Source organism: uncultured Flavobacterium sp., from assembly GCF_963975005.1.
GTDB lineage: Bacteria > Bacteroidota > Bacteroidia > Flavobacteriales > Flavobacteriaceae > Flavobacterium.
The window spans coordinates 1-44,598 of record NZ_CAXBFR010000008.1 but is presented as its reverse complement, the minus strand read 5'-3'; the positions used below and the strand labels follow the sequence as shown (position 1 = coordinate 44,598).

Genomic DNA, 44,598 nt, shown 5'->3' with positions numbered 1-44,598 from the left:
AGGTTATATTATCAACTCCACCAGATAATGCAACATTATGATCTGTTCCGGTTGCAACTTGATAAATTTCATCCTGCCAATCTGTATTTGAGTTGCCTAACAAACCTTGTTGCGCAACACTTGCATTAGCATTTACATAATCTCTAAATTGGTCGACACTTAATACATCAACTTTTTTTACTAATTTACTGTATGATAAATTACCATTATATTCTACTTTTAGTTCACCAGCTTTTCCTTTTTTTGTTGTAATTATAATTACTCCATTGGAAGCTCTTGAACCATAAATTGCAGTAGCAGACGCATCTTTAAGAACAGTTACTGATTCAATATTATTTTGATTAATTGTAGCTAAAAAATTTCTTCCTCCACTAGAGCCACCATCAACAGGTAAACCGTCAATTACTATTAATGGGTCATTTGCTAACAAAGAAGATCCACCTCTAATTCTAATAGTAGAACCTTCACCAGGAGAACCACCTCCGTTAGTGATTTGTAATCCTGCTACTTTACCTTGTATCATCTGGTCAACTGAAACAACAGGACCTTTTACAAAATCTTTTGTTGTTACTGTTGAAACTGAACCAGTAGCGTCAGATTTTTTAACCGTACCATATCCAATAACTACTACATCAGCTAATTGCTGTGAGTCTTCTATCATAGTTATAGATACTTCTTTTTGATTGTTATACACTAAATCTTGTGTCATAAATCCTAGATAGGAAAATACTAGTACATCACCTTTTTTAAGGTTGTTTATAGTAAAGTTTCCATCAAAATCAGTGGCTACACCATTTTGAGAACCTTTAACTATCACATTGACTCCAGGCAAAGTTTGACCTAGATTATCTAGTACAGTTCCTTTTAAACTGCTTTGGGCAAAAATGCTTAAGGGCAAAATAAAAAGAATGAATAATAACTTTTTTTGTATTGTCTTCATACAATTTGTTTAGGTTAATTTTTGTTAAAATTTTATATATAACTCTACTTCGAATGTTAAATTTATGTAAAATACTGAGATAAAAAAACGACAAACCATTTACACCGTAGCGAAAACGTTGTAGTGTTGAAAACTTTATTAATTTCTGCAATATTCCTTACTAAAATTTTGAATATGAAAAATATAAACTACTTTTAGTGTAATATTAATTGTCTTCAAAACTATAATGAGAAAAAAAGTCACTTTAAAGCAAATTGCAAAGGAATTAGATGTTTCTATTTCAACCGTTTCTAAATCATTGAAAGATAGTCATGAAATAAGTGAAGATACTAGGCAAAAAGTTCAAGCATTTGCTAAATTATACAACTATAAACCGAACAATATTGCCTTAAGTTTAAAGAATAAAAAGACTAAAACGATTGGTATAATTATTCCAGAAATTGTACACCACTTTTTTGCAACAGTTATTAGTGGAATTGAACAAGTAGCTAATGAAAATGGATACAATGTAATTGTTTGCTTGTCAGATGAATCATTTGATAAAGAAGTTATTAATATGGAGCTTTTAGCCAATGGAAGTACAGATGGTTTTATTTTATCACTTTCGAAAGAGACTCAACAAAAAAAAGATTTTCATCACATTCAAGAAATTATTAGTCAAGGAATGCCAGTTGTAATGTTTGATAGAGTAACTAATGACGTCTTCTGTGATAAAGTTATAATTGATGACCAACAAGCTGCCTATGATGCCATTCAATTCTTTATTTGTAGAGGATTTAAAAAAATTGCATTATTAACAACGGTAGATTATGTAAGTGTTGGTAAATTAAGAACAGATGGTTATTTAAAAGCTTTAAGAGATAACGGAATTGAAATCAACGAAGATTTAATTGTCAAAATAGAAGACATTGATAATTGTTCCAATAAAATTGAATCACTAATTAAAAATCAAGAATTTGATGCTTTGTTTGCAGTAAATGAGCTTTTTGCCGTAACAGCAATTAAATTAGCGAATAAGCAAGGTAAAAAAGTTCCGGATGACTTTTCGGTTATTGGTTTTACAGATGGAATAATTTCTCAATTTTCAACGCCAAGTATTTCTACAGTAAGTCAAAATGGAATTAAAATGGGGAGAAAAGCCGCAAAAATGCTAATTGATAGACTCGAAAAAGAAGAAGAAGATGAGCTTTACACAACAGAAATAATTGAAACTGAATTGGTTTTAAGAGAATCTACTACAACGTGATAGTATTTTTTAAAATAATGTTATTCAGTTATATATAAATATTTTATGTGCAAAATGGATTTGTTAAATCTCATTAAAATGTTTTTTCAATTAAAATAAAATATATATTTGTGACATCAAAGCTTATAACTTTACTTCGAAAATAAATTAAGTTTTGATAAGCAATTAAATATCGCTTATCGTTTTATTAACCAATTAAATACGATAATGGAAAAGCGTAAGTTAAGTTTCTGGCAAATCTGGAACATGAGTTTTGGATTTCTAGGAATACAATTTGGATTTGCCTTACAAGGTGGATTCATGTCTCGAATTTTTCAAACTCTTGGTGCCGAAGTAGATGATATTCCAGGTTTATGGATTGCAGCACCTTTAACAGGTCTTTTAGTTCAACCGATAATTGGATATTTATCTGACAATACTTGGAGTCCAAAATTTGGAAGAAGAAAACCGTATTTTCTTATCGGAGCAATTTTAGCTTCAATCACATTATTTTTCATGCCGCATTCACCAGCTTTATGGATTGCTGCAGGATTATTATGGGTACTTGATTCTTCAATAAACATTAGCATGGAACCTTTTCGTGCTTTAGTGGCTGACAAACTTCCAGAATCACAACGTTCAAATGGATTTGTTGTTCAGACACTAATTATCGGAATAGGAACTTGGGTTGCTAGTAATTTACCTTGGTTAGTAAATAAATTAGGAGTTTCAAACGAAGCTTCTGCGGGTGTTATTCCACAATCTGTTGTAGTTGCATTTTCAATAGGTGCTTTTGTTTTTATTACTAGTATAGTTTATACGTTACTAACAACAAAAGAAGATCCACCTGAAAATTTAGAAGAATTTCTTTCAGAGAAAAAAGAGTCTAAATTTATTCCAGATTTAATGACAAGTTTAAAAGAAATGCCTTCAACCATGAAAAAACTAGGCTTAATCCAATTTTTTAGTTGGTTTGCCTTTTTTACCATGTGGAGTTTATCCATGCCTGCCTTAACAGAACACGTTTTCAATGCACCAAAACCTGATGTTAAAGAATATGCTCAATTAAATGCTGAGGGTGAGGTACAAAAAAACGATAAAAAAGAAGCTATTTTCTTGAATTTAGAAAAAGAACAAGAGTACAAAGGAAAAGATAAAGTATATAATGATGCTGCTGATTTAGTTGGCTCTTCAACAGGTGTTTACGGGCTTTCTTCTATGGCTTTCGCGTTATTATTATCTTTTTACACGATGAAAAACAAAATAAACAGAAAATTCATCCACATGGCTTCTTTAATTTTAGGAGGTTTAGGATTTATTTATATGTTTTATGCAACACCATCAACCTTAATGTATTCTTTTATACTGATAGGATTTTCTTGGGGAAGTATTCTTTCAATGCCTTACGCAATGCTTTCCAGTTCAGTAAATCCTAAAAAAATGGGCATGATGATGGGATTATTCAACATGTTTATTGTAATTCCTCAAATTATTGCTGCACTTGGTGGGATAAATTTTTTATATAAATTAATTGGAAGTGAACATATCAACGCAATGCTTTTAGCTGGAATTTCATTAATCATTGCTGGAGTATGTAATTTATTTATTACGGATAAAAATGCAATTTCAGGTTAAAAAATTAAACAATGAGTAAAAAAACATTCATATTCGACCTTGACGGAGTAATCGTTGACACAGCAAAATATCACTTTTTAGCTTGGCAACGATTAGCCGCTCAATTAGGCATCGAATTTACACCAGAACATAATGAACAACTAAAAGGAGTAAGTCGAGTTCGCTCTTTAGAAATAATTTTAGCATTAGGTAACCTAGAAGCTTCTCAAGAAGAAAAAAATGTATGGTTACTTCAAAAAAACACAGAATACCTTTCTTACATAGAAGAAATGGATGAAAGCGAAATCCTTCCAGGTGTAATGCAAGTACTCGAATATTTAAAATTACACAAACAAAATATAGTATTAGGTTCTGCCAGTAAAAATGCAAAACCAATTCTAGAAAAAGCAAAAATTATAAAGTATTTTGATGCCATTGTAGACGGAAATGATGTGTCAAATGCAAAACCTGATCCAGAAGTATTTCTTCAAGGGGCAAATAAAGTTAATGATATCGCAGAAAATTGTATCGTTTTTGAGGATTCTGTTGCAGGAATTCAAGCTGCAAACCTTGCAAATATGATAAGTATTGGAATAGGAGAAATAGATGTACTACATGAAGCAAATTATATCTTTAACGATTTTACGTTTATAGATTTAAGCTTCATAGAAAATTTAATAAAAGAAAAATGTGTTTAATGTTATACTGTTATAGCAATTAAACAACTAAACAAAATATAGAATGAACCAAGATTATATAAAACCAGATAATTGGTCCATCATTGAAGAAGGATTTGATGCAAGTAGAGTAAAATCATCTGAAAGTTTATTCAGTATTGGTAATGGTGCTATGGGGCAACGTGCTAATTTTGAAGAATCTTATTCAGGAAAAACATTCCAAGGAAGTTATATTGCTGGAGTTTATTATCCAGATAAAACCCGTGTGGGTTGGTGGAAAAATGGTTATCCAAAATACTTTGCAAAAGTTTTAAATGCTCCAAATTGGATTGGTATTGATATCGAAATTAACGGGGAACAACTAGATTTAGCAACTTGTTCTGAAGTAAAAAACTTTAGAAGAGAATTAAATATGAAAGAAGGTGTTTATTCACGTTGTTTTGAAGCTACTTTACAAAATGGTACGCAAGTTGGTGTAGATGTGAAACGATTTTTATCTTTAGATTTAGACGAATTAGGTGTAATTAATTACGAAGTAAAAGCTTTAAATCAAGATGCAAAAATTGTATTTAAACCTTATATTGATGCCGGAATCACAAATGAAGATACCAATTGGGATGATAAATTTTGGGACATTTTAGAAGTTAAAAACAAAACAAATTCAGCTTTTGTAGTTTCAAAAACCTTGAAAACGAATTTTTCTGCTAGTACATTCATGCACAATACTTTTGTAGTAAACGGAAAAATTTCAGATGTAAATCCAACTAACATTGAAAAATCAGAAACTAAAACGCAGTTTTTTTATGAATTTGCAGTTACTGAAGGACAAACCATTGCCATTCAAAAATTGGGCGGTTACACCGTTTCAACCAATCATGATGAACAACAATTAATTAAAGCTTCACAAGATGTAATTGATAAAGGCCTTGAATTAGGATATGAAAAATTACTTCAAAATCAAATTAATGCTTGGGCAAAGATTTGGGAAATGAGCGATATAACCATTGATGGTGATGTAAAAGCGCAACAAGGAATTCGTTTTAATATTTTCCATTTAAATCAAACTTATTTAGGAAAAGATTCTAGATTAAATATTGGACCAAAAGGATTTACTGGTGAAAAATACGGTGGTTCAACGTATTGGGACACAGAAGCTTATTGTATTCCTTTTTACATGGCTACAAAAGATCAAAATGTTGCCAGAAATTTATTGACTTATCGTTACAATCAATTAGATAAAGCTATTGAAAATGCTCAAGATAATTTAGGATTCAAAAACGGTGCAGCCTTATATCCAATGGTTACTATGAATGGTGAGGAATGTCACAACGAATGGGAAATCACACATGAAGAAATTCATAGAAATGGAGCTATTGCTTTCGCGATTTATAATTATCATCGATACACGGGAGATTATTCATATATTCCAGAAAAAGGTTTGGAAGTACTTATTGGAATTGCTCGTTTTTGGCACCAAAGAGCTAACTTCTCAACAGCTAAAAACCAATATGTGATTTTGGGTGTGACTGGTCCAAATGAATACGAAAATAACGTAAACAACAATTGGTACACAAATTACATTGCTAAATGGTGTATAGATTATACGATTGAACAAATCAATAATATAGAAATAAAATATCCATCAGACTATACTCGAATTCTAAGTAAGGTAAATCTAGCTGCTACCGAAATTTCAGAGATGAAAGAAGTCGCGGATAATATGTATTTCCCTTATTCAGAAGAACACGGAGTATTTTTGCAACAAGACGGTTTTTTAGATAAAGAATTGATTACAGTTGCCAATTTAGATAAAGCACAACGACCAATTAATCAAAAATGGTCTTGGGACAGAATTTTACGTTCACCATACATCAAACAAGCTGATACGTTACAAGGCTTCTATTTTTTTGAAGATCATTTCTCCAAAGAACAATTGGAAAAACATTTCGATTTTTATGAGCCATTTACGGTGCACGAAAGTTCGCTTTCTCCTTGTGTTCACTCAATTCAAGCTGCAGTTTTAGGCCGAATGGAACAAGCCTATACATTCTATTTACGTACATCACGTTTAGATTTAGATGATTACAACAAAGAAGTGCATGAAGGTTTACATATAACCTCAATGGCAGGAACTTGGATGAGTATTGTTGAAGGTTTTGGTGGAATGAGAGTAAAAAACAATCAATTACATTTTGAACCAAAAATTCCAAAAGAATGGAATGGATATACATTCAAAGTGAATTTCAGAAATGCAATTGTTAAAGTTGAAGTAAATCATAATGAAACTAAAGTAAATGTAGAAGGTAATCAAGAAATTGATGTTTTAGTAAATGGAAAATCACAACTAGTTAAATTATAATAAAATGAAGCAGTTTTTAGTTTTAATTTTCACAATCATCGTTTCGATTTTTGGAAACGCACAAGAGTTCAAATCACCAAACGGAAATTTCGCCATGAAATTTGCATTATTAAGCGATGGAACACCAACCTATCAACTTTCTTATCTAAATAAAGAAGTTATAAAAGAAAGTAAATTGGGTTTAGAATTAAAAAATGATCCGAAATCTCTTTTAAATGATTTTAAATTGGTTAGTGCAACACCTTCAACTTTCAATGAAACTTGGAAAACGGTTTGGGGTGAAGAAACACTAATTCAAAATCACTATAATGAATTAGCAGTTCAATTGAAACAAAACGGAACAGAAAGAGAAATGATTATTCGTTTTCGTTTATTCAATGATGGTTTAGGGTTTCAATATGAATTTCCGCAACAAAAAAACCTTGTTTATTTTGTAATTAAAGAAGAACATACTGAATTTGCTATGACTGGAGATCACACAGCATTTTGGATTCCTGGAGATTATGATACCCAAGAATATGATTATACAGAATCAAAACTTTCTGAAATTAGAGGTTTATTCAAAAAAGCGGTTACAGATAATGCTTCACAAGAACAATTTTCTGAAACTGGAGTTCAAACGTCTTTAATGATGAAAACTGCTGACGGAATTTACATCAACATTCACGAAGCAGCATTGATAAATTATTCATGTATGAGTTTAGACTTGAATGATAAAACATTTGTTTTTCAATCGCACTTAACTCCTGATGCAAAAGGTGATAAAGGGTATATGCAAGCACCTTGTGTTTCACCATGGAGAACTATGGTAATTAGCAATGACGCAAGAGATATTTTAGCTTCAAGAATTACACTAAACCTAAACGAACCTTGTAAAATTGAAGATACTTCTTGGATAAAACCAGTAAAATATGTTGGGGTTTGGTGGGAAATGATTACTGGAAAAAGTTCTTGGTCATACACAAATGATTTTCCATCTATTCAATTAGGAGTTACGGATTATTCAAAAGCAAAACCAAATGGAACACATGGTGCAACAACTGAGCATGTTAAAGAATTAATTGATTTTGCAGCGCTTCACGGATTTGATGGAGTATTAGTGGAAGGTTGGAACGAAGGTTGGGAAGATTGGTTTGGACAATCCAAAGATTATGTTTTCGATTTTATGACACCTTATCCAGATTTTGATGTAAAAGGAATTCATGAATATGCTAAATCAAAAAGAGTAAAAATGATTATGCATCATGAAACTTCAGGTTCTTCAAGAAACTATGAACGTCATTTAGATAAAGCTTTCCAATTTATGAACGACAATGGCTATGATGCTGTAAAAACTGGTTATGTAGGAAATATGTTACCAAGAGGTGAACATCATTACAGTCAATGGATTTTAAATCATTATCAATATGTGATAGAAAAAGCAGTTGATTATAAAATTATGATTAATGCTCACGAAGCCGTTCGTCCAACAGGAATTTGCAGAACGTATCCAAATATGATAGGTAACGAATCAGCTCGTGGAACAGAATTTCAAGCTTTTGGAGGTTCAAAACCAAATCATACTACTATTTTACCGTTCACAAGATTAATGGGTGGACCAATGGATTACACACCCGGAATTTTTGAAATGGATATTGCTAAATTAAATCCTAATAATAATTCACATGTAAATACAACTTTAGCAAATCAATTAGGTTTATATGTTGTGATGTATTCACCACTTCAAATGGCAGCGGATTTACCAGAAAATTACAATCGTTTTCTTGATGCTTTTCAATTCATCAAAGATGTTCCAGTCGAATGGTCAGAATCAAAATATTTAGAAGCTGAACCAGGTTATTATATCACAATTGCCAGAAAAGATAAAAATTCAAACAATTGGTTTGTTGGAAACTCAAACGGAAATAACGCAAGAACGTCAACCTTAAGTTTAGATTTTCTTGAAAAAGGTAAAAAATATGAAGCTACAATTTATGCTGATGCAAAAGATGCTGATTACAAAACCAATCCTCAAGCTTATAAAATCACAAAACAAAAAGTTACTAATAAGTCAAAATTAAAATTGACTTCTGTGGCTGCTGGTGGCTATGGAATTAGTATTGTTGAGGTAAAATAATTTACATCTTTGTCATGCTGAACTTGATTCAGCATCTAAATAGTTAATCATGAAAAAACAAATAACAGTTTTATTCCTTTTAATAACAACTTTCACATTCGCTCAAATCGACAAGATGGAACCACCATTTTGGTATGAAGGTATGAATAAGAGTGAAATTCAAGTATTATTTTACGGAAAAAACATAGCCGAAAATACAGTTTCAGTTTCAAATAATGTTGTAGTTACAAATGTTACAAAAACAGAAAACTCAAATTACCTTTTCGTAACAATTAATACCAAAAATGTTGCAGCTCAAACTTTAAAATTCACGTTTAAAAACGGTAAAAAAGCATTTACTAAAGATTTTGAAATCAAAAAACGAAGAGAAAATTCAGCTTTAAGAAAAGGGTTTGATGCTTCAGATGTAGTTTATTTATTAATGCCAGATCGTTTTTCCAATGGAAATGAATCCAACGATTCTTCTTCAAATCTTCAAGAAAAAGCAAACAGAGAATTACCTGGAGGAAGACATGGTGGTGATGTGCAAGGAATTATCGATCATTTAGATTACATCAACGAATTAGGTGCAACAGCCATTTGGTCAACTCCGCTTTGTGAAGACAATGACAAAGGCTATTCGTATCATACCTACGGACAATCTGATGTTTATCAAATAGATGCACGTTACGGTTCAAATGAGGATTACAAACAATTAGCTTCTGAAATGCACAAACGTGATATGAAATTAATCAAAGATTATGTCAATAATCATTGGGGAGCAGAACATTGGATGTTTAAAGATATGCCAACATACGATTGGTTTCATCAGTTTCCAGGTTATGCTCAAAGCAATTATCGCATGACAACACAATATGATACCAATGCTTCTAAACGTGACGCTAAATATTGTATGGACGGATGGTTTGTACCAAGTATGCCCGATTTAAATCAATCTAATCCTTTAGTGTTGAATTACTTAATTCAAAATGCAATTTGGTGGGTTGAATTTGCTGATTTAGATGGGTTTCGTGTAGATACATATTCGTATTGCGATAAAGACGGAATTGCAAAATGGACCAAGGCAGTTATGGATGAATACCCTTATTTTAATATAGTTGGAGAAGTTTGGATGCACGATCAAGCCCAAATTTCGTATTGGCAAAAAGACAGTCCGATTTCTAAAATTCAAAGCTATAATTCCTATTTACCAAGTGTAATGGATTTTACCTTGCACGATGTTTTTGGCAATGTTTTCAATGAAGATAATGCTTCTTGGAGTGATGGAATGATTAAGTTTTACGAGAATTTTGTAAATGACTTTTTGTATGCAGATCCAAATAATTTATTGCTATTTTTAGAAAATCATGATACAGGTCGTTTTAATGAAATTTATAAAAATGATTTTACGAAGTATCAATTAGGAATGACCATAATTGCTACAATGAGAGGAATTCCACAAATTTATTATGGTTCAGAAATTGGAATGGCTGGTGACAAAGGAAAGGGTGGTGATGCAGAAATTCGTCAAGATTTTCCTGGTGGTTGGAAAGGGGATAAAAACAATGCTTTTTCAAATTCAGGAAGAACAACTGCTCAAAAACAATATTTCGATTTCTCTAAGAAATTGTTGAATTGGAGAAAAAACAAAGACGTAATTCACACAGGAAAACTAACACATTACATTCCAGAAAACAATGTTTATGTTTATTTCAGGCATAATGATGCTGAAAGTGTTATGGTAATTGTCAATAATTCAAAAGATAATCAGAAATTAAATCTTTCTCGTTTTGAAGAGAATTTAAGGAATTATACTTCAGGAAAAGATGTTTTATCAAATCAAAATTTCAATTTGAAAGCAGAATTGTCAATTGAAGGAAAATCGAGTTTAATTTTAGAATTAAATTAAGCATGAGACAACTTATTCTAATACTATTATTTTTTTCATTTTCTTTGGTTCACGGTCAAATTAAATGCTATGTTCTACCAGAATCAGATATGGTTGACGGAACAATAATTCGTATTGATAGTTTTCCAACAAAATTAATTCAACCCAGAAATGTAGATGTTTGGTTACCCAAAAGCTATTCAAAAGATAAAAAATACAGTGTGTTATATATGCATGATGGACAAAATTTATTTGATAAAAATACTACTTGGAACAATCAAGAATGGAAAGTAGATGAAGTGGCTTCAAAATTAATTAAGGAAAATGTAGTAAAAGAATTTATTGTTGTTGGAATTCATAATATTCCACAAATTCGTTTTTTAGATTTATATCCAAAGAAGACTTTTGAATATTTATCAATGAATAAAAAAGATTCCATTTTTCAAAGTGCGAAAAAAAGAGAGATGAATATTACTGAAAGCAATTTTAATGGAGATAATTATTTAAAGTTTATTGTAGAAGAAGTAAAACCTTATATTGATGAAACTTATTCGACTTTAAAAAATAAAGAAGATACTTTTGTAGGTGGTTCAAGTATGGGTGGATTAATGTCAATGTATGCCATATGTGAATATCCAGAAATTTTTGGTGGAGCAATTTGTATTTCAACGCATTGGCCTGGAATGTTGCCTAATGAAGATAAAACTATTCCAAATTCGTTTTTTAGTTATTTAGAAAAGAAGATTCCAAGTCCTAAAAATCATAAGTTCTATTTTGATTTTGGAACAGAAACATTAGATCAATATTATCCTCAATACGAAGAAACTGTAAATAAACTATTCAAGGATAAAAATTACACATCAGAAAATTATAAAAATCTAAAATTTGAAGGAGAAAATCATTCAGAGACTTCATGGCAAAAACGAATTGATATTCCCTTTAAATTTATGTTTAAGAAAAAAAACAAGTAAAAATGAAAAAAATACTTTTATCAGCAATACTTCTTGCCACTTTAATTAGTTGTAAAAAAGAAACCAAAGAAACAACTACTCCAACTGAAGAAGTAAAATCAGAAATTGTACAATTTTCTCCAGAAGTGGAAGAAAACGCTGTGATTTATGAAGTTAACATTCGTCAATATTCACCTGAAGGAACTTTTAATGAGTTCACAAAAGATATCCCTAAATTAAAAGAATTAGGAGTGAAAATTATTTGGGTAATGCCAATTTTTCCAATTTCAGAAACCAAAAGAAAGGCAACTGGTGGTGATAATAGTAAATTTGCTTCAGAAATGCCAAAAGAAGAGCAAGATAAATATTTAGGCAGTTATTATGCAGTTTCGGATTTCAAAGCAGTAAATCCAGAATTTGGAACGATTGAAGATTTCAGAAAAATGGTTCAAACAGCTCATGAAAACGGAATCTATGTTATTTTGGATTGGGTGCCAAATCATACAGGTTGGGATCATGTTTGGATAAAAGAGCATCCAGAATATTATACTCAAAATGCAAAAGGTCAAATCATAGACCCAATAAATCCTGAAAACGGAAAATCTTGGGGCTGGACCGATGTAGCTGACTTAAATTACGACAATCAAGATCTTCGCAAAGAAATGACAAACGATATGTTGTATTGGATTAAAAAAGAAAATATTGATGGTTTTCGTTGTGATGTGGCAAGTAATGTTCCTACAGATTTTTGGCAACAAGCTATTCCAACATTAAGAAAAGAAAAAAATATTTTCATGCTAGCTGAAGCTTGGCAACCAGAATTAATGAAAGATAACTTATTCGACATGGGGTATAACTGGACAAGTCATCATTTAATGAACGATATTGCTCAAGGTAAAAAAAACGTAAAAGATTGGGATAATTTTATCTTGGATGATGCTAAAAAATATGAAGCAAATGATATTTTAATGAGTTTTGTCGATAATCACGATGAAAATTCTTGGAATGGAACGGTTCAAAGTAGATTAGGAAATGCAGAAGAAGCAATGACAGCATTAAGCTACATAACACCAGGAATGCCATTAATTTACAGCGGTAATGAATATGGTCTAAATCACAGTTTAAAATTCTTTGAAAAAGATTCAATTCCAAAAACAAAAGGAAAAGATTGGGATTTTAGAGCTAAATTAGGTGCTTTAAGAAATACTAATATCGCTTTAAATGGTGGAAAAAATAAAGCGTCTTACACAAGAATAAAGTCGTCAAATGATGATCAAGTATTAGTGTTTGAAAGAATAAAAGATGGTAAAAAAGTAATTTATATGGCAAACTTATCATCAAAACCGGTTGATGTAAGTATTCCAATAAACGGAACTTTTAAAGATGTAATCTCAGGTAAAACCATTGGATTAAATGAAAAACAAATTTATCCGTTAAAAGCTTGGCAATATTATATCTTAAAGGGATAATATTTTTTTTCAAGTAAAAATAAAAGCATCAATTTTTTAATTGGTGCTTTTTTATTATCGGCTTTTTTCTTAAGCATTAAATAGGCTAATCTTAAGTAAATGTTAAGTTGTTTTTTTTAATATACATATAATTTTGTCGTTCTAAATAACTACGAATATTTTGAACTCCTATTTCATAAAACAGGAATAAGCCATAAATTATGGAAACAAAAACTATAAACAAAGTAGCAGAAATTACACTTTTATTTTGGCTAATGAAAATTGTGGCGACAACACTTGGAGAAACCTTGGGTGACTTTATTTCAATGACACTAAACTTAGGTTATTCAACAGGAATACTTATTACTGGAATCTTTTTTTTAGCACTTCTATTCATTCAATTAAAAACGAAAAATTATAAACCAATTGTTTTTTGGTCAGTAATAATTGCAACGACAACATTAGGAACTGAAATCTCAGATTTTATCGACAGAAGTTTGCATCTAGGGTATGCCTACGGAAGTTTACTATTGTTTTTTGGTTTAATAATCACCTTATCCTTTTGGTTTAAAAAATATAATAATCTAAATGTTAGTCCGATAATAGAAAAGAATAAAGAAATTTTCTTTTGGATAGCTGTATTGTTTTCTAATAGTTTAGGAACTGCTTTTGGTGATTACTTAGGAGATGCAATTGGATTGAGCTATTTGCAAGGAGCATTAATTACAGCTTTAATTATTTTTATAGTGGTTTTATTACATTATTTTACCAAACTTAATGAAGTGTTATTGTTTTGGCTAGCATTTGTGTTTACACGTCCGTTTGGTGCAACATTTGGTGATTTTTTAACCAAGCCCATTGCAAAAGGAGGTTTAGATTTAGGCACATTACAAGCCTCATTGGTTTCACTGTTTATTATGCTGATTATGATTTACTTCTCTTATAAACAATTAAAAAAAATAAATTAAATGAAAAATATTCCACAAGTCAATTTTATTTATTGGCTATTAATGATTATTGCTACTACAACTGGAGAAATTGTAGGTAATTATATTTCTAGAGATTTAGAATTAGGGTATAAAGTTGGGTCAGTTATTTTAGTTTCGTTGTTCATTATTTCAATTATTTATGAAATTAAAAATAAAAAAAAGAATTTACTGTTTTATTGGTTCCTTATAATAGTAGGAAATATTGCAGGAACAAATGTTGCTGATTTAATTTGTATTCAATTAGAGTTAGGAACAATCTATGGCTCATTGTTAGTAATTTTAACTTTGTTTCTTGTTTTAATAGGAATTCATCTTTTATCCAAAAGTAAAAATCCTTTTACTGAGATGAAAGTTGAGTTTTTATATTGGTTAGCTATTTTGTTTTCAAGTACCTTTGGAACTACTTCAGGAGACTTTCTCTCTAATGATACTCCATTAGGTGCAGCAGGAGGAACAATTTTACTTGTAATACTACTTCTTATTTTCGTTGTGCTTTTATTTCTTAAAAAGATTTCGAAAGAAGTTTTCTACTGGATTGCCATTATATTAATTCATCCCATTGGAGCAACATTCGGAAATTACATTTCAAAACCACAAGGATTAGATTTAGGGAATGTATATACAAGTATTTTTCTTGTCACATTATTTTCAATCACATATTTTACTAATAAACAAAGTCATGAACAAATATAAATTATATATAATTTGTCTTTTAGGCTTACAATTATCCTTTGCTCAGCAATCAATTGATAGTACAAAAATTAATAAGGGCCATAAATTTAATTATAAGCAATTAATAATTCCAAGTACCTTAATGACTTATGCTATTATAGGTATGGAAAGTGATCAAATAAAACTTTATAATACAAACATTAGACAAGAGGTTATAGATGATATAGACAAAAAAACTTCTATTGACGATTTTTCTCAATATGCACCAGTTGCTGCTGTTTATGGACTAAATTTAGCAGGAATTCAAGGAAAAAACAATCTTAAAGACAGGACCATTATTTTAGGAACTTCTTATTTAATTATGGCAACTACGGTAACAAGTCTAAAACACTTGACTAAAGTTGAACGACCAGATGGAAGTAATTTTGATTCATTTCCTTCAGGACATACTGCAACTGCTTTTGTTGGAGCCGAATTTATGTGGCAAGAATATAAAGATAAATCGGTTTGGTATGGAGTTTCTGGATATGTTGTTGCAGCAGGAACAGGAGCTTTTAGAATGTATAACAATAAGCATTGGTTAACAGATGTTGCTATGGGAGCAGGAATCGGAATTTTAAGCACAAAAGCAGCTTATTGGTTGTTTCCAGTTATTAATGAAAAAATATTCAAAGCGAAAAATAAAACGGCTTTAGCTATACCTTTTTATAATGGAAAACAAGCAGGTTTGTCATGTACAATTCAATTTTAAAAAATGAAAGCCAGTTTATAAATAGAATATAATTATAAGTTTTAATTTGTATTTTTAGCTATTATTTTAATATATGGATAAATTAAAAACTTTATTTCAAATGTTTTTTTTATTGTTTGTTTGTCAAATTTCGGCACAACAATCAGACACTACTTCTGTTGAAATCCAAAAATTTAAAATTAACGATGAGGTAACTTATGGTTATAAAAAGCCAACCACTTGGCAAATGTTTAAATACATTCCAGATGATTTGTATCAATTAGGAAAATTCACAATTCAAAAAGAAAATCTAAAATATGATGCATTGGTATTAGGTTCAACATTAGCTCTTTTACCTTACGATCAAAAAATATTAGATGATGCTGGTGCTTTTGGTAAAAAGGTAGGTGGTTGGGATGAAGATGCACAATATCACAAAGTAGTTGGAGTATTAAGAATTATTCCCAAAAACATACCTTCTGCTGTATATTATGTTGGAAATGGCGGAACAACGATGCTTCTAAGTGGAATGTTTTACGCCATTGGAAAAATAGGGAAAGACGATTATCGAGCATTAAATACATCAAGCGAATTAATAGAAGTTTTATTTTCAGTAGGTGTTACAACGCAAACATTAAAACGAATTACTGGCAGACAAAGTCCAAGTGCAGCCATTAGAGATGAAAATGATGGTGGTGATTGGAAACCATTTCCTAGTTTTAATGCTTTTCAGAAAAACACTCCAAATTATGATGCCATGCCTTCAGGACATTTGGCAACTTACATAGCAACCGTTACCGTAATAGGCACAAATTATCCAGAAATAAAATGGATAAAACCAATTGGCTATACTTTAGGTGGTGTTTTAGCGTTCAATATGGTAAGTGGTAAAGTACATTGGACTTCGGATTATCCAATTGCAGTTTTAATTGGTTATGTAATGGGAAAAACCGTTGCCAATAGAAGAATTATTAAAGAAGTTAATAAAAATAATCTAGAAAAGAAAACTACTTACAAATTCGATTATTCTTTTAAAAAGACAAATCAATTTAGTGTTGTTGGAGTTGCTATGACATTTTAATATGAAAAAACCATTAATTATTGGACATCGCGGAGCAATGGGTTACGAAACCGAAAACACTATGTTGTCATTTCAAAAGGCATTAGACTTATTTGTTGATTTGATAGAAATTGATGTTTATGTCATCAAAACCGGTGAAGTAGTAGTTTTTCATGATAAAACCTTAAAACGATTAGCTTTATCTTTAGAAAACATTGAAGATTTAACGTTAGAAGAAGTAAAAAGCATCAATTTAATAGGTAATCATAAAATCCCAACCTTAATTGAAGTAATTGAATTCATAGATAAAAGAGTTCCACTAAATATCGAATTAAAAGGTCAAAATACAGCTTTGCCAACGCATAAAATTGTTGATAATTTCATTCAAAAAGAAAAGTATACTAATCAGCATTTTCTAATTTCAAGTTTTGACTGGAATGAACTAAAAATATTCAGAAAACTCAATCCCGAAATTCCTATAGCACTTTTATCCCAGCAAAATCATCTTGATGCTATTCCATTTGCAAAAAAATTAAAAGCTATTGCAATAAATCCTTGGTTTTTCACTTTAACAAAACAAGAAGTCGAAGAAATTCACAAATATAATTTAAAGGTTTATACTTACACCGTCAACGAAATTTCTGATATTAAAGAAGCCATTTATTTTGGTGTTGACGGAATGTTTTGCAATTTTCCAGACAGAATTCACGCTTGTTTTTAGTTTTTTAGAGCTTCATCTGGCTATACATTACAAGTCCGCAGAACAAAAGCCATAGAGCTAAGCCTTGCAAAGAGCTTCCTTTAGTCGCTTTTCCAAGTCAAGTTCTATTGGTTTTTGTTCTTTACGGGCTTTTCATTACTATCCAGCGCATAATTCGTTTATAAATCACGATATTTGCAAAAAAAAAAGATAAAACATTGAATACTAATTACGACATAGTTATCATAGGTGGTGGAGCAGCTGGATTTTTTACAGCAATCAATATTGTTGAAAACAACCCTAGTTTAAAAGTAGCCATTCTCGAAAGAGGGAAAACGACTTTGGAAAAAGTCAGAATCTCTGGTGGTGGAAGATGCAATGTAACGCATGCCTGTTTTGTGCCAAATGATATAGTCAAGTTTTATCCTAGAGGTGAAAAAGAATTACGTGGACCATTTCATCAATTTTGTTCAGGAGATACAATTGAATGGTTCGAAAAGCGAGGTATAACTCTAAAAACAGAAGAAGACGGAAGAATGTTTCCAGAATCAGATTCATCAGAAACCATAATCGATTGTTTTACAAAAGCTACTCAAGATTTAGGGATTGATATTTTAATAAGTCAAAGTGTACAGTCTATTTACAAAACGGAAACAGATTTTAAAGTCCAAACCAAAACAGATACATTTTTAGCAGAAAAAGTAGTTATAACCACAGGAAGCAACCCGAAAATGTGGGAAATGCTTGAATCACTTGGGCATTCAATAGTTTCAGCGGTTCCTTCTTTGTTTACATTTAATATTAAAGATGCTCGATTAAAAGATTTAATGGGATTGTCAACATTTGCATCAGTCAAAGTAAAAAAATCAAAATTAGAAGCTTCTGGACCTTTATTAATTACACATTGGGGAATGTCTGGGCCAGGAATATTAAGACTTTCAGCTTGGGGAGCAAGAGAATTGTTCGATAAAAATTATCATTTTGCGATTCTAGTAAACTGGTTAAATGAAACTACTTTTGATGAAGCTATTGATTTATTAAAAGATATAAAAATCGAAAATGCTAAAAAAGTAATCTCGAAAAAGTCACCATTAGAAATGCCAAACCGTTTGTGGGAACGTTTAGTTCTAGCATCAGGGATTTCAGCAGAAACTACTTGGGCAGATTGTAATAAAACTGAATTAAATGCTTTAGCAACTCAATTAACAGCTGGGGAATTTCAAGTAAATGGGAAAAGTACTTTCAAAGAAGAATTTGTAACAGCTGGTGGAATTGATTTAAAAGAAGTCAACTTCAAAACTATGGAAAGTAAAGTAATTCCGAACATATATTTTGCTGGAGAAATTCTAAATATTGATGCCATTACTGGTGGATTCAATTTTCAAAACGCTTGGACTGGAGGATTTATTGTAGCTCAATCAATAGCATAAAAAAACCTTGCTTTCACAAGGTTTTAAGTTTTATTTTTCTCTTCCTTTGTCAAGTTTGTCTTGCCAATCTTTTAGTTTTTGCCATTTACCTTGGTAAGCTAATTTAGATTGTCTTGGCCAAGTTCCTGGATCATGAATTTTATATCTTTCGCCAGCTTTATGTAGTATTTTATTACATCTATCTACAGATGTTTCAGATAATCTTTTCCAAGTTAAAATACCAGAAGTTTTAAATAACTCTTCGATTTTTGGTCCAATCCCTTCTATAAGTTTTAAATCATCCTCTTTTATTTTCTTGCCAAAAACAGCTCTTGCTGCATCGGCATTAAAATCAATTACTGTTGTTGAAGCAGTTTTAGTTGTTTTAGAAACAAAATTAGCTTTCTCAATTATAGGTTTTTTTGCTTGAATTCGCAGAGTATCTAAATCGGTTTGTAGTTGACTATTTCTTTGATTGCAAGCCTCTAAATCACTTTTGTAATTATGTTCATCTTTTTTTAAAGAGTTTTGATTGCCTTTACCAATAAAATAACCAACAATTCCGCAAATAATTCCAACAATTAACGCGACTAATAAACTAGTTGTTTCCATAGAATTTATATATAAATGTATTTAAATAAATTTGACTTTATAAAAATAGAAAAAAAACTGGAAACAACAGTACTAATTATCTGAAAATTAAACACATGCTTGTTTTTGCTGATAATTATCGATTAAGAAAATAAATCGTAACAGTTAGAAGTGTAGCAAAAGCAACCCACAACATATAAGGAATAAGTAAATAAGAGGCTTTTTTGTCTATCTTCTTGAAAATCAGAAAAGTTTCATAAATAATAAGTAAAAGCAAAACTATTTCAAGACTGGCTAATAAAAGGTTGTTTAACCCAAAGAACAAATAACTCCACATAGCATTCAAACCCAATTGTACTCCAAAAAAGAAAAGGCCCTTTTTTATTAATTCTTTGTTTTCATCTAATTTATCCCAAATTAGTCCAGCCGAAATTCCCATTAAAATAAAGAGTAGAGTCCATACTGGTGCAAATACCCAATTTGGGGGATTAAAAGAAGGTTTTATTATTGTAGGATACCAAGTTTGAATACTTGATTGGGTAACTATTGACGATAAATAACCAACGGTTAAACAGATTGCTACTGTGATTATTATTTTAACGTATTTGTTCATCTTAAAATGTTTTGTACAAATTAACGAAATATCAATTTAATAAATAGACAAAAAAAGTATCTTTGTTAAAATTTTAAAGTATGCTTTCCGAAAAGGATTTTATTGTTTCAAGTTATTCGAGTATTGACTACGCGGCTTTCGAATGTAGTGCGCCAAGTAATATTGCATTAGTCAAATATTGGGGGAAAAAGGAAAATCAGATTCCAGCAAACCCATCTATTAGTTTTACCTTAAACAACTGCAAAACAATTACTAAAGTAAATTTCACTAAAAAGAAATCCAAAAACGATTTTTTATTTGATTTGTTGTTTGAAGGAAAACCAAAAGAAGATTTTAAACCTAAAATTTTAAAGTTCTTTCAGCGAATTGAAACCTATTGTCCTTATTTAAAAGAATATCACATTGTTATTGATACTCAAAATACTTTTCCTCACAGTTCAGGAATAGCTTCTTCGGCCTCGGGAATGGCAGCTTTAGCTATGAATGTAATGTCATTGGAAAAAGAAATAAACTCAAATTTAACAGATGATTTATTCTATAAAAAAGCATCATTTTTAGCTCGTTTAGGAAGTGGAAGTGCTTGTAGAAGTATAAAAGGAGAAGTTGTAGCTTGGGGAAAAAATGAATCTATAGCAGAAAGTTCAGACCTATTTGGAGTAGAATTTAATAATATTAATGAGAATTTCAATAATTACCAAGACACTATATTGCTAGTTGATAAAGGAGAAAAGCAAGTTTCAAGTACTGTTGGTCATGAATTGATGTTTGGTCATCCATATGCAGAAAAAAGATTTGAACAAGCCCATGATAATTTAGCTAAAATTACCAAAATACTGTTAGAAGGAAATATAGAAGAATTTATAAAAATTGTAGAAAGTGAAGCTTTAACCCTTCATGCTATGATGATGACTTCAATGCCTTATTTTATTTTGATGAAACCGAATACATTAGAAATAATCAATAAAATTTGGAAATTTAGAAACGAAACTAATATTCCAGTCTGTTTTACGCTTGATGCTGGAGCTAATGTGCATATTTTATATCCCGAAAACGTTTCCGTAAAAGTATTACAATTTATTAAGGATGAATTAGTTGCCTTTTGTCAAAATGGGCATTATATTTGCGATCAAATAGGAAATGGTGCAGAATCAAAATAATTTTGTAACTTTACACAACCCAATCTAAACACTTTATGAAAGGACCATTATTTTACTCAAAAATATTACTCTTTGGAGAATATGGAATTATTGAAGACTCAAAAGGGCTATCAATTCCTTATAATTTTTATAATGGAGCTTTAAAAACAGATGAAAATCCGTCTCAAGAAGCCATCAATTCAAATAAAAGTTTAGATCGTTTTTTTGAATATTTAATACAATTGCAAGTTGAACAACCAACATTGGTTAAGTTTGATAATGAAGCTTTAAAAAAGGATATTGCAAACGGTATGTACTTCGATTCAAGTATTCCTCAAGGATATGGCGTTGGAAGTAGTGGTGCTTTGGTAGCTGCAATCTATGATAAATATGCTTCAGATAAAATCACAGTTTTAGAGAATTTAACTAGAGATAAACTATTGCAATTAAAAGCTGTTTTTTCTAATATGGAATCATTTTTTCATGGGAAAAGTTCTGGTTTAGATCCTTTAAATAGTTATTTGAGTTTACCAATACTTATTAATTCAAAAGATAATATTGAAGCGACTGGAATTCCTACACAAAGTGTAAATGGAAAAGGAGCGGTTTTCTTATTAGATTCAGGAATTGTTGGAGAAACAGCACCAATGGTAAGTATTTTTATGGAAAATCTTAAAGATCAAGGTTTCCGTAAGATGCTGAAATCGCAATTTATAAAACATACAGATGCTTGTGTAGAAAACTTTTTACATGGTGATATCAAATCTTTGTTTGCAAATACAAAGAAATTATCTAAAGTAGTTTTAAATAACTTTAAACCTATGATTCCGGAACAATTTCACACACTTTGGCAAAACGGAATTGAATCAAACGATTATTACTTAAAACTTTGTGGTTCTGGTGGTGGTGGATATATTTTGGGATTTACTCAAGATATTGAAAAAGCTAAAGAATCTTTAAAAGACTATAAATTAGAAGTAGTTTACCAGTTTTAGTGATGTTAACTAGAAAAACAAAATTTTTATTATCTAAAGTTTTCAGTTTTTTTTCTGTTATTAGAGGCTATAACATTTTTGTAATTGTGTTGGCACAATATCTAGCGTCTATTTTTATTCTTTCACCTGAAATAAGAGCATTAGATGTAATCTTAGATTATCAATTGTTTATTTTGGTTTTGGCTTCTTCCTTAACAATTGCTTCTGGTTATATTATTAATAATTTTTATGACGCACAAAAAGATTTAATCAATCGGCCAAGAAAAGTCATGATTGATAGATTAGTAAGTCAAAAAACTAAATTAACAGTATATTTTACCATTAACTTTATTGTAGCTCTAATTGCAAGTATAGTTTCGTGGAGAGCGATGTTGTTTTTTTCAACCTACATATTTCTTATTTGGTTTTATTCTCATAAATTAAAAAAATATCCAATTATTGGCAATATTACCGCTTCTGTTTTAGCTGTTTTGCCTTTTTTTGGGATTTTACTTTACTATAAAAACTTCTATAATGTTATTTTTGCACATGCTATGTTTCTATATTTGCTTCTTTTAATCAGAGAATTAATTAAAGATTTAGAGAATATAGAAGGAGATTTAGTTTCCAATTATAAAACTATTCCAGTTTTGTTTGGAGAAAAAGTAGCCAAAAATATAATTGCAGTTTTAACTATTTCTACAGTAATTCCAGTTTATTATTTGGTTGATGTTTTTAACGTAGGTTATATGGATATTTACTTTTACATAAGCTTACTTATTTTAATGTTCTTTTTACTTAAATTGGGAAAAGCTAAAACAAAACCAGAATATCTCAAGTTACATTTTCTATTAAAATTCATCATTGTTTCTGGAGTTTTTTGTATAGTTTTAATAGAGCCTTCAGTTTTGTTACACGGAAAAAAACTTATTTCCGCTTATTAGTTATATCTTTGCAAAAAATTAGAATAAAATGACGCGTCATCAAGGAAACAATAATGATAAGAAAAAAGGAACTTCTTCAAGACAAGGTGGAACAAAAAAACCTAGTACTTCGAGAGGGAATGGACCTATTAGAAAAAAAGCAAGTTCAAAAATAAAACCAGATTTAAAAGCTGAGCCTAAGCCAGAAAAAAAACCAAATCAGGCACCAAAAACACCAAAAAATCCAGACGAATTACGTTTAAATAAATATATTTCGAATTCAGGAATGTGCAGCAGAAGAGATGCTGACATCTATATTCAAAGTGGAAATGTAAAGGTAAACGGTATCGTTGTAACAGAAATGGGACATCGAGTTAAATTAACAGATGAAGTTATTTTTGATGGAGTTAAATTAAATCCAGAAAAGAAAGAATATATTTTATTGAATAAGCCTAAAAACTTTTCAACGGCAGGAGATGATGATATTTATTCACCAAGTGTTTTAGATTTAGTGCGAAGTGCTACTAAGTCAAAAATTCAACCTGTTGGAAGAATGGATAAAACAACAACTGGTTTGTTATTGTTTACAAATGACACAGATATTATAAGAAAATTCACAGAACCAAATCAGAAAACTAGTAAATTATATCAAGTTACTTTAGATAAAAATTTACGTTTTGAAGATTTAGAGAAAATTATTTCGGGTTTAACGATTGATACACATAGAGTATACGTTGAAGAAGTTACATATATTGATAATCAACCAAAAAGTGAAATTGGTATCAAAATGAAAACTGCAAACATTAAGGTAGTTAGAAAAATATTCGAACACCTTAAATATGACGTTATTAAATTAGATAGAGTAACATTCGCAGGTTTAACTAAAAAGAACTTGCCAAGAGGAAATTATCGTTTCTTAACAGAACAAGAAATAATAAACATCAAAAATATTTAACAACTTAATCCCGATTCATTCGGGATTTTTTAATCAAAGTATGACACCAGAATCATTACAATCAATTGCTTTTCGTTGGTTTGAAGCTTTTAATGCTAAACAATTAGATAAATTACTATCCTTATACGAAAGCGATGCTGCACATTACAGTCCGAAATTAAAAATTCGTCAGCCAGAAACAAATGGTTTAGTAATTGGAGTAGATGCTATGCGAGTTTGGTGGCAAGATGCATTTGATAAACTGCCAACATTAAAATATGAATTGAAATCGCTAACAGCTAATTCTGACAGAGTATTTATGGAGTATGTTCGTAACGTTGAAGGAGAAGAAGATATGTTAGTAGCAGAAGTTCTTGAAATTAGAGAAGGTAAAATAACAAAATCGAGAGTTTATCACGGATAAAATTATAAAAGAATTTTTTTTAATCCATCAGCAATACTTATCCAAAGAAAATTATAAAACGACTTTTCTTGATTACGTTCAACTTCAATTTCAGTTGTTTTTATTTCGTCATCAGAATCATTTTTCACAAATAAATTTCCAATAGTAGACAAGAATTTGTTTTTCTTTAAGCGTTTGTTATTTTGATAAATTACAACTTTTAAATCATCATACTTTAAAGAAAAAGTTCCTTTATTAAGAATGTCATTTCCCGAAAAATCAAAATAAACTTCATCGAATTCACCATTTACCTTAATATTCATATAAGGTTTTGTGAAAACTGCCAGTTCTTCAGCATTAAATTTGTCAATAGAACCAACAATTTTAAATCCATCTTTTTTATTTAATACATTAAATGACCAATCTACTTTTAAAGGTGATTCTTTCATAAAATTGCAATTAATTTTGATTCTCACATCAGGAAGTTTGGTTTTGTTATAGCCACTTTCAATACTTTGAGCAAACAAATTGAAGTTGCTAAAGAATAGTTTACTTGGTCCTTTTTCGAAAGTTTTTTCTTCTTCATAGGTCAATAAAGAATTTTTTATAAAAAGGGAATCAACTTTAATATCTACTTTTAAATTTCTAAGTAAACGGTTGTATAATTCTTTTTTGGACAAATCATCAGAAGGCATTTTTCCTCGGTAGATGTTTGCGGCAACATTATTTAATACAATTGAATTTGTGTCAAAGAAAAAAACTTTATTCTTAAAACCCCAAGCCATTTTTTTTATAGAAATATCATCCGCTAAAATGGTAAATAAATCTTTCTCTTTTCTTATTTTTTGAATAAAATTTCTTCGAGTATATTTTGGAAGAAATTTAAATTTTTTGATTTTTAAACTTTTTTCAGTAACAACTATTTTTGAACTTTTAATATCATAAAATTCATTGACTTGATAAAAAACACTATCACAAGTTAAAGTATATTTATTGTAAGATATTGGTATTTCTTCATTTAGCGTTTTTTCATTTAAAACAATTCCCTCAAGCTTAAAATTAATATTCTGAATGTTTGCTAATGTCTTTTGGTTAAGTGTATTGAAAATTTTAAATTTTCCTCTTTCCATAAATAGGTTAGAAACAATAATTATTCTTTCAAAAGGCTTAAATACTTTCGAATTAATATTGTTATAGTCATTTATGGCACTATCGTTGTTTTTGAATAAAATTATTCTTGGATTTGACACAACTAAACTTTTAGCTTTTATTTTTTTGTCAAATAAAATGCTCCAAATATCAAAATTAGTGACCTCTATTAAATCAATATTTCCATAAAGACCAAATTTTTTATCTGACTCTTTTAGGTTTTTTTTTGGAGAAATCGATACATCATAGGCTGTGATTTTTGCGTTCCAAATTGACAAATCAATATCCTTGTAACTTATGTTGTAATCTGTATTATTTTCATTGTTTATTAATTTTGGTAGTTTTGATTCAACCCAAACAGTAAAGCCTAAGTTTATTAGACCTAGAAAAATTATTATTCCCAAAACAATGAAGATGATTTTTTTATTCTTGTGCATAAGATTTGCTAACATAAATAAATATAGTAAATTATTTATGCTTGGTAGCATTAAAAACAAAAAACTCGAATATTTCTATTCGAGTTTTTTTGTGGTACCTCCAGGGATCGAACCAGGGACACATGGATTTTCAGTCCATTGCTCTACCATCTGAGCTAAGGTACCTTTTCGCTCTTGCGAGTGCAAATATAGAATGATTTTTAATTTATACAAAACAATTTTTAAAAAAAATCAATTTGTATCTTTGAAGTTTTAAAATATAAAAATGATATTAGCAATTGATGTTGGGAATACAAAAATTAAAGTAGCTGTTTTTGAACAAGATACAATGATTTTGAAGGAAGATTACACAAATGAAACTTTGTTAGAAGGGTTGAAAATAATTTATAAAAAATTTCCAAAAAGTAATAAAACAATCATTTCAAGCGTTTCAAATGTATCAGAGGAGGTTTTTTTACTTCTTAAAGCTAAGAATAATTCATTTTTTCTTACAAATGAGAGTAAATTTCCTTTTGAAAATAAATATGTAACACCTTTAACTCTTGGAATGGATAGAAAAGTTATTGTTGCTGGTGCAGTATTGAAATTTCCAAATCAAAATTGTTTAATAATTGATGCTGGTTCATGTATAACATATGATTTTGTAGATGAAAACAAAAATTATTTAGGAGGTGCAATTTCACCTGGAATAGAAATGAGATATAAAGCACTAAATTATTACACGGCCAAATTGCCAAAATTAGTTATAGCAGAACCAGATTCTTATAGAGGTAATTCTACAAACCAATCTATACATTCAGGAGTAGTTAATGGTGTGGTGCATGAAATCGAGGGTTTTATTAACGATTATTTAAGAGAAAATAAATATTTAACAATAATTTTAACAGGTGGTGATGCACTTTTTTTGGCTAAAAGATTAAAAAACCCCATATTTGCCAATTCAAATTTCTTACTAGAGAGTTTGAACTTATTATATCAATATAACATACAATGATAAAGAAATTATTTCTTGCATTAACTTTCCTTACAACAGTTGTTGTTTCAGCACAAGAAGGAACCTCTTCGCCATATTCTTTTTATGGTTTAGGAGATATTAAATTTAAAGGTACTCATGACGCTAGAGCTATGGGAGGATTAGGAATAGCTTATGACTCAATACACTTAAATCTATTGAATCCTGCAACATATTCGAGACTGAAAATCACTAATTTCACAGTTGGAGGAACAACAAACTACAATAATTTATCAAGCGAACAAGGTAAAGAAACTGCCCAAAGAACAACTATCGATTATTTAGCAGTTGGTCTTCCTTTAGGGAAGTTTGGAGCAGCTTTTGGAGTGATGCCATTTTCTTCAGTTGGTTATAAAATTCAAAATCAAGCATCAGAAGGTGATTTGAGAAGTACAAGATATACTGGTCAGGGTGGAATTAATAAGGTTTTTGCAGGTGCAGCTTATAATTTTTCAGAAAATTTTAGTGTTGGTTTGGATATTCAATATAATTTTGGAACAATCGAAACTGAGTCTGTTGTGTTTCTCCCAGACGTGATTTTAGGATCAAGAGAAAATAATCAGTCAAATATAACAGGTCTTTCTACAAACTTTGCATTGTTATACACAAAAAGTTTAGCTAACAAATTAACATTGAATACTAGTTTTGGGTATTCTCCTGAAGCAAAATTGAATTCAGTTAATTCTAGAAATCTTGCTACTATTTCATACACAGTAAGTGGAGTGGAGTTTGTTAATGATAACGATGATTTAGAAGTTGCTGACACCAAATTGGTTATTCCTGCCAAATATACACTTGGAGCAGGAATTGGTTTGCCTAAAAAATGGTTTGTTGGGGTAGAATATATTTACCAAGAAAATAGTAATTTAGGAAATAGATTTGACGATATTAATAACGCAACATTCGAAAACTCTCAAAAAATAATAGTTGGTGGAAATTTTATTCCTAAATACAATTCATTCACAAGTTACTGGAGTAGAGTTAATTATAGAGCTGGGTTTAGATATCAAAACACAGGTTTAATAATAAATTCTAAGCAAATTAATGATTATGGCATTAATTTTGGTCTAGGTTTACCAGTAGGGGGAAGATTCTCAAATATCAACCTTGGTTTTGAATACGGAAAGAAAGGAACTATCTACAATAATTTAATTGAAGAAAATTATTTTAATATAAGTGTAGGCTTGTCTTTAAATGATTTATGGTTCGAAAAAAGAAAATATGATTAATACAAATTTTTACAAAATGAAAACGAAATTAACACTAGTGTTATTAATTGCAGTTAGTTTTTTAACTAATGCTCAGTCAAGTGATAAATGTGCTGAAGATATTCAGTATTTAGTACAATTTACTAAGTCTAAGGATTTCAATGATGCATATCCTTATATGCAAAGTATGAGAAAAGATTGTCCTGCTTATCATAAAGCAATTTATATTTATGGGGAGTTTATTTTAAAAGATAAGATTGACAATACTCAAGCTCCAGAAGAAAAAGAAAAATTTGTTAAAGATTTAGTTGCTTTATACGGTGAACATGATAAAAATTTTCCAAGTAACGGTGCAGGTAACACTGTAAAAAAGGCAATGTTACTTTTAGATAATAATGTTGGTACAAAAGAAGAAGCTTACGGTTACTTAGATAATGCATTTAAAACAGATGCTGCTAACTTTACTTCTGCTAAAGCATTATATACTTATTTTGAATTATTTGTAGATGATTATGAAGCAGGTAAAAAAGGTATTGAGTTGCAACAAGTGTTTGATAAGTATGACGAGATTACTGAAAAACTTGAGTTAGAAGAAAAAGGACTTTCTGATGAATTGGATGTTTTATTAAATAAAATCGAAGCACAACAAGAGCTTACTGACAAAGAATTAAGACTTAAAGAAAGAAATGAATATAACCTAGAGCAATTTAGTACTGTAAAAGGAAGTATGGATTCAAAAATTGTATTGCTTTCTACTTGTGAAAAACTTATTCCTTTCTACCAAAAATCATTTGAAGAAAAGAAAACTGATGTACTTTGGTTAAAAAGAGCTGCTGAACGTTTAGAGGCTAAAGATTGTGATTCAGATCCTTTGTTTACTAAAATATCTGAACAGTTACATAAATTGAACCCAACAGCAGAATCTGCTTATTTGTTAGGAGTTGCTGCTCAAAGAGCTAAAAATACTTCTAAAGCTTTAGAATATTTCAACCAATCTGCACAATTGTTTACTGATGCTACTAAAAAAGCAAAAGTATATTATAAAATAGCTGCGATGTATGGTAATGGAAATAAATCTCAAGCAAGATCTTATGCAAGAAAAGCTTTAGTTGCCAAACCATCATTCGGTCAAGCATACATGTTAATAGCGCAATTATATGCTAGTAGTGCTAATGAATGTGGAAAAGATCCTTTTGAAAAAAGAGCTGTTAACTGGTTGTGTGCTCAATATGCTAACAAAGCTGCAGCAGTTGATCCTAGTTTAAAAGGAACTGCATCTAGACAAGCTGCATCATATAATAGTTATGCACCATCAAGAACTGATATTTTTAACGGTAATATGGCTGGAAAAACAATTTCTTTTAATTGTTGGATTGGAGAATCAGTAAAAGTTCCTAATTTATAATATGATTAAGAATTTTAAAAATATAATCACTAACATAGTCACAGTTTTCGCTGTGGCTATGTTTTTTTCATGTGAAAGTAATTTTAAAGAAGTACAAAAACTGAATCAAAAAACATTTATACCTTCAGGTCAAGCAGATACAATTAATCTAGTTTATACCGATTCAGGTAGGGTAAAAGCTATTCTAGTTAGTCCAAAGATGATTGATTACGGTACGCTTGAAAATCCTTACACGGAATTTCCTAAAGGTATAAAAGTTACTATTTTCGACGACAAAGACAATAAAAGTTATATTGATGCTGATTATGCGGTGTCTTATAAAAAGACAAACCTGATCGACTTACAAGGAAATGTAAAAATCATTTCATATGACAATAAAATTCTAGAAACTTCTCAATTATATTACGATCAGAAAAACGAATGGTTTTTTACTGAAAAACAATTCAAATATTCAGACGGTCAAGGAGGATTTCTTCAAGGTCCTGGAGTTGATTTTAGCAAAGATTTTACAATTTTCAATATGCAGAAAAGTAATGGTGAAGTAAATAATATAGACTAAAGATAGTGTAGTTATTTATAAAATTTATACTTTTGATAAAAATTAAACCATGAGTTTTTTAAAACTATTTCAATACGTTTATATCATTTTCGCTGCTTTTTTTGTTTATGATGCATTTGTAAAGTATCAAAATAATGAAAGCGTAACTATGAGCTTACTGCTTGCAGCTGCTGCTTTGTTTATGTTTTTCTTTAGAAGAAGATTTAACAATAAATACGGTAAATAAGTATAATAATTAATCCACTTTTATGGAAATAACAATTATAGTTATTTGTTTATTGCTTTCAGCTTTTTTTTCTGGGATGGAAATTGCCTATTTTTCATCTAACAAAGTTTTTTTGTCCATTGAAAAAAGACAAAACAATTTCAATGCAAACATCTTAAATAAACTTACTGAAAAGCCTTCTCAGTTTATAACAGCAATGTTAGTTGGGAACAACGTAGCCTTAGTAATTTATGGGTTTATAACAGGTGATTTGCTAACAAAATGGCTAGAAACGTTATCTCCTTTTTTTCAAGATGAATTTGTAAGTTTAATTTCTCAAACAGTATTATCAACTTTATTGATTTTATTTACAGCAGAATTTTTACCTAAAGTTTTTTTTCAAATCTATTCCAATAAATTAATAAAATTATTTGCAGTTCCAGCTTACTTTTTTCACCAATTGTTTTATTGGGTTTCTAAATTCATTATTTGGATTTCAGATTTTATTTTGATGAAATTTTTCAAAACAGAAGGAGACCAAGTACAAGATTATTTTAGTAAAGTAGAATTAGGAAATTATATTAACGAACAAATGAGTTCAGTTTCTGATAATGATGAAATTGATTCGGAAATTCAAATATTTCAAAATGCATTAGAGTTTTCAGAACTTAAGGCTAGAGATATTATGACGCCAAGAACAGAAATTTCTGGGGTTGATGTTGATGATAGTATTGGAGAGTTAAGAGAATTATTTATAAAGACAGGCTATTCAAAAATCATTGTATATCAAAATTCTGTTGATGATATACTAGGGTATGTACATTCTTTTGAATTATTTCAAAAACCTAAAGATATCAAGTCAATAATGATGACTATTGAATATGTTCCAGAAACTATTTTCATTAAAGATCTGTTAGATATTTTGACTAAAAAAAGAAAAAGTATGGCTGTCATTCTTGATGAATACGGTGGAACTTCTGGATTAATCACAATTGAAGACATAATTGAGGAGCTTTTTGGTGAAATAGAAGATGAACATGACTTAGTAGAAGAAAAAATAGATGAAGAAATCGAAGAAGGAAAGTATTACGAAATCAACGAATCACATGATGATGAAGAAATCGAAGAAGGAGTTTATTTATTTTCTGCAAGGTTAGATGTCGAATTTATCAATCAAAAGTATAATTTAGAAATTCCAGAAAGTGATTCATATTCAACTTTAGGAGGTTTTATTGTTGATTATACTAAAGATTTTCCTCAAAACGGAGAAAAAATTCACATAGAAAACTTCGAAATAATCATACATTCTGCAAGCAATAAAAAAATTGAACTTGTAAAACTTTCATTATCTGAAGAAAAAAGATAAAAATATCGCTTTAGTATTTTATTATTTCATAGATAATTGTATTTTCGCCTTCTGTAAAAAATAAATAAATTATAAAATGGCAATTTTATCAAAAATTAGACAACGTTCATTTTTCCTAATAGTAATCATCGCACTAGCCTTATTTTCTTTTGTGTTAGCGGATGTAATTAAAAGTGGATCTTTTGGTAGTAGTTCAAAATATGCGGGTACTGTTAATGGCGAAAACATCATGGGACAAGAGTTTCAAGTGAAAGTTGGACAAGCAGAACAGCAAGGTATGAGCAATGTTCAAGCTTCAAATGGAGTTTGGGATCAAGAAGTTAAAAGAATTATCTTAGCAGAACAATATGAAGAATTGGGATTACGTGTTGGTCCAGACCAATTAATCAATGTAATGAAAGAGAATCCCAACTTTGCATCTAATCCTCAATTTTTAAACGAAGCAGGGAAATTTGATGTTGCAAAGTTCAAAGAATATGTTAGTACTAACTTTTACAAGCAAGGACCAGAGCAAAAAGCACAATGGGAGGCATTTGAAGCTGATGTTGAGAGAATGTTTACTGAACAAATGTATTACACATTAATAAAGTCTGGTATTCAAACTACACAAGCTGAAGGTAAAGCATTATATGAAGAAGAAAATGACAAAGTGAATTTTGACTTTGTGACAGTTGGATATGCTACAGTAAATGATGATGAAGTTAAAATTTCAGATGATGAAATTATGGCTTATATTAAAAAGAATGAGAAAAAATTCAAATCAGATAAAATGGCTGATTTAGAATTGGTTTTTATTGAAAACAAACCATCTAAAGCTGACGAAGATCAAATGAAAAGTTCTATTCAAGGATTATTGAATGGAAAAGTAGAATATAATAAAGAAACGGGTATAAATGATACAATACCAAGTTTTAGAAATGCTTCTAATGTTGCAGAATATGTCAACAAAAATTCTGACATTAAATTTGATTCAACTTATGTTGCAAAAAAAGATTTACCATTAGAATACCAAGAACAATTATTTAACCTTCCTGTAGGAGAAGTTTTTGGACCTTATTCAGATAATGGTTTTCAAAAATTATCAAGAAAAGTAGGTAGTAAGTCTGGTGCAGCTGCAAAAGCTAGCCATATCTTAATTGCTTTTGAAGGAGCAGAAAGAGCTGACCCAAGCATTAAAAGAACGAAAGAAGAGGCAAATGCTTTGGCAAATAGTTTATTAGCTCAGGCAAAAGCAAATCCAGCTGGTTTTGGAGCTTTAGCAACTGCTAATACTGATGATCCAGGTTCAAAACAAACAGGTGGTGAATATGACAATATTGCACCAAATCAAATGGTAAAACCATTTAACGATTTTGTATTTGATAGCCCAATAGGAAGTATTGGTGTTGTTGAAACAGATTTTGGTTTTCACGTTATTAAAGTATCTGATAAATATAATTCAGTATTGTTAGCAACAGTAGCTCAAAAAAATGAACCATCTGAAGCAACTTCTGATCAAAACTATACTAAAGCTTCTAAATTTGAAGCTGATGCTAATTCAAAAGACTTTGCTCAAGTAGCAAAAGATATGGGATTAGAAGTTACTCAAGCACCAAATATTAAAACATCTGACGAAAACATTCCACTAGTTGGTCCACAAAGAGGAATAGTTCTTTGGGCTTTTGGAAGAGACACTGAAATTGGAAATGTAAAACGTTTTGATGTGCCAACGGGTTATGTTATTGCAAAATTAAAAGCAGTAAATGATTCAGGATTGACTTCAGTTGAAAACGCAAGAATTCAAGTTGAACCAATTTTAAAGAACGAAAAGAAAGCAGTTATCATAAGAAAGAAGATGACTGGAAAAACGCTAGAAGAAGTTTCAAAAGCAACTAATGCATCTGTTGTTTCTGCAACAGACGTTGTTTTTAGAAGTGCTTTATTGCCAAACATTGGACCAGAACCAAAAGTTGTTGGAAAAGCCTTTGCTCAAAAAGCAGGGACTACTTCAGATTTAATTGACGGTACTTTAGGTGTATATATTGTAAAAACAAATACTATGGTAAAAGCTAGTGCAATACCAAATTACACATCATATGTAAATCAAGCTAAATCACAAGCACAAGGTTCTGCTTCTAATAAAGCCATCGAAGCTTTAAAAGTAAAATCTGAAATTGAAGATTTAAGAATTCAATAAGAAAAATTCATTACCATATAAAAAATCCCAAGCAATTTGTTCGGGATTTTTTTTGTTTTCTGTTTTAGCTTTATTACATTTAATCTTTATTAAATAATTACTTACAAAAAAAAATAAAATAACATTAAAACCTTAAGAATGAAGTACATTAATTTGTTTTTGCTTTTTTTAACTATTAACGTTTGTGCACAAAACACACTGAATTTTGATAAAAGTTACATTAAATGCGTAGATAAATGGATTATATTTCCGATGGATAAGGATAGTACTTACACCTTTGGTTTTTTATACATTGATAATAGTGCTGGTTTAACTTTTAATTATGGTGGAGATTTTAAGATAAATAAAAAGGGTGATTTTATAAATGCTGAAAGTGAATTAAGTAAAAGACCAGGTTTTATTAAAATGAGACTTGATGTAAGTAAAAATTTAGTTGCAGAATTACCAGAAGATAGAATTAAAGACTTAAAAATTGAAAAAACACCAGATTGGTTATCGGTTTACAAGCAAAGCGATGATTCTGATTTTGCTATGTTTAATAAAGGATTTTTATATAACGCATGGAACGAATGTGAAACCGCATTAATCTATTTAGAAAAATTAGAAAAAATAGATTCTAATTATGAAGGTTTATTTCCAGAAATGGCATTTTCATATAATCATTTAGAACAATACGATAAGGCAGAAGTTGTACTGAATAAAGCAGTTGAAAAAGACCCAAAAGATTGCTACACATTAAAAGAGCTAGCTTATACTTATAAGAATTCTAAAAAAATTGATAAAAGCATTGAAGTTTATAAGAAAATGAGTAAAACTTGTAAGCAAAAGAATTTTATCCAGGAAACAGCATTTAATCTAGCTTGTCATTACTTTAATGAAAAAGATAAAAAGAATTTTTATAAATGGAAAGATGAAGCTAAAAATTGGTCAGAAAGTAAAAATCAATATGACAAATATCTTGATAAACTTGCTCTAGAACTAGAAAAATAGTTTATTACAAAATCATTTCTTCATACTTCAAAATAGTTTCATAACCTTTTTTATTAAAATAGAATAGAGGATTTTCTTTTGAAACAACCATTGCAAAATCGCCACCCCAAGCGCCTAAACTTTTTACCGTGCCTTTAAAATCTGGAAACAAAGATTCTTTTACGGTAAGTTGTTCTAAAACATCACTTAGTAAAATTTCATGTTTGTCTAAGGCAGCCATGAAATCATTTATATTATTAGTTCCTGAAACAAAAGTTGTGATTTTATCAATTTTAGTTTTTACTTTATCTAATGAAAATTGCTTATTTAAATAATTGTTGATAGCTGATTTGCTACTTTGTTTTTTATTTAAATACACAAAATAAATATGTTCTTTAAACTCTGGATTAAAAGAAATTTTTTCAAAAAAAGGTTTTTCGTTTTCTAAATGATAAATAATAGATTGATTGGTTTGTGCACAAGCAATATCATATCCACTTCCTCCAAAACTGTTTTTAAGCAATTCAAAAGCATTAATATTTAACCATTGTCCTAAATTATTAATCAACGTAGATGATGTTCCTAAACCCCAAAGTCTTGGGAATGTTAATTTGGTGTCAATTGAGTAACCTTCAGAATTTTCAATAAAATCTGAATTTAATAAATAAGCATGATGTAAAATTTCTACTAAAGTATTTTTGATTTTATTTTCAATAAATGATTTTTTTGTAATTATATCATCGAATAGAATTTCATTTTCAAACCAAATGCTTCCATCAGCATCATAACTTTTCCAAATTATTTTTTTTCCAAGACCAGAAATAACTTCCAAATCTTGACCAAATTTTGTTGGAACAGCTAGAGACTTTGCCCCATTAAGAACCAAATATTCTCCAGTTAATAATAATTTTCCGTTGCTATAGTAAGTTTCTTTTTTCATTTTATACTGAACTCGTTTCAGTATCTCATCATACTAAAACTATATTTAATTGAACTCGTTTCAGTATTTCATGATACTGAAAATTTATATTTTTACTTTCTAATCTTCTCCAAATAATCAACAACCAAACTATGAGAAGCTGTTGTCTCATTAAAGTGGGCAATGACTTTTTCTTTTTCTTCTTTAGTAGCTTGAAATTGATTCAAAATATTATGAATATGCATTTTCATGTGTCCTTTTTGAATTCCAGTTGTGGTTAACGAACGTAAAGCAGCAAAATTTTGTGCTAAACCTGTTACAACAACAATTTTCATTAAATCTTGAGCAGAAGGTTTTCCTAACATTTCCAAAGAAAATTTAACTAAAGGATGTAAGCTTGTTAACCCACCAACAGTTCCTAACGCTAACGGAATATCCAACCAAAATTTAAAAACGCCATTTTCAATAGAAGCATGCGATAAACTTGAATAGCTTCCATTTCTGCTCGCGTATGCGTGTGCACCAGCTTCTACTGCTCTAAAATCATTTCCTGTAGCTAAAACTACTGCATCAACACCGTTCATGATGCCTTTGTTGTGAGTCACAGCTCTGTATGGTTCGATTTCTGCAATTTTAACTGCTTTCACAAATTTTTCAGCAAATTCGTTTGGATTGATTCCTGTGTCTTCATTCAACTCTTCAACTTTACAAGAAACTTCAGCTCTAACCACGCAATTCGGAACAAAATTGCTCAAAATGCACATGATGATTTGAACTTGTTTTTCATTTTCAGAAAATTCTTCATACGAAGCAGCTTCTCTTTCCAAAGTTTTAGCAAATTGCTCTAAACAAGAATTGATGAAATTCGCACCCATACTATCTTTAGTGTCAAAAGTAGCATGCAATTGATAGTAGTTTTCTAATTTATCTGTTTTGTTGACTAATTTTATATCTAAAATTCCACCACCACGTTTCTCCATATTTTTCGTGATAGAAGCTGTATCTTCATAAAAAGATGATTTTTTTTCTTTAAAAAATGCTTCTAATTTTTCAAAAGAACCAGCATACGAAAAGTGAACTTGGCCAATTTTTTCAGTTCCTAAAACAGTTGCTTTAAATCCACCACGTGCAGCCCAAAATTTAGCAGATTTACTTGCTGCAGCGACAACCGAGCTTTCTTCAATTGCCATTGGAATTGTATAGTTTTTATGATTTATTACAAAATTAGGAGCAACTCCAAGGGGTAAATAAAAATTGGTTAATGTATTTTCAATAAATTCATCATGTAGTTTTTGCAATTGTAAATCTGAATTCCAATATTGTTTCACTAATTTTTCAGCATCAATAGGATTTGAAAAGTAAGTGGTTGTAATCCAATTTATTTTTTCTTCTTTGGTAAGTTTAGAGAAGCCTTTATTTTGAAGCATTGTGTATTTTTTTTACAAAGATAAGCAAGATAGAACATATTTTAACAACCTTTTTTTTGTGAATATATCATAAAAAGCAAGGTTTTCTCGATAATTTTTAGTAAAATTGAAAGTTTTTTACCTTACACTATTATGACAAGAAAAATTATATTCGGAGTTTTATTCTTATTTACTTCATTATCAATTGTTGCTCAACAAAAAATCACTTTAGAAGAGATTTGGTCTGGAGCTTTTAGAACGCAAAGCATGGACGAACTCCAAGCTATGAAGAACACAAATCAATACACCGTATTAGATTTTAACAGAACATCAAGAAGCACTCAAATTGACTTATATAATTTTGCAACTTTAGAAAAAGTTTCAACTTTAATAGACACAAAAGATTTCCCAGAATTAACTTCAATCGATAGTTATACTTTCGATAAAGAGGAAAAAAAGATTTTAATCGCTTCAAATTCGGCTCCAATTTTTAGACATTCATTTACAGCTGATTATTTTGTGTACGATATTTCATCAAAAAAACTATCAAAATTTACTTCAAAGCAAATTCAAGAGCCAACATTTTCTGCAGATGGAACTAAAATAGCTTATGCTTTCGAAAATGATCTATATGTTTATGATGCAATTTCGGGTTCGCATTTGCAAATTACTAATGACGGAAAGAAAAATGCTATCATCAACGGTATTACGGATTGGGTTTATGAAGAAGAGTTTGCTTTTGTGAAGGCTTATGATTGGAATGCTAACGGAACCAAAATAGCTTACATTCGTTTTGATGAATCAGAAGTTCCAGAGTTTTCAATGGATATGTACAACCAAGGATTATATCCAACGCAAGAAGTGTTTAAATATCCAAAAGCAGGTGAAAAAAATGCTGTAGTTTCTTTACATATTTATGATTTAAAAACTGGAAATTCACAGGCGATTAATTTGGGTGATTACAACGATTTTTATATTCCTAGAATTGAATGGACGAATGATTCAAATATTTTAAGTGTTCAAGTCATGAACCGTCATCAAAATAATTTGGATTTGCATTTTGTGGATGCTTCTTCAGGGAAAACTTCAATTGTTTTAAACGAAAAAGACAAAGCTTATGTTGATGTTACTGATAACCTAACGTTCTTAAAAGATAACAGTTTTATTTGGACTTCAGAAAAAGATGGATTCAACCACATTTATCACTATGATAAAAATGGAAAACTAAAAAAGCAAATCACTTCAGGAAAATGGGAAGTGACAAATTATTATGGTTTCAATGAGAAATCAGGAATCATTTATTATCAATCGGTTGAAAATGGTTCTATAAATAGAGATGTTTATTCCATTAAAATTGACGGAAAAGAAAAAACAAAACTATCATCAAAAACAGGAACAAATGACGTAACATTTAGCCCAGATTTTGATTACTACATTAATTCGTTTTCAAGTGCCACTCAAGCGCCTTCTTACACTTTAAATGAATCAAAAACTGGAAAAGAAATCAAAAAGATTTTATCAAACGAAGCAGCTGAAGAAAAATTAGCAAAATATGGAGTTAGTCCAAAAGAGTTTTTCACACTTGAAACAGAAAAAGGAAACGAACTAAACGCTTATATAATCAAACCAGCTGATTTTGATGCTTCTAAAAAATATCCAGTTTTCATGACGCAATATTCTGGACCAGGTTCTCAAGAAGTTCATAATTCTTGGAATTCATATAATGATTATTGGTTTTATATGCTAGCTCAAAAAGGATACATTATTGTTTGTGTGGACGGAAGAGGAACAGGTTTCAAAGGAGCTGATTTCAAAAAAGTGACTTATAAAGAATTAGGAAAATACGAAGTTGAAGATCAAATTGACGCTGCAAAAGTAATTGGTAAATATGATTTTGTTGATGCTTCAAGAATTGGAATTTGGGGATGGAGTTATGGTGGATTTATGAGTAGTAACTGTATTTTAAAAGGGAATGAAGTATTTAAAACAGCAATTGCTGTAGCACCAGTTACAAGTTGGAGATATTATGATTCAATTTATACAGAAAGATATATGCAAACTCCACAAGAAAACGCAAGTGGTTACGATGATAATTCACCAATAAATCATGTAAAAAAATTAAAAGGAAATTATCTTTTAATTCATGGAACAGCTGATGATAATGTACATGTGCAAAACACTATGAAAATGGTTGAAGCTTTAGTACAAGCAAACAAACAATTTGATTGGGCTATTTATCCAGATAAAAACCACGGAATTTATGGTGGTGCCACAAGATTACAATTGTTTACAAAAATGACTAACTTTCTTTTAGAAAAATTATAATATGACAAACATACCAATTGAGGAACAAACGTTCTTTGGACATCCAAAAGCTCTTTTTATATTGTTCTTTACAGAAATGTGGGAACGTTTCTCATTCTACGGGATGAAAGCTTTATTAATTTTTTATCTAACAAAATACCATTTATTTTCAGATGATACAGGAAATTTATTAATTGGAAGTTATGCAGCATTAGTTTATGCAGTTCCAGTTATTGGAGGTTTTATTGCAGATAAATATTTAGGTTTTAGAAAGGCAATTGTCTTTGGAGGAATTATGCTTGTTTTAGGTCACTTAGGAATGGCTTATGAGGGAAATGCAGCCACACAATCTATTACAGGAGAAATTACTCGTGATAATTTTGCGCTACAAGTGTTTTATTTCTCACTAGCTATGATTATACTTGGTGTTGGGTTCTTAAAAGCAAATATTTCATCTTTGGTTGGTGAATTATATTCAGTAGGAGATAAGAGAAGAGATTCAGGATTCACCTTGTTTTATATGGGAATTAACTTGGGTTCTTTCTTGGCAACAATTGTTTGTGTTTGGTTAGGAGAATCTTACGGTTGGAGTTACGGATTTGGTGCTGCTGGTGTAGGAATGTTCTTCGGTCTAGTAACTTTTATTTCAGGTAAAAAATACTTAATGGGCAAAGGAGAATCAACCAACCAACCTTTCTTAGAAAAAAGATCATTTGGGCTTAAAAACGAATGGTTAATTTATATAGTTAGTGTTTTATCTACTTTATTATTTTGGCAAATGGTTCAAAATCATGATGCCGTTTCAATTGCATTACAAGTAGCTGGTGGAGTTTCATTTTTATACATTGTATACTATGCTGTAACAAAATTAGACGGTAAAGCTCGTGAACAATTAATTGCATTGACAATTTTAATCGTGTTTACTATTGTATTTTGGGCTTTATTCGAACAAGCCTATACTTCAATGAATTTATTTGCAGATAGAATTTTAGACAGGCATATCTTTGGATTTGAGATTTCTGCTGGACAATTTTTAAGTTTCAATGCCTTATTTATTATACTTTTAGCACCAGTTTTTGCTTGGCTATGGGTTAAACTGGGAAAATATAACCCAAATACAGCAGTTAAATTTGCATTAGCTCTAGCATTAGTTGGACTAGGATTTGGAGCTTTAGTAATGGGAATCAATCTTTCAGGAGTTGGGAAAGTAGCAGCATTTTGGTTGATTTTAGCTTATTTTTTACATACGTGCGGAGAATTAAGTTTGTCACCAGTTGGACTTTCAGCAGTAACAAAATTATCACCAGTAAAAATTGTTGGATTTATGATGGGAGTTTGGTTTTTAGCCACTGCAAGTTCAGAGTTTATAGCATCATTATTAGCAAATATTGCTTCAGTAGATACTTCAAATGGTTTAGCTCCTGATTTAAATGTTGCTAAGGAAAGTTATTTGAAGTTATTTGAATATTTATTCTACACAGGTATTGGATTTGGAGCTGTTTTATTAGCTTTGTCTCCAATTATCAAAAAATTAATGCATGGAGTTGATAAAGAATTAAACAACTAAAAATTAATAAAAAAACTAACTTACAATTATATAGTATGAGTCAAAATTCAACAGATCAATTTTTTAAGAACCCTGTTTTAGGTCATCCAGCAGGTTTATTTGTATTGTTTTTCACAGAAATGTGGGAGCGTTTTTCATTCTACGGAATGCGTTCACTTTTGATATTATTCTTAACAGCTTCTTTTACAGATGGTGGTTGGGAATGGACTAGAGAAAATGCGTCTGCATTGTTTGGTTCTTACGTAGGTTTAGTTTACTTATCTACCATGTTAGGTGGATATTTTGCTGATAAAATTATTGGTTTTAGATGGGCAGTTGTTGTTGGAGCTATTTTAATGACTTTAGGTCACGCTTCTATGGCAGTTGAAACTGAATTTTCAATTTATTTAGGTTTAGTTTTATTAGTATTTGGAAACGGATTTTTTAAACCAAATATGACTTCTATAATTTCTGAAATGTACAAAGACAGACCAGAAAAGAAAGATGGAGCTTATACTTTATTTTATATGGGTGTAAATGCTGGTGCTTTCTTCGGAATCTTACTTTGTGGTTATTTAGGAGAAAAAGTTGGTTGGAGTTACGGTTTTGGTTTAGCAGGAATTTTCATGTTCTTCGGAATGTTGCAATTTTGGTTGTCTCAAAATATTTTTGGAGATATTGGATTAAAACCAACTGCTGAAAGTAAAGCTAAATCAGAAGCAGAAGATACTGATACAAGAAACCCATTTACTAAATTAGAATTAGGAATTATTGCTGTTAGTGCAACTTTAGGTTTGCTTTGGATTATTAATGATCCAGCTTCAAAAATTTCAAATGGAGCTGTTAATGTTTTTGGATTCTTAGGTGAAAACGGAAATTCAATAGCAATTGTTACTGCATTGCTGTTATTTATTTATTTGCTAGTTACTCGTTTAATGAAATACTCTCAAATCACAAGAGAAAAATTAATTGCGGTTACTTTCTTTGCATTTTTAACGATTTTCTTTTGGGCAATTTTCGAACAATCACCAAATTCATTAACAATTTTTGCAAGTGATTACACAGATAGGGTATTAGAAGGAAATTGGAGTACATTTTTCTTGTTTATTAATACGTTAATTACAATAGTGCCATTAGCAATTATAACTTGGGTTTTATATTTGTTATTTAAACAAACATTTAAAAATTATGCTGTGGCAAATATGATATTAGCTTCAAGTTTTATCATTATTTGGGCTATTGCAATTTGGATGCTTATGAAAGATTTCTATACTGCAGGATTTATAACATTATCAGATTCAACTTTAGAAATGTTAAAAATCGACAAAGTTACAGAAGCAATTACAGAAGTTCCAGCAACTTGGTTTTCAACATTAAATTCATTATTTATTATTTCATTAGCGCCATTATTTTCTAAATGGTGGGAAAGTAAATACAACCCAAATGCAAATATGAAATACGGAATAGGTATGGGATTATTAGCATTAGGTATGGCTTGTGTAGCAGTTGGCGCTTCGGGAATTGAACCCGGTGCAAAAACTGCATCAGTTAGTATGATTTGGTTAATTTTAGTATATTTATTCCATACAATGGGAGAATTATGTATTTCTCCAGTAGGATTGTCTTACGTGAGTAAATTAGTGCCAGCAAGAATGATTGCCTTTATGTTTGGTGTTTGGTATTTAGCGGTTGCAATTGGTATGAAAGGTGCAGGTATGTTTGGAGAGAAAATTGATAAAATTGCAAACGAATCAGGATTAAGTTCTTTCTTTTGGATGTTAACAATAATCTCTTTGGTAATGGCCGCTTTATCTATTTTAATGACACCAGTTATCAAAAAATTGATGCACGGTGTTAAATAACTAACATTTTTTGGCATCTTATTTGTTTACTTTTGTATAGTAATAAAATATATTGAAATGAAAAAAACACTGTTCATACTTTTTGTAACCTTGTCTTCGATTTTAGTTCAGGCACAAGAAGATTTGACTTGGCATACTGATATGGCGAAGGCTTCTGAGCTTTCTATGAAAGAGAAAAAACCGTTAATGTTATTTTTTACTGGATCTGATTGGTGTGGTTGGTGCATTCGTTTGCAAAATGAAGTTTTTAAAAAAGAGGAGTTTATAAAATGGGCCAATGAAAATGTAATTTTAGTTGAACTAGATTTCCCAAGAAGAACAGCACAAGATGAGACACTAAAGCAACAAAATTATCAGATGCAACAAATTTTTCAAGTGAAAGGTTATCCAACCGTTTGGGTAGTAAATCCAGAAAAAACAGCAGAAGGTAAGATTAATTTAAGTGCTCTAGGAAGTACAGGTTATGTAGCTGGTGGTCCAGAAAAATGGCTTGAAGGAGCAAATAGTATAATTAAATAATAATAAAAAAAAGATACAAATGAAAAAGGCAATATTAGTTTTAAGTTTAAGTCTGTTAAGTCTGATTTCTTTTGCGCAAGAAATCAAATGGATGACAATGGATGAAGCTCTTAAAGCGCAAGAAAAAGATCCGAAACCGATTTTTATGGATGTTTATACAGATTGGTGTGGACCTTGTAAAATGTTGGATAAAAACACTTTTCATGAGGCAAGTATAGTTGAATTAGTCTCAAAAAATTATTACGCTGTAAAGTTTAATGCTGAAGGAAATGAAGAAATTAATTTCAAAGGAATCAAATACTCAAACCCTAGTTTTGTTGCTGGCAAGCAAGGAAGAAATAGTCAACACGAGTTTACAAAATTCTTAAAAGTACAAGGATATCCAACAATGTATATTTTTGATAAAGACGGAGAAATTAAAACAAATGTATTAGGTTATAGAACAGCTGAACAGCTGAAAGCTGAGCTATAGACAAAAAATAAAATTACATCTTATAAAATCCCTTTTCGGCAATAGCATGAAAGGGGATTTTGTATTTTATACAAGTTGCTTTCCATCTTTTTATTGATGTAAATGAATTGCTTTTATCAGCAATTATTAGTTGCGGTTTTGATGTGAGAATTAGACGTTCCATATTGATTCTTGAGTTTTGTCTAATAACTACAACATCAGGTTTTATAGATGTGTTGTAAATTGTGTTTTCGTCAACAATAATTATTTTTTTGTTTTTGAAAAATAAGACATTCTCCAAAGGATGAAATACTATTTTTGGATTAAATTTAGCCGTTGCATATTCTTGAATGCTTTGATTTTCTTGTATCAAACTATCATTCGAAAAAATTGTAATTTTATTAGCTTCAAAAATTGAAATAGCACTTTCTTTATTGTTAAATACAATCAATTCATTTTTATGTGAAGTTTCGTTTTTTGTAAAAAAATATAAGATTTGAAATGACAAAGTTAGGACTAAAACATATAAAACACGTTTGTTTTTAGGTTTGTAAATCCAATAAATAACACTTAAAATCAAAAGATATAATCCAACAGTTAAAAACGGTGTAAACGTAATATTCTTGATAACGTATTCCTGAAAACTTGACAACCAATGTATATAATAATTCATAAATTCAACTAAAATGGAAATCAATTTTCCTAAAAGTAGTGCTAAAGGTAAATACACAAAATTTAGAAAAAGAACAATAATTCCAATAAGTAAAACTAAAGT

At 30.0% G+C, this 44,598-nt stretch carries 38 protein-coding genes, 1 tRNA gene and 1 pseudogene; 32 read left to right on the top strand and 8 right to left on the bottom strand.

The features are described 5' to 3' along the window. Positions 1–940, bottom strand: a 940-nt coding sequence (locus tag AACZ53_RS02055; protein ID WP_339834211.1) for a TonB-dependent receptor plug domain-containing protein, incomplete at its 3' end; no start/stop codon positions are given. A 226-nt stretch (positions 941–1,166) separates the two neighbouring features. Between AACZ53_RS02055 and AACZ53_RS02050 the strand changes: the two genes are divergently transcribed. The 14 genes from AACZ53_RS02050 (at position 1,167) to AACZ53_RS01985 (ending at position 18,777) form a co-directional block, all read left to right on the top strand. Continuing rightward, entirely contained in the window at positions 1,167–2,186 is a 1,020-nt protein-coding gene (locus tag AACZ53_RS02050; RefSeq protein ID WP_339834208.1) for a LacI family DNA-binding transcriptional regulator, read from the top strand. Between the two features lie 207 nt (positions 2,187–2,393). Further along, positions 2,394–3,800, top strand: a complete 1,407-nt coding sequence (locus AACZ53_RS02045; protein ID WP_339834205.1) for an MFS transporter — start codon at positions 2,394–2,396, stop codon at positions 3,798–3,800. Between the two features lie 11 nt (positions 3,801–3,811). Beyond that, positions 3,812–4,477 carry a beta-phosphoglucomutase gene (gene pgmB / locus AACZ53_RS02040; protein ID WP_339834203.1) on the top strand — a complete coding sequence of 222 codons (666 nt, stop codon included), beginning with the start codon at positions 3,812–3,814 and terminating at the stop codon, positions 4,475–4,477. Between the two features lie 43 nt (positions 4,478–4,520). After that, positions 4,521–6,815 (top strand): glycoside hydrolase family 65 protein, encoded by a 2,295-nt coding sequence (locus AACZ53_RS02035; protein ID WP_339834201.1) that lies wholly within the window; start codon positions 4,521–4,523, stop codon positions 6,813–6,815. Positions 6,816–6,819: 4 nt separating this feature from the next. Next, positions 6,820–8,931 (top strand): glycoside hydrolase family 97 protein, encoded by a 2,112-nt coding sequence (locus AACZ53_RS02030; RefSeq protein ID WP_339834199.1) that lies wholly within the window; start codon positions 6,820–6,822, stop codon positions 8,929–8,931. Positions 8,932–8,980: 49 nt separating this feature from the next. Next, entirely contained in the window at positions 8,981–10,819 is a 1,839-nt protein-coding gene (locus tag AACZ53_RS02025; RefSeq protein ID WP_339834197.1) for an alpha-amylase family glycosyl hydrolase, read from the top strand. A 2-nt stretch (positions 10,820–10,821) separates the two neighbouring features. Beyond that, positions 10,822–11,769 (top strand): alpha/beta hydrolase-fold protein, encoded by a 948-nt coding sequence (locus tag AACZ53_RS02020; RefSeq protein WP_339834195.1) that lies wholly within the window; start codon positions 10,822–10,824, stop codon positions 11,767–11,769. Positions 11,770–11,771: 2 nt separating this feature from the next. Next, positions 11,772–13,217 carry an alpha-amylase family glycosyl hydrolase gene (locus AACZ53_RS02015; protein ID WP_339834193.1) on the top strand — a complete coding sequence of 482 codons (1,446 nt, stop codon included), beginning with the start codon at positions 11,772–11,774 and terminating at the stop codon, positions 13,215–13,217. Positions 13,218–13,417: 200 nt separating this feature from the next. Continuing rightward, on the top strand, positions 13,418–14,164 hold the full coding sequence (locus tag AACZ53_RS02010) for a hypothetical protein (protein WP_339834190.1): 747 nt from the start codon (positions 13,418–13,420) through the stop codon (positions 14,162–14,164). Then, entirely contained in the window at positions 14,165–14,878 is a 714-nt protein-coding gene (locus AACZ53_RS02005; RefSeq protein ID WP_339834188.1) for a hypothetical protein, read from the top strand. It abuts the gene before it with no gap. Then, complete coding sequence (locus AACZ53_RS02000) at positions 14,865–15,608, top strand: phosphatase PAP2 family protein (protein WP_339834186.1); 744 nt, start codon at positions 14,865–14,867, stop codon at positions 15,606–15,608. The genes AACZ53_RS02005 and AACZ53_RS02000 overlap by 14 nt, the downstream gene beginning before the upstream one ends. 73 nt (positions 15,609–15,681) lie before the next feature. Then, on the top strand, positions 15,682–16,668 hold the full coding sequence (locus tag AACZ53_RS01995; RefSeq protein ID WP_339834184.1) for a phosphatase PAP2 family protein: 987 nt from the start codon (positions 15,682–15,684) through the stop codon (positions 16,666–16,668). A 1-nt stretch (position 16,669) separates the two neighbouring features. After that, the gene (locus AACZ53_RS01990; protein WP_339834182.1) at positions 16,670–17,368 is read left to right on the top strand and encodes a glycerophosphodiester phosphodiesterase family protein; all 699 of its coding nucleotides are present in this window, start codon (positions 16,670–16,672) and stop codon (positions 17,366–17,368) included. 197 nt (positions 17,369–17,565) lie between these two features. Beyond that, positions 17,566–18,777: an NAD(P)/FAD-dependent oxidoreductase gene (locus AACZ53_RS01985; protein WP_339834180.1), complete on the top strand. Its 1,212-nt coding sequence runs from the start codon at positions 17,566–17,568 to the stop codon at positions 18,775–18,777. A 30-nt stretch (positions 18,778–18,807) separates the two neighbouring features. On the opposite strand, the gene AACZ53_RS01980 is transcribed toward AACZ53_RS01985, so the two are convergent. Both AACZ53_RS01980 and AACZ53_RS01975 read right to left on the bottom strand, forming a co-directional pair. Further along, complete coding sequence (locus tag AACZ53_RS01980; protein ID WP_339834177.1) at positions 18,808–19,368, bottom strand: hypothetical protein; 561 nt, start codon at positions 19,366–19,368, stop codon at positions 18,808–18,810. Positions 19,369–19,483: 115 nt separating this feature from the next. Further along, positions 19,484–19,960, bottom strand: a complete 477-nt coding sequence (locus tag AACZ53_RS01975) for a TspO/MBR family protein (protein WP_339834175.1) — start codon at positions 19,958–19,960, stop codon at positions 19,484–19,486. Between the two features lie 80 nt (positions 19,961–20,040). Between AACZ53_RS01975 and mvaD the strand changes: the two genes are divergently transcribed. Genes mvaD through AACZ53_RS01950 form a run of 5 tightly spaced genes read left to right on the top strand, consistent with a single transcriptional unit; the run spans position 20,041 to position 24,351 of the window. Next, complete coding sequence (gene mvaD, locus AACZ53_RS01970) at positions 20,041–21,117, top strand: diphosphomevalonate decarboxylase (protein WP_339834172.1); 1,077 nt, start codon at positions 20,041–20,043, stop codon at positions 21,115–21,117. A 35-nt stretch (positions 21,118–21,152) separates the two neighbouring features. Further along, entirely contained in the window at positions 21,153–22,091 is a 939-nt protein-coding gene (locus tag AACZ53_RS01965; RefSeq protein WP_339834169.1) for a mevalonate kinase, read from the top strand. 2 nt (positions 22,092–22,093) lie between these two features. Then, positions 22,094–23,014 carry a geranylgeranylglycerol-phosphate geranylgeranyltransferase gene (locus tag AACZ53_RS01960; protein WP_026717424.1) on the top strand — a complete coding sequence of 307 codons (921 nt, stop codon included), beginning with the start codon at positions 22,094–22,096 and terminating at the stop codon, positions 23,012–23,014. Positions 23,015–23,042: 28 nt separating this feature from the next. Beyond that, a complete protein-coding gene (locus tag AACZ53_RS01955) occupies positions 23,043–23,948 on the top strand; it encodes a pseudouridine synthase (protein ID WP_339834167.1) in 906 nt (301 codons plus the stop codon). 40 nt (positions 23,949–23,988) lie between these two features. After that, on the top strand, positions 23,989–24,351 hold the full coding sequence (locus tag AACZ53_RS01950) for a nuclear transport factor 2 family protein (RefSeq protein WP_339834163.1): 363 nt from the start codon (positions 23,989–23,991) through the stop codon (positions 24,349–24,351). A gap of 2 nt (positions 24,352–24,353) precedes the next feature. Here the strand turns inward: AACZ53_RS01950 and AACZ53_RS01945 are convergent, their stop codons facing one another. Both AACZ53_RS01945 and AACZ53_RS01940 read right to left on the bottom strand, forming a co-directional pair. Continuing rightward, positions 24,354–25,916, bottom strand: a complete 1,563-nt coding sequence (locus AACZ53_RS01945; protein WP_339834161.1) for a hypothetical protein — start codon at positions 25,914–25,916, stop codon at positions 24,354–24,356. Positions 25,917–26,008: 92 nt separating this feature from the next. Beyond that, positions 26,009–26,081: transfer RNA gene (locus tag AACZ53_RS01940), tRNA-Phe, on the bottom strand. Between the two features lie 100 nt (positions 26,082–26,181). On the opposite strand from AACZ53_RS01940, the gene AACZ53_RS01935 reads away from it, so the two are divergent. The 8 genes from AACZ53_RS01935 to AACZ53_RS01900 all read left to right on the top strand — a co-directional run bounded on the left by AACZ53_RS01935 (position 26,182) and on the right by AACZ53_RS01900 (position 34,837). Continuing rightward, positions 26,182–26,910: a type III pantothenate kinase gene (locus tag AACZ53_RS01935; protein WP_339834159.1), complete on the top strand. Its 729-nt coding sequence runs from the start codon at positions 26,182–26,184 to the stop codon at positions 26,908–26,910. After that, the gene (locus tag AACZ53_RS01930) at positions 26,907–28,157 is read left to right on the top strand and encodes a hypothetical protein (protein ID WP_339834157.1); all 1,251 of its coding nucleotides are present in this window, start codon (positions 26,907–26,909) and stop codon (positions 28,155–28,157) included. Before AACZ53_RS01935 ends, AACZ53_RS01930 begins: the two co-directional genes overlap by 4 nt. A gap of 16 nt (positions 28,158–28,173) precedes the next feature. Next, positions 28,174–29,541: a hypothetical protein gene (locus AACZ53_RS01925; protein WP_339834155.1), complete on the top strand. Its 1,368-nt coding sequence runs from the start codon at positions 28,174–28,176 to the stop codon at positions 29,539–29,541. Position 29,542: 1 nt separating this feature from the next. Continuing rightward, a complete protein-coding gene (gene lptC, locus AACZ53_RS01920) occupies positions 29,543–30,100 on the top strand; it encodes an LPS export ABC transporter periplasmic protein LptC (protein WP_339834153.1) in 558 nt (185 codons plus the stop codon). Between the two features lie 49 nt (positions 30,101–30,149). Then, entirely contained in the window at positions 30,150–30,326 is a 177-nt protein-coding gene (locus AACZ53_RS01915; RefSeq protein ID WP_339834151.1) for a hypothetical protein, read from the top strand. 22 nt (positions 30,327–30,348) lie between these two features. Continuing rightward, positions 30,349–31,671, top strand: coding sequence for a hemolysin family protein (locus AACZ53_RS01910; protein WP_339834149.1), 1,323 nt, complete (start codon positions 30,349–30,351; stop codon positions 31,669–31,671). Between the two features lie 76 nt (positions 31,672–31,747). Further along, complete coding sequence (locus AACZ53_RS01905; protein WP_339834146.1) at positions 31,748–33,847, top strand: peptidylprolyl isomerase; 2,100 nt, start codon at positions 31,748–31,750, stop codon at positions 33,845–33,847. Positions 33,848–33,985: 138 nt separating this feature from the next. Beyond that, on the top strand, positions 33,986–34,837 hold the full coding sequence (locus AACZ53_RS01900; RefSeq protein ID WP_339834143.1) for a hypothetical protein: 852 nt from the start codon (positions 33,986–33,988) through the stop codon (positions 34,835–34,837). Between the two features lie 4 nt (positions 34,838–34,841). Here the strand turns inward: AACZ53_RS01900 and AACZ53_RS01895 are convergent, their stop codons facing one another. Together AACZ53_RS01895 and AACZ53_RS01890 are read right to left on the bottom strand one after the other, a co-directional pair. Further along, a complete protein-coding gene (locus tag AACZ53_RS01895; protein ID WP_339834140.1) occupies positions 34,842–35,756 on the bottom strand; it encodes a GYDIA family GHMP kinase in 915 nt (304 codons plus the stop codon). Between the two features lie 92 nt (positions 35,757–35,848). Beyond that, entirely contained in the window at positions 35,849–37,162 is a 1,314-nt protein-coding gene (locus AACZ53_RS01890) for a hydroxymethylglutaryl-CoA reductase, degradative (protein ID WP_339834137.1), read from the bottom strand. Positions 37,163–37,294: 132 nt separating this feature from the next. On the opposite strand from AACZ53_RS01890, the gene AACZ53_RS01885 reads away from it, so the two are divergent. The 5 genes from AACZ53_RS01885 to AACZ53_RS01865 are packed head-to-tail and all read left to right on the top strand — an operon-like array spanning position 37,295 to position 43,844. Beyond that, the gene (locus AACZ53_RS01885) at positions 37,295–39,466 is read left to right on the top strand and encodes a S9 family peptidase (protein ID WP_339834134.1); all 2,172 of its coding nucleotides are present in this window, start codon (positions 37,295–37,297) and stop codon (positions 39,464–39,466) included. Between the two features lies 1 nt (position 39,467). After that, positions 39,468–41,012 (top strand): oligopeptide:H+ symporter, encoded by a 1,545-nt coding sequence (locus AACZ53_RS01880; RefSeq protein ID WP_339834131.1) that lies wholly within the window; start codon positions 39,468–39,470, stop codon positions 41,010–41,012. A gap of 35 nt (positions 41,013–41,047) precedes the next feature. Then, on the top strand, positions 41,048–42,853 hold the full coding sequence (locus AACZ53_RS01875) for a peptide MFS transporter (RefSeq protein ID WP_339834128.1): 1,806 nt from the start codon (positions 41,048–41,050) through the stop codon (positions 42,851–42,853). A gap of 57 nt (positions 42,854–42,910) precedes the next feature. Next, positions 42,911–43,372: a thioredoxin family protein gene (locus AACZ53_RS01870; protein WP_339834126.1), complete on the top strand. Its 462-nt coding sequence runs from the start codon at positions 42,911–42,913 to the stop codon at positions 43,370–43,372. Between the two features lie 19 nt (positions 43,373–43,391). Beyond that, entirely contained in the window at positions 43,392–43,844 is a 453-nt protein-coding gene (locus AACZ53_RS01865; RefSeq protein WP_339834124.1) for a thioredoxin fold domain-containing protein, read from the top strand. Between the two features lie 13 nt (positions 43,845–43,857). Here the strand turns inward: AACZ53_RS01865 and AACZ53_RS01860 are convergent. Next, positions 43,858–44,598, bottom strand: a pseudogene (locus AACZ53_RS01860) (hypothetical protein); the annotation flags it as partial.

Coding starts and splice junctions, on each gene's coding strand:
- AACZ53_RS02050 (WP_339834208.1), top strand. CDS start 1,167: ATGAGAAAAAAAGTCACTTTAAAGCAAATTGCAAAGGAATTAGATGTT.
- AACZ53_RS02045 (WP_339834205.1), top strand. CDS start 2,394: ATGGAAAAGCGTAAGTTAAGTTTCTGGCAAATCTGGAACATGAGTTTT.
- pgmB (WP_339834203.1), top strand. CDS start 3,812: ATGAGTAAAAAAACATTCATATTCGACCTTGACGGAGTAATCGTTGAC.
- AACZ53_RS02035 (WP_339834201.1), top strand. CDS start 4,521: ATGAACCAAGATTATATAAAACCAGATAATTGGTCCATCATTGAAGAA.
- AACZ53_RS02030 (WP_339834199.1), top strand. CDS start 6,820: ATGAAGCAGTTTTTAGTTTTAATTTTCACAATCATCGTTTCGATTTTT.
- AACZ53_RS02025 (WP_339834197.1), top strand. CDS start 8,981: ATGAAAAAACAAATAACAGTTTTATTCCTTTTAATAACAACTTTCACA.
- AACZ53_RS02020 (WP_339834195.1), top strand. CDS start 10,822: ATGAGACAACTTATTCTAATACTATTATTTTTTTCATTTTCTTTGGTT.
- AACZ53_RS02015 (WP_339834193.1), top strand. CDS start 11,772: ATGAAAAAAATACTTTTATCAGCAATACTTCTTGCCACTTTAATTAGT.
- AACZ53_RS02010 (WP_339834190.1), top strand. CDS start 13,418: ATGGAAACAAAAACTATAAACAAAGTAGCAGAAATTACACTTTTATTT.
- AACZ53_RS02005 (WP_339834188.1), top strand. CDS start 14,165: ATGAAAAATATTCCACAAGTCAATTTTATTTATTGGCTATTAATGATT.
- AACZ53_RS02000 (WP_339834186.1), top strand. CDS start 14,865: ATGAACAAATATAAATTATATATAATTTGTCTTTTAGGCTTACAATTA.
- AACZ53_RS01995 (WP_339834184.1), top strand. CDS start 15,682: ATGGATAAATTAAAAACTTTATTTCAAATGTTTTTTTTATTGTTTGTT.
- AACZ53_RS01990 (WP_339834182.1), top strand. CDS start 16,670: ATGAAAAAACCATTAATTATTGGACATCGCGGAGCAATGGGTTACGAA.
- AACZ53_RS01980 (WP_339834177.1), bottom strand. CDS start 19,368: ATGGAAACAACTAGTTTATTAGTCGCGTTAATTGTTGGAATTATTTGC.
- AACZ53_RS01975 (WP_339834175.1), bottom strand. CDS start 19,960: ATGAACAAATACGTTAAAATAATAATCACAGTAGCAATCTGTTTAACC.
- mvaD (WP_339834172.1), top strand. CDS start 20,041: ATGCTTTCCGAAAAGGATTTTATTGTTTCAAGTTATTCGAGTATTGAC.
- AACZ53_RS01965 (WP_339834169.1), top strand. CDS start 21,153: ATGAAAGGACCATTATTTTACTCAAAAATATTACTCTTTGGAGAATAT.
- AACZ53_RS01960 (WP_026717424.1), top strand. CDS start 22,094: ATGTTAACTAGAAAAACAAAATTTTTATTATCTAAAGTTTTCAGTTTT.
- AACZ53_RS01955 (WP_339834167.1), top strand. CDS start 23,043: ATGACGCGTCATCAAGGAAACAATAATGATAAGAAAAAAGGAACTTCT.
- AACZ53_RS01950 (WP_339834163.1), top strand. CDS start 23,989: ATGACACCAGAATCATTACAATCAATTGCTTTTCGTTGGTTTGAAGCT.
- AACZ53_RS01945 (WP_339834161.1), bottom strand. CDS start 25,916: ATGCACAAGAATAAAAAAATCATCTTCATTGTTTTGGGAATAATAATT.
- AACZ53_RS01935 (WP_339834159.1), top strand. CDS start 26,182: ATGATATTAGCAATTGATGTTGGGAATACAAAAATTAAAGTAGCTGTT.
- AACZ53_RS01930 (WP_339834157.1), top strand. CDS start 26,907: ATGATAAAGAAATTATTTCTTGCATTAACTTTCCTTACAACAGTTGTT.
- AACZ53_RS01925 (WP_339834155.1), top strand. CDS start 28,174: ATGAAAACGAAATTAACACTAGTGTTATTAATTGCAGTTAGTTTTTTA.
- lptC (WP_339834153.1), top strand. CDS start 29,543: ATGATTAAGAATTTTAAAAATATAATCACTAACATAGTCACAGTTTTC.
- AACZ53_RS01915 (WP_339834151.1), top strand. CDS start 30,150: ATGAGTTTTTTAAAACTATTTCAATACGTTTATATCATTTTCGCTGCT.
- AACZ53_RS01910 (WP_339834149.1), top strand. CDS start 30,349: ATGGAAATAACAATTATAGTTATTTGTTTATTGCTTTCAGCTTTTTTT.
- AACZ53_RS01905 (WP_339834146.1), top strand. CDS start 31,748: ATGGCAATTTTATCAAAAATTAGACAACGTTCATTTTTCCTAATAGTA.
- AACZ53_RS01900 (WP_339834143.1), top strand. CDS start 33,986: ATGAAGTACATTAATTTGTTTTTGCTTTTTTTAACTATTAACGTTTGT.
- AACZ53_RS01895 (WP_339834140.1), bottom strand. CDS start 35,756: ATGAAAAAAGAAACTTACTATAGCAACGGAAAATTATTATTAACTGGA.
- AACZ53_RS01890 (WP_339834137.1), bottom strand. CDS start 37,162: ATGCTTCAAAATAAAGGCTTCTCTAAACTTACCAAAGAAGAAAAAATA.
- AACZ53_RS01885 (WP_339834134.1), top strand. CDS start 37,295: ATGACAAGAAAAATTATATTCGGAGTTTTATTCTTATTTACTTCATTA.
- AACZ53_RS01880 (WP_339834131.1), top strand. CDS start 39,468: ATGACAAACATACCAATTGAGGAACAAACGTTCTTTGGACATCCAAAA.
- AACZ53_RS01875 (WP_339834128.1), top strand. CDS start 41,048: ATGAGTCAAAATTCAACAGATCAATTTTTTAAGAACCCTGTTTTAGGT.
- AACZ53_RS01870 (WP_339834126.1), top strand. CDS start 42,911: ATGAAAAAAACACTGTTCATACTTTTTGTAACCTTGTCTTCGATTTTA.
- AACZ53_RS01865 (WP_339834124.1), top strand. CDS start 43,392: ATGAAAAAGGCAATATTAGTTTTAAGTTTAAGTCTGTTAAGTCTGATT.